Here is a 57,671-nt window from a genome sequence, read left to right on the forward strand (position 1 = left end):
GCGCAAACACTATGTTCAGGTGCTGCAATGAGTGCAATGAGCATTCCTGCTCATTTACTGGCTCCTGTGATCAGTGTGGTTGTCACACCATTAACAGTCATTATTGGCCTTTTATTTTATAACGTCACTTTTGCATTTATTTTTATGCTCTCTGCGTTCTTGCTTGTTGTTGTGATGCGGATCAGTGCCAAAGGATTGCATAAACAAGAGGCTACACTTCAAACTGCGGAAAACGTTGCAGCGAAAACATTGGCTGATTTTGCACAACATCAGGCGTTATTGCGTAAAAGTGGACGCAATACACAATTTTCACAGCAATTACAGCAAGATCTGTTAGCGCAACATCATCAGCAGGTACAGTTATTGCAGCGGAGTTTACCCTACCATTTAATTTTTTCTCTTTGCATTCAGGTTATTTTTATCGCGGTTCTCGTGTTTGGTGTGATAAATGTTGATGCTAACAAACTCACCTTAGCGCAGTGGTTAGCTGTTGTCGTATTAATTGCTCGCTTTATTGAACCGTTATTTCAGCTTTCTCATATTGATCAAGCATTAAGACAAAGCAAGCAGTCACTAACATTAATTAAAAACGCGTTGAATGCTCCTACATTACAAAGCCCAAAACAAAGTGATACGCCTAAAAGCAATGACATTCGTTGCGAACAACTGGATGTGAATAATAGTTTAGGTACGACGATCCTTTCTAACATAACAGCGCTATGCCCCGATAAAAAAATGACGGCAATTGTCGGCAGTTCTGGTGCAGGTAAAACAACATTACTACGTGTTTTAGCGCGTCTTATTGATGCGGATAAAGGGCAAGTTTTTTATGGAGATAAAAAAATTAATGATTTATCTGAGAGTGTATTAGCGCAAACAAGACAAATCGTATTTCAGCATAACCAGTTAATTAGAGGCACTTTACGCTGGTCATTATTACAAGATGAGCAATCAACAATCAGTGATAAGGATATTTTGCAGTTACTCAATGCATTGAATTTACCGTTGATTCAAACTGATTTGGATGAAGATGTGGGAGAACAAGGTGACCGTTATTCTGGAGGACAAAAGCAACGATTATGCTTAGCGCGTTCATTATTAGCCGATCCTAAGATCTTATTTTTAGATGAACCTACGGCAAGCCTTGATACAGTCAGTCGTGAAAAAGTGGCTCTTTATCTTGAAAACCTAACATCCACTCGAGTCGTGATCACCCATGATCCGGATATTGCCAAACGGGCGGATCATGTCATTGTGCTTGATGATGGAAAAGTCATTGAAGAAGGTTCTCCTGATGTATTGTTGTTATCTTCAACATGGTTCTCACGTTTTTGTGGATCATATTGAGTTTTTCGATCTTCATTAGTTGTTGCGTAATATCGATTGGCAATCGAAAGAGATAATTTGGCAATCTAAAATACCCTAATCCCAAAATTGATAGAGTGATAACCATTATCATTTGAATATTTTGGGATAGGTATGGTTTACATTTCTTCTTTAGCTGACTTAGATAAAACACAGAAATTATCACCAGTATTAAATCAACGTACACAAAATAAATTGGCATTAACACAATGCGCTATTTTGTGTTCTACCGCTTTATTTTCACTTTCTGCTATCGCAAATACAGCAACAGAAAATAATAAAGAAGCCGATATTTTAGTGGTGACGGAAAGCGTAGCACAACACCGCGATAACCTTGCTCCCGGCGTTAGTACATTAAGTAAAATGGCGCTTAAGCCCAGAGAGATCCCTCAAACAGTCTCTGTGATAGACAGAGAGCAAATAGAAACTCAAAACTTAAATACCCTTGATGAAGTAATGACTCGCGCTAATGGGGTTACTAGCGCACCTTTTGTTTTATTAACAACAGCTTATTACGCTCGTGGCTTTCAAATCAATTCTTTTGAGCTTGATGGTGTTCCTGCTTTAATGGGAAATATGGCAAGTTCGCCGCAAGATATGGCTGTTTATGAACGTGTTGAGATCTTAAAAGGCTCTAACGGATTAATGCATGGAATGGGGAATCCTGCGGCAACCGTCAATATGGTACGTAAACATGCGCCTTTAGACGATCAATTAAAAGCAACATTTACGGCTGGAAGTTGGAACCGTTATCGCGGTGAAGTCGATGTGGGTGGGCGTTTAAATCAAGACGGTAGTGTCCGTGGTCGAGTTGTAATGGCATGGGAAGATAAAGATTTCTTCTACGATATTTCAGATCAAAAAACACGCTTAATTTATGCAACTGTTGATGCTGATTTAACACCTAACACGCTATTACGCACAGGTATTCAATATCAAACAATCGATTCCATCACCAATATGGCAGGTGTGCCAATGGGGAAAGATGGGAGCGATTTACATCTTTCTCGTAAAACCTATTTAGATGCTGATTGGGATAAATTCAAATGGGATACCACACGTCTATTTACTGGAATTGAACATCAAATTAATGATGATTGGCTGTTTAAAATAAATGCTGATTATCAATATGCTAAAGCGCGTTTGCTGTATGCAGGAGCATGGGGAAATATTGATCCTGAAACGGGTGATGGAGCCATGCTGATGGGCGGCGCTTACAAGTTCCATAACTATCAAACAAGTCTCGATACCAATGTCACAGGAAAACTCAGTGGCTGGGGATTGCAGCATGATGTGATAGTAGGGATGAGTTACTCGAAAGCTAGCGAGGAACAGCATACAGGGCAATTTAAAGATCCTCTCAATGTTCCTGTGAATATTTATCGTTGGGACCCTCATAGTGTGCCAAAACCACAAGTAACGGGCTATTCCTCTCAAGGTGCGACAAAAACGGAACAAACTGGCGTTTATGGAATGAGCCGGATCAAGCTTATTGAGCCTGTTACGTTGGTTGCAGGCGCAAGGGCAAGTTGGTGGGAAGTGACAAAACCGCAAGCTAAGTTTACTGAAAATGGAAAAATCACGCCTTATGGTGGTTTGATTTGGGACTTTGCACCTCAATGGTCATGGTACAGCAGTTATTCTACGGTTTATCAACCACAAACAGGGAAAACTTGGAGTGGTGAAATGTTAAAACCAGTAGAAGGACAAACTGTTGAAACGGGATTCAAAGGCGCGTTGATGAACGGTGGACTTAACGTCTCCGCCGCGGTTTTCCGTATTGATATGAAAAATAATCCACAAGAAGATCCTGCACATCCTGGTGGTGGTTTTAATACCTATCTTATTAGTGGTGGCAAAGTTGTTAGCCAAGGCTTTGATATTGAAGGAATGGGGTATTTATCGCCATTTTGGGATCTTTCTGTCGGTTATACCTACACTGACACGGAATATAAAGAAGACACCCTTAACAAAGGCAATAGTTTTAACTCATTAGTGCCTCGTCATATGGTCAGAGCGTGGACAAATTATCAATTGCCTTGGGATGCACGTAAATGGAGCGTGGGCGGCGGTATTCAAGCACAAAGTGAATATAGCAAAACTAACGGAGAAATTACGTTACGCCAAGGCGGCTATACGATCTTTAATACACGTTTAGGTTACCAAATTAATGAAAACTGGTCTGCGGCATTAAATATTAATAATGTTTTTGATAAACGTTACTACTCAAGCCTATTCTCCCCTCAATGGAATAACCGTTATGGTGAACCTCGTAACGTTATGTTGAATATCAAGGCTGATTTTTAATGCAAAAGGCACTGCTGATCAGTTGTGCTGTTTTAGGCAGCGTAATAGGGAGTATTACGCTGTCATTACTGATAACAACCTTTTATCCCAGCACTGATCCTCTTAATCGTCTGTATGCAGCCGTCTTTTTACCTGTTGTTTGTTTATGTGGATTGCTCTGTTTTAGTTTGCTTTCAGTGAATGGGAAACAGGTATTTTGGCGAGCATGGAGCTGGTGGCCTTTACCTTTAATATTGTTGGAGTTTACTTTATGAAAGCGATATTAAAGCGCCAGTTCTCACAGCTTCATCGCCAAACAGGCACCTTATTTGGCATTCTATTATTTATTATTTTATTTACAGGCACATGGTCATTAGCACATGAAAATTTAAATCTATGGGTTCAATTTAAGCCATTAAATAAAGAATTATTGCCGTTAGATCAGTTATTAGTAAAAGGCGAATACCTCTTAGGTGAAAACGGTTTTAATAGTGTGAAATTAGCATCGATTGATCATCCTATTATTACTTTCTGCCAAAGAATAGGGGATTGTTCACTGCAATTAAATGCACAAACGGGTGAAGAAATTACAGTAAGAGAAGTTATCTCTCCTATTGTTAATTTACATAAAAATCTATTTATGGGGTTTTCTGGACGATTATTTATTAGCTTATTTGGTTTTGTTTTTGCGCTATTACTAATAACTGGCATTGTTATTCATCACCGTAAAATCTATCAATTATTTCGACTCCGTTTTAATCAAGGGCGTAGGCTGTTTTTCTTTGATTTGCATAATGTTATTGGATTATGGAGTTATCCGTGGCTCGTAATGTTTGCATTAACGGGGGCATTATCAGGATTAGGGGCATTCGGTACATTAATGCTCGCAAAATATGTGGAGCCAGAAGCACCAGTACAAGTCATGATGAAATTAATGGGACAATCAACACCCGTTTCATCTACGGTTACTGCATCTTCTCCTAGCTCATTATTAATTCAACTTTCACAAGAGAAACCAGACTTTATTCCTGAAGCTATTAATTGGAAAAATAAAGGTGATGCTGAGCAGCAAATTACGGTGAGTGGTATTCATTTATATTTACCCAGCACCGCTAATTTTGAGCAGTTCTTTTTTTCTGGCTTAGATAATCATTGGATTGCGGAAAAGAATTCTGTATCTCAGCAATTTTGGACGCGTGCTTTTATTGCTGTTCAACCTTTGCATTATGGGCAATATTTATGGACAGGTTCAGCAAACTTTAGTTTATCGGTACTTCATTGCCTAATGGGAATGATGGCCTGTGTATTGACCTTTAGTGGATTAGTGATTTGGGTATTAAAAAAGCCCATTAATATCAGTTCCCGTTTAGTGTTAGGAGGTTGTTCTGGCTTAATTTTTGCCAGTACATGTTTAATTCCTATCGCTATTTTCTCCGCGTTATCACCGATACTGCCTTTTTTTGGTGTTTGGTTGATAACGCTTCTTTTTTATTTTTCTTATCCGCAAGTGATCAAACTTACTTTTCTTATTTTAACCATAAGTAGCGTGGTTTTATTTATCAGTGTCTTTAGTCACTTATTTATAACTCATGCTGCTTTGTGGTGGGTAAGTTGTGCCTTGTTGATCAGTGCTGTTTTCTATTTTTTGATGGGTCTTTTTCTACTGAAAAGAGCGTAATTGGAGTTCGTTATGCAAGAATTATTAAAACATCGTCAATTGGTCATTACGTTAGGATTACTTTATTTAGCACAAGGTATTCCGATGGGAATTGCAATGGACGCATTGCCTACATTATTACGCCAAGAAGGCTCAGCTTTAAGTGCAATTGCATTTATTCCACTTGTCGGATTACCGTGGGTATTAAAATTTTTATGGGCACCTGTGGTTGATAATTATTGGTTTAAATCTTTAGGTCGTCGCCGCAGCTGGATTATTCCCATGCAGATCATTGTGACGTTTTGTTTATTGCTTTTAGCATTGATAGGTATTTCAGTTGAGATGGCTAAATGGGGCGTGGCTTTATTAGCTATCGCTTCATTAGCGAGTGCAACACAAGATATCGCGACGGATGGAATGGCGGCTGAACATGCGAGTGGCACACTATTATCTAAAATTAATGCGATTCAAATTGCAGGCGTGATGGGCGGTTTTTTCTTAGGGGGAGCAGGAATGATGATGCTAAGCGATACATTAGGGCAGCAAAATACATTGTTATTCTTTGCGTCGATCCCCGGTATTAGTTTGATATCAATTATGTTCTTTCAACAAAAAGCCAAATATGAGGCAGGGGAAAATAGTGTTAACCCTAATGCAAGCTTATTAAAAACAGTGCGAAGAAAAGGTGCGGTAAGATTATTAACACTCACATTGCTTTCAGCAGTCACCGCAGTTTCGGGTTTTGGTTTGGCTAAATTATTTTTAACTGACAGTGGCTGGGCTTTAGCAGAGATCGGGAAAATGGGCATGATGGGCGGTATGGTAACGCTGTTCTTTGGCTGTGGTGGTGGTGCTTGGTTAATTAACAAAATTGGTGTTTGGCGTGCTTTTTCCGCAGGATTATTGTGTGCTTTAGGTTCCTCATTATTATGGCTCTCACAATCAACGGGAGTGATTAGCCTTCCGATAGTTGCTGTATGTATTGTTTTAGGCTCTTTATCATCAGGGATCACTTCTGTGGCGATTATGACCGCCGGTATGCGATTTGCCTCAACAGATAATCAAGCGGGTACAGATATGACTGCGGTACAAAGTATGCGTGATATTGGTGAGATGGCGTGTGCAATGATGTTAGTCAGTTTAACTGCTGTTATTGGATATAACGGAGGCTTTGGACTGGCAGCATCGATTGCACTCTTTGCCTTATTGGTTACGTTGGTAAACGTAAGATATCAAGAAAAATGTAAGCTAATTTAATCAAGTGCTAGGAAGATAAATCCAGTGAATGGTTAATTTTTTAAATTTGAAATAAAAAGGCTGAGTATAAAAATATTACACTCAGCCTTAAAATTATTACTTTAATTTGTTAATAAATATAAATAACTATGGTCGACCACCATTCCAACGAACTGAGTGATTGATATAGCTTTTAGTTCCCAGAAGATTAAGTTCAATTTTTAAATTTGATGTACCAACATCAGCTAAATGACATTCTTTATCAACGGCATAATTTGATGATGTTTCTTTAAATTGAATGATTGAATCTGAATTCTTATCAAATGTATGTGAGCCTGGATAACTAAAGTCTTGATTTAATGTTCCTGCCCAATTTCCTGTTGAGATAAATTGAATATTATCCATTGATGCTTTGACTTCAATTGGATAGATCAACTCTTTTACTCTCCCATTAAAGGTAATGTGAGGAACAATGATTAAGTGGGTTGTGTCTGTGCTCATATTTTGGCAACCCGTAGTTGCAGCCCCTGTACTAGTATAAAAATAAGCAGGAATATCAGAAACTTGAATATGAGAGCTTATTTCTTGTGCACTAATAGGTTTAATATTGACCTTATATTCTGTCTCATAAGGGGTGTTAGAATCATCAAAAACAACAACTTTGAAGATGATCCCCTCTGAAATGAGTGATTGGCTTAATGAAGGAATTGTCATTGCAAATGGTTGAATACTATCACCTTTATATCGCAACACAGAATGTTTGGCTAATTGAGTCCCTGTTTTTGTTAGGAAAATAAAGTCGACAGCAAAAGGTTGTTCTTTGGCCGTCCAGTCAATATTAACTTGATTATCGCTAGTATAGAAAGGAGCCCAAACTAAATGATTGAGATCACTTTGTGACTGTAGTTTATCCGCTGACTTAAATGTTATGTTGGTAATCTTAATTGTCGGTATATTGTTAACCGTAACATTATAGCTCTGGCTGTAATCATGAAAATAAATATTATTTTTCACTTGTAACGTTAAGGTGGCTGAACCTTTGGTCATACCATTTTCTACACCTAAAGAGGTTATCATGCCTTCAGGTGTGATATTGGCGATCCTAGGATCACTACTGCTCCAAAAAGCATTAGCTTCAGAAGGAATTGAAGGTGTTGCTTCTTGTGCTTTTATATCACCTTTATCAACAGCATTAATTAAAAGAGTGATATCTTTTTGTTTAAATTGATAATTTAACGTTCCTTTATCTAGATGATACTGAATAGATGTACTTGATGACTTAAATTGCTCCGTTGCTTGAGATAATACGGTAATGGTTGTATCACCTGGCTTTATAGGTGTAACTTTACCTTGATCATCTATTGTCATTATAGCTTGGTTGTAATTGACGAATTGGTTAGGAGGCGGATTGTTTGAGGCATCTTTATTGCTATATAAAAGCGCCACTTGTTGTGAAATATTATCATTCCAAACGGAATTTAATTGAGGATCTTTTGCTGTTAGCCCAATATCCGCTTTTTCAATCACTAGAGGATAACTACTTTGAGCAGGTTGATATTGATCATTACCTGATGTTTGTAGTGTGATAATAGTTGTACCCGCTTTTTTCATCGAAATACTACCGCTAATTGTATCAATAGAGGCAATAGTAGGATCAGAACTGGACCACATCACGTTAATATTATTAGGCAACCCTGTATAACCTAGTGCGTTGATAGGTGCTGAAGCATAGGTTTCTTGCTGGATTTGTTTGTCAAAAATAATATCAGGTTTCGGGATAGTCACTTTAATGGTTAATGGTTTCGCAATAGTTATTCCTTCTGCCTCAGCCGTTACAATAATATCTATTTTAACATTTGAAGTAAGGTCGGTTTGATATTTACCATTTCCTAATGAGCTCAGTGGGTTATCACTAAAATTAGGTGTGCCACTGGTGGTTTTAATTGAAACAGTTTTACCATCAATAGTATTACTGTATTTATCCATTAAATTCACGGTGAGTAGGGCACTATCTTTATCATCACCACCGATTGATTGGCGATTACTACTAAAAGTTGATTTGTTTGCATCAATATCAGTAGGATTTACAGTGACATCTTGAATCGGCTTATGATTATTTAAATCAATATAAGCACTCATTTTCAATATGCCGGCAACTGTACTGGTGACCTTGGTTCTTGCGATACCATTAATATCTGTATAAGTACTAAAGTCATAGTCATCCGCTAAACCTTGTAACTTCCATGATACGATAACGTTAGGCAATATGTTGTCATTAGCATCAACAATAGTTGCTTGATAATTAACGCCTTTATCACCAGCAATCATGCTTGTTCTATCGACACCAACAGATTTTATTTGCCATGTTGTTTCATCTGCACGCAGTTGTAAGGTTTTTTGTTTTTTGAAATCAACGCCATTAACTTTAACACTTAATTGTGCCGTACCTGATTTAGTACCTGTTACTTCAATTTCATAATAGCCCTGAGTGACCTGTTGAGCAGGACTAAACTGAATGCTTGGGTTATTAGAGATCCCTTCAACTTGCTGATCTGGCAGAATGTTACCGCCTTTATCTTTAATCGTTAAAGTGAGTAATGCTTTATCTGTGCCATTGGCGATGATTGTTGTAGGTATTAAGTTGATTTCTGAACTATTTTCATCAACATTATCAGCCACAAATTTGACATCGGGAGCAGGATAACTACCTGAAATTAATACTGCATTAACTTTAGCAAGACCCGCAGGATTACGTGTTAGTTCAACTTCAGCAATACCTTTGCTGTCTGTGAATGTGAGTGGTTTAGCAAGTAAGCTATCTTTGTCTGTCGTCCATGTCACACTAACACCACTGTTAACAGGATTATCATTCTTATCGCTAATATAAGCGTGATAAGTGATGGTGTCGCCTGCATGAGGTTGTGTATCACTGATCACAAACTTATCGACTTTGGCTGTCTGGTTATTAGGTAGAACCGTTAATAGTGCAGTTTGTGTAAGTGTCACTGAATCTATTTTGGTACTGATTGTTGTTTGACCTGCTTTCAACGCACTAACTTGTGCTTGATAAACCCCAGTTGAGATTTCATTAAATGCTGTTGTGGTTGTGGTTAAATCAGCACTATAGTTAACGCTGATTTTATCCTTTAACCCTGTTAATAAATTATCGTATTTATCTTTTAGCGTTAAAGTAATTTGAGAGCGACCTGTTTCAGAAATAATAGTGTTAGGGATAAGTGATAACTGAGACTTATCGGCAGAAACCACATCAGTGTTAAAGTTAATCAAATGGTCAGCATCAAGAGATTGTTGTCTACCAAGCATCGCTGTAACTTTTGCTGCACCCGCTTGTGTACTACTTAAGGTAATTTCTGCAATCCCATTTTTATCTGTTTTGCTGATAGGTAACGAAAGTTTACCTAGTGAGGTTAACCAACCCACTGCAATACCTTCCATGCTTGGATTGCCTTGTAGATCAATGATTTTTGCACGAATGATGACTTGATCTGTGCCATTTGCTATGACATCAAAAGGAGGGATAACATTAACCGCATTGATAATGGCATTTTGCTTATCAGCAATAAAACCAAGAGGTTGAGTTAAGTTAAAGGTATTACCTGCATTAGTATATTGAGCACGAATAAAACTAATACCTTCTTGTTTACCATTGATGGTTGTTTGATAAATCCCTGTATCGATTTCTTTAAGTACACTAAATTTAATGGTGCTGTTATCACCAGAGAGAGCAATAAATTTATCTTGCTTCGGAACTAGGTTACCGAATTTATCTTTTAGCGTGATTGTCCCTGTTGCGGAGGAACTACCATTTGCCACGATAGATTGGGGATCAATCGAAAATGTACTTTGTGATGCATTAACTTGACCCGGAATAAAATGAAGGTCTTGTGTGGTACTTTTGTTGTTTTCCAGTGTTGCCGTAACTGTTGTTGTTTGTGCTTCTGTCCCTTTTATCACAACTTGCACATCACCATTATCATCGGTTTTCACCATATTCTCACTCAACACATTATGGGTTGAAGTCCAGAATACAGATTGTTTTATTAATGGATTATTTTCAGCATCTGTAACATGCGCCATTAAAGTGATCGTATCGTTATTGTCTGCAACCGCTTCTGTTTTGTTATTTACAGTGGTTAAGACAATATTGGCGTTATTCGGATCAGCAATAGCGGTTAGTGTAACTTGTGCTTTTTCTTTATTTGAAAGAGTGGCAGTAACCTCTGTCACGCCTGCTTTTTTTGTTCGAATTTGATTGGTTGTCTGTCCTTGACTATCAGTCACACTCTTTTGTTTATCGAGAGTGGTTGAGGCATTAGATTGCCATTCAACGGTGATGTTGGGTAATTTATTACCAAATTTATCTTTCACCACTGCCGTGAGGATTGCTTGTTCTTTATTATCTGCAATTAATTCGGTTTTATTGGTAGTTAAAGTAATTAAACCTTGCTGGTTATTGGCAATAAAAGTAATAGGTAGTGCATCTAATGATTCATTACTGAGTCTAGCCGTGACAATAACATCAAAGGCTTGAGTACTAGTCACTGTCGTTTGAGCAATACCTTGGTTATCTGTTGTTGAAAATTCATTAATAGAAACAATATTTTGATCACGATTAGTAGACCAAATGATTTTTGCATTAGGTAAAATGTTGTTATTTTTATCTTCAACGACAGCAGTAAATGTTACGGTTGTTTTGCCATCAGCAATATAAGGTGGCGCCGATGGTGTCACTGAAATAATTTTACCGTTGGATAGGTCGGCAATAAACTGCGTTGTTTTCTGTGTCGCTATATTATTGACCTGCGCGATTACAGTAACTGTGCCTGATATTTTGCTGGTCATGGTGGTTGATGCATTACCTTGACTGTCCGTCAGTAACTCAGTTTTTTTAAGCTGAGCTTGATTATCTGCAGATAATTGAATTTTGGCATTTGGGACAGGGTTGTCGTTTTTATCAGTGACATTTAGAGCAATTAATTTTTCGTCTGTACCATCAGCAAACGAGATGTTTGGATTAATGGTGAAAGTATTTATTTTGGCTGAGTTAATATCGGCAATAAAATCCACATTAGTTGAATAGGTAATATTTTTGACACTAACATTAATGATGCTTTTACCAATATGTGTATTGGTGATTGGAACAATAATTTTACCTTCAGCATTTGTATTCGCTTGAGCAATAATTGTTGCACCATTATCGGCAGTAAAAGAAACAGGATAGTTAGGAATTCTATTAGCATTAATGTCTGTTACGATAACTTGAATTTTATTTTGGCTTTTACCGTCAGCGGGTGCGTGGTTTTTAATTACAGTTAATCCACCTTTAGCAATAATGGCGGAATGTGTATCAGCAACAAAAGTCACTTTAGCCTGATTAAAGGTATTGTCCCTGAACTTGGGCGTTAATGTCACAATTTCAGGAGTACTTCCTGCGGTGATTGTGACTTGATATTTTCCTGCATCAATTCGACTGAAACTTGAAACTCGGCTATTGCCAGTTGGATCATCAGATTGAATATCTAATGAAAGTTCTTTTATATCGATATCAACAGGACGCTTTTCATTATCGAGAATTGATAAGGTCAGACTTTGTGTAGAATGATTGTCAGCAGGCAGTTGTGTTGCTTTCGGCGTAAATTGGCTATTTTGTATATTAATTGCAGACTGATCAACGGTGATTTTACTCTGTACTGGATCAGAACGATTACCTTGTTCATCAATAGCAACAGCGCTTACTGTGTAGCTATTTTTTTCTGATGAACCTGAAGTATGACGAGGAAGAATGATTGAGTAGCTAAGATTATTATTATGTTGGATCTTACCTCCATTAGCGATTAAGCGACTCGCAGACCATTCAATCTGTTTAACAGGATATTTAGAACGAACTTGCACACCTAAATCTTTTTCTTCTTTTGCGTAACCATTAATTGTTGGTGTAATTGAGAGAAATACTAAGGTTTTCTTTTTATACTCTAAAACGATATCGTTATTTCTGTTCACAAAATCATAGCGACTTCCGGACATTAAACGCATTGCTCGAATATTATCTGGATTAAGTTGTGAAGAGAGTGATTCTCCAAGTCGATATTGGATATTTACATCAAATTTATTATCACTATTATCATTTAAACCAAAGCGACGTTCAGCACTGAGGGTAACTAAAGGCACTGGTGTATAGGTAAGTCCCGCCGTATAAGCATGAGGATTTTCTTGGCGATTATCTTTGCCGAATAAGCCGACTTCTTTCCCATAATATTGTTCAAAAATAAGTTTTGCGCCTAATTGTGGATAAGCTGGCAGGTAGCCTTCTGTGCGAATATCCCAACCATTAGCGGGGCGCTCATTATAATCCATAACATCATCAGAGGTACGCCAGTTAGATAGACGATGGTAGTGATTGGCACTTAACTTAAAATAGTCTCGCCATACTTCAGCACCTACACCCAAACGGCTGTGATATCGGCTTAAATCGTAGTCATAAAAAGCATTAAGGCCAACCATAAACTTGTCAGTAAAATGCCGGTAACCAATACCTTGGTTTAATTGACTGCGAGAATCTTTACGGTGATAACTGGTTTGAGAAAAAACTAAATTCTTTTTGTTATCATAGAGCGGAATAAGAAGATCAGCAGAACTTTCTTCTAAGGTGAATTTTTTATCTGTTGAAAGAGAGACTCGAGCATGACCAAACTGATTTAACCATTGCTCTATTTGTTGATTGGCTTTACTTGATATTTGGCTTATTGCATATTGTGTTGCATCAGTATCTTTATTTAACAAAGATGAGTTAGCAACAATAATTTGTGCAAGCTCTTGCTCGTTTGTGGTTGGAATAGATGTATCTTGATTGTTATTCAGCCATTTTTTTGTCAACAAAGGTTCATTAGGTATATTAAGCGTAATACCTTCCTTTATTTTTAATTTACCGACTAAAGAAACATAATCAGGATTAGCTTCAATAAGCTTAAATAATTTTAAATTAAATTTTTTCGCAATGGATTCCGGCGTGTCATCTTTTTGAACTTGATATGTACTCCTTTTGTCTATTAAATTAATAGTTTGTTTTTCTTGGCTATTTTCTTTTGCGAAAACGTTGGCAGGGAGCGTTGCCGAGATGGGAAATGCTAATTGAATAAAGATATTAAACCAAGCAACTTTCTTTGTAATAGAAGAAAGTTGCGGCGTTAGTCCACTTTTAAATTTTGTCATTTTTAAACTCACCGTAACAAATAATGATGAGAATCTCGTATTTATAGGTGTACTAGATATCAAAAAGTGAGCATGAATTAATTAATTTATAAATATATAAAAATTAAAGATCAAAAAAATAAAAATGAGAGTAAAAAAGAGAAGGAGATATTTTGACATAGAAAGACCAATAGAAAATCTATTCTATTGGTCTTTTAATAGAGGTTCAAAAATTAGATATCGACAAAAATATCAGGATCAGGGCCTAAACGTTTTTTCTGCTCAAGAACGGTAATTTCAGTGACTTCTTCTTTTTCTAATTTAAAATCAAAAATATGGAAGTTTTCTTCAATACGAGAAGGTGTAACTGATTTTGGAATAACCACAAGACCACTGTCTAAATGCCAGCGTAAAACAATTTGTGCTGGAGTTTTATGGTATTTTTCAGCCAGTTTTTGAATAATAGGGTGCTCAAAAACACCTTCACCACCTTGTGCTAATGGGCTCCAAGATTCGGTGACAATATTATGAGTTGTGTTCCATGCTCTTAACGGAGCTTGCTGCATTAAAGGATGAATTTCAATCTGATTAATAACAGGGGTTACACCTGTTTCAGTAATGATTCGTTCCAGATGTTCTTCTTTAAAATTACAGACACCTATGCTTTTTACTAATCCTTCTTTTTGCAAAATAATCATTTGCTTCCAAGCTTCAACATAAAGCTCTCGTGAAGGTACTGGCCAATGCATTAAGTAGAGATCAATATAATCAAGTTGCAAACGCTGGAGACTTTCTAAGACGGCACCACGAGCATGAGTTTGATCGTTATTCCATAATTTTGTTGTGATAAAAAGTTCATCACGAGGAACAGTGATCTGTTTTAACGCCTTGCCTACACCTTCTTCATTATGATAAATCGCTGCCGTATCAAAAAGGCGATAGCCTGTATCAAGTGCGTGATGAATAGCTTTAACAACTTGATGATTATCTGCTTTCCAAACACCAAGACCAAGTTGTGGGATGGCATTTCCATCAGATAATTTGATCAGTTTAGGTTTATCCATTTCTATCTCCAGAGTCGCAAAAAGTACTTAGAGTGCCGCTGTATAAATACGTTGACTGACTTCTAATGTGATATCTTGATGCTCACCCAGTGCAATTTGTCCATGCTCTTCCAACTTTCGCACTAATGCAGGAATATCTTCTTCACCGATTTTGAAATCAGCCAGTCGAGTTCTAAGTCCCATTAATTCAAAGAATTTTCGAGTTTCATTAATCGCAGTTTCAATTTTAAAAGCGTCAGAACCTTGGTTTATACCCCAAACTTTTTGTGCATATTGGATTAACTTGCCGTATTTAGCCTGACGTTTTTCATTTAATAATGCAGGTAAAACGATGGCGAGAGTTTGCGCATGATCAAGCCCGTGTAAAGCCGTGAGTTCGTGACCTAATGCATGCGTAGCCCAATCTTGAGGAACACCAACACCAAGAATACCATTTAGCGCTTGTGATGCTGTCCACATTATATTAGCACGGATATCATAGTCTGTTGGTGACGTCAGCGCTTTTGGCCCTTGATCAATCAAAATACGTAAAAGGCCTTCTGCATATTCATCTTGTACACGAGCATTCACTGGATAAGTGAGATATTGCTCTAATATATGAATAAAAGCATCAACAACACCGTTGGCAGTTTGTCTTGGTGGTAAAGAATAAGTGGTTGTTGGATCTAAAATAGCACAATGAGGATAAACATGAGGGCTGGCAAAGCTTTGTTTATCCATTGTCTGTTTTCTGCTGATGACAGAGAAACTATTGGTTTCTGTTCCTGTTGCAGGAAGTGTTAATACACAGCTTAAAGGTATCGCTTTTTCGACCACTTTACCGCGGCTTGTTACAATTTCCCAAGGCTCTCCGTGGTAAGGTATCGCTGCGGCAATAAATTTTGTGCCATCAATAACAGAACCTCCACCCACGGCTAATAAATGCGTGATACCGTGATATCTGGCATAAGAAACCGCTTTCATTAGCGTTTCATAAGATGGGTTTGGTTCAATGCCACTAAACTCATGAATTTGATAACCTGGAAGTGCGGTATAAATCTGGTCTAATACGCCATTGCGCTTAATACTACCGCCACCATAAGTCAGTAGAATTCTTTCATTTTTTCCAATTTCAGAACGTAGTTTATCTATTTGTCCTTGACCAAAATGAAGGCGAGTTGGCGAATAATAAGTAAAGTTTTGCATTTTGTTTCCACCTTAATTCGATGTTCTGAAGTATGACAGTTAATCAGGAAAAAGTTTTCCATTGTGCCTAGACTAGATAGTCTGACATAACTATAACTAGAAGGTTGTAGAAATAAGATATGAATTATTTCTCTTAATGCCTACAACAGTTCAATTGTAGTTAATTTATAAGGAGTAATATGGAAAGTCATTATTTAACATTAAACCAAGAGCATTGGGATAAACAAGCTGCAATGGAAAATCAGTGGTCTAAGCCTGTGAGCGATGAAGAAGTTATCGCTGCAAAGCAAGGTGACTGGAAAGTACATTTGACACCAAGCCCTGTAAAGAGGGAATGGTTAGCGGATATTCAAGGCAAAAAAATACTCTGTTTAGCTTCTGCTGGTGGGCAACAAGCGCCTATCTTGGCGGCTGCGGGCGGTATTGTGACTGTGTTTGATTTATCAGAAGGTCAATTAGACAAAGATCGCCAATTGGCACAAAAGCATCAGCTAGATTTGGTAACAGCACAGGGGGATATGGCTGATTTAACCGCATTTGCCGATGAAAGTTTTGATATTATTTTTCACCCTATTTCAAACTTATATGTACCAGATGTAAATCCTGTTTGGCAAGAATGCTACCGTGTTTTGAAAAAAAGCGGTGTACTAATGGCGAGCTTTTATAATCCTGTTGTATTTGTTGATGACAGAGATCCGCAATTACGTTCACAGGGATTAATGAAACCAACTTACCGCTTACCTTATAGCGATCAAGGCTCACTACCTTCGGATATTCTGCAAGAAAAAGTCGCAAGAGGTGATGGACTGGTCTTTGGACACTCTTTGACTGATCTTATTGGCGGGCAATTAGCAGCAGGTTTTTTATTACAGGATTTTGTTGAAGATTTTGCTCCTCATGCTCGTTTCTTAGTTGATAGTTATATTCCAACGTTTCTTGCTTCAAAAGCCATTAAGCTTTAAAAAAATAGAGCAGGAAGAATATGATTGTGATTAATATAAATGGGATTTTAGTCAGATATTAATTGATGTGGAGATAAGACAATGAACAACTGAACTTTTATTGCAGTATCAGATAATACATAAAACACGCCATTATTCTTGCTCTAAATAATGGCGTGTTTTTTTAATTACTTACTGCTGGCGCTATTTTTACGATGGCGAATATACATCACAATCGAGCCAATTAAACCTGCACTTAAAAGCAATACGGGTAATGTCATCAAGATATTCATGACAAGTGTTTCATGCTTTTGTACAAATGGAATAAGGTTTAGTACATAGCCTAAAGAAACAATAATCCCTACCCATAAGAAGCCACTTAACCAGTTAAATATTTGAAAGCGACGTTGCTTTAATTCAGATAAACCAGCCAAGGTAGGCAATAATGTACGCACGAACCCAATAAAACGACCCAGTAATAGTGCATATAAACCTTGGCGATGGAAGAGATCATTTGCCTTATGGTGATATTGCTCTGGTAATTGAGCCATCCAACGTTTAACTACTTTTGTATCACTTAGCCAACGGCCTTGTAAAAAGCCGAGCCAACTCCCAATACTAGCGGCAGTGCCTAATATGATGATAGTCGGGAAAAAGTGTAAAACACCTTTTGCAATTAAGGCACCGCAAAGAATAAGCAGTGTATCTCCTGGTAAAAATGCGGCGGGCAATACCCCGTTTTCCAGCATAATAATAACAAAAAGAACAATATAGATAACCCACAGCACATTAGGATTAGCTAACACCATATAGTCGTGTTGCATAAGTGCGTGAATTATCTCTTTTAATGTACCCATTAGCGAACTCGCATTAAAAAAGGACTTTATGTTCGCTATTCTAACGCAAAATAAAGAGAACAGTTTGATTTAATCCCTGTGGAACCACAGGGATAGATTTTTTTTAATAAAAAATTCATTCTTTATTAAGAAATACGTAAAAAGGCCTGCTCTAGATCTTCAATAAGGTCATCTACATTTTCTAATCCAATATGAATGCGAAATAGTGTTCCAGCAAATGTTGGCTGAGTTTCATATTGGCGCATCGCTTTAATATCATTGGGTTGATAACCTAAAATTAAAGATTCAAATCCTCCCCATGAAAATGCCATCTTAAATAATGAGAAGTTATCTAAGAAATACGCAAATTCTTCAGGTGTTAAGATTTTCTTTAGACTAAAAGAGAATAAGCCGTTGCTACCCGAGAAATCACGTTGAAAATATTCATGTCCCAGACAAGAAGCTAATGCAGGATGATAAACATTATCAACTAAAGGGTGTTGTTTTAACCAGCGAGCGACTTCTAATGCACTTTGTTCGTGTTGTTTCATCCTAACAGGCAGTGTTCTTAATCCTCTTGCTGTCATATAAGCAGTATCAGGATCAACACATTGACCTAATAAATAGGTATTCTCTCGTAATTGCTTCCAACAACGTTTATTCGCCACAGCAAAACCTAACATGCCATCAGAGTGACCATTAATATATTTTGTGGCGGATTGGATTGAAATATCGATACCCAATGTTAGTGGTTTAAGCAGTAATCCTGCCGCCCAAGTGTTATCGATCATAATAATGATTTCAGGGTTATATTGGCGAACTGAATTGACTATTCCTTGTAGATCTTGAATTTCCATTGTGATTGAACCTGGAGATTCAAGAAAAACAATTTTTGTTTCAGGACGTAGCAATTGACTGATCTCTTTGCCGATTAAAGGATCAAAGTAGGTCGTTGTGACTGAGAATTTACGTAAGATCTGATCACAAAAATTTTGAGTCGGATCGTAGGCAGAGCCTGTCACGAGAATATGAGAGCCTTGCTCAACAAATGCGAGTATAGATTGCGTAATCGCCGCTGCACCTGAAGGAAATAGTGCGCAGCCTGCACCTTGCTCTAATTCAGTTAACGCTTCTTGTAAGGCAAAATGAGTGGTTGTGCCTCGACGTCCATAAAAAAGTGTACCTTCTGCCCGTTTTTTCGTTGCTTCACGTTTTTGTGCAACTGAATCAAAAATAACGGATGATGTTCGTTGTATAATTGGATTTACTGCGCCTTGGGAATATTTTTTAGCTCGACCAGAAAGGAGGAGTGAGGTTTCTTGTTTTTTTAGCGTCATCCTTAATACCTTCTTTTAATTGATGGTGTGTTTACCTCAAGTTAATTCATTTTTTGGATAAGTACAAAAGGCTTGCAGGGTAGTTGATAAAATTTCACGTTACGTGAAATAACGATAATTTGTCTTAAAAATCGACAAATGAAAAAAAAATAGCCAAATAGTAATGATAATTACTATCAAAATGCTTCATGTTTGATATCATTTGAGCGTTTTCTCTTTCCTGATGGCAAACAGGATGATTGTAAGCGAACGATTTTGGGTAAGTAGTGGCGTAACGATGTCATTACTGAATAAATAAATAGATAAAAAAGAGAGTAAAAGGCCAACTGATGCGTAATTTGACAGCTTCTATTCTATTGGCAATCGGTCTGACAGGCTCTGCTTTTGCGGATACGACTCCTGCCTCACCAACTGAACAGCCAACTACTGCTGCCGTTTCTTCAACAGCTTCTACACAGGGAACTGCTACACCGACAACAGTCATACCAGCAATTGCTACTTCTACCACGGAAACGGGTAATGAAGTGAAAGCAGTCGGCACTGAAACTGCTAAGCCTGAAGGTGAAAATACACCTGCAACAACAGCTGAGAATTCAGAAAATGCGCCTTTAGCGACAGAAAATACATCATCAGAAGTACAACCTGAAATGGTTGCTGGTGGCGGGTTTGCTGAAGATTTATCTGTAATGGGTATGTACCGTAATGCAGATTTAGTCGTTAAGAGTGTGATGATTGGCTTACTGTTAGCCTCTATTGTCACTTGGGCACTATTTTTTGCGAAAGGAAGCTACTTAATTTCACTGCGTCGTCGCCTAAGAAATGAAACAGCTCAGTTAGTTGAAGCTAAATCACTCAACGATGCGTTAGCGATTAGCAAAAAATTTGGTAATAAAAGTGCAACCGCTGATTTCTTTAATGATGCAGAATTAGAGCGTACTTACTCTCAAGAAAGTAAAGTGGCTTCAGGTATTAAAGAGCGTGTTGAAATGCGAATGGAACGTCGCGTTGCAGCAATTATCCGTGAATTAGGTCGCGGTAATGGTTACTTAGCCACAATTGGCGCAATTTCTCCTTTTATCGGTCTTTTCGGTACGGTTTGGGGGATCATGAATAGTTTTATCGGTATTGCTCATTCTCAAACGACAAACCTTGCTGTTGTTGCACCAGGTATTGCCGAAGCGCTATTAGCAACCGCTATTGGCCTGATTGCGGCAATTCCAGCGGTTATTATCTATAACATTTTTGCTCGTATGATAGCGGGTTATCGTGGTGAAATTGGTGATATCGCAACAGGTGTGGTGACATTAGTCAGCCGTGATTTAGATATCGAAAACAGCAAAGCAAGGTAATGAATTATGGCAATGCGTCTTGGTGATGATTCAGGTGATGATAATGAATTGCATGATATCAATGTGACGCCTTTTATTGATGTCATGTTGGTTCTGCTCATTATCTTTATGGTGGCGGCACCTTTAGCTACTGTTGATATAAAAGTAAATTTACCCGCTTCAAGTGCAAAACCACAACCTCGCCCTGAGAAGCCTGTTTATTTAACGATTAAGTCGGATAAACAAATTTTCATTGGTGAAGAGATGGTCACACATGAAACGATGGCGAATGTGTTAGATACCATGACACAAGCAAACAAAGAGACAACCATCTTTTTCCAAGCTGATAAAACGGTTGATTATGAAACGTTAATGGCAGCAATGGATTCGTTAAGAAAAGCGGGTTATCTCAAAGTTGGGCTCGTGGGAATGGAAACTGTCTCTACAGGCGGTTAAAACTTAGCAAATAAGCTATTTATCTAAGTATTATTACGCTATTTTAAAAGCACTTTATTTGTCGTTGTGAAATGATGAATAAAGTGCTTTTTTATTGTATAGAAGAAACAAAGTTTATATTTTTACCATTTTTAGTGTTTATCAAGATTATTAATAAAATTGAGTTAGAATAAAATTTAACTTTAGTATTAAATAATATTAATAATAGATAGATTAAGTTACAGAATAAATAATTAACTAAGTTTATTGAGTAATAGTTGGCTGAATCAATTAATGCTAAGTAGATATCATTATTTGAACTCTCTTAACATTAATATTCATTAACTCTTCATTTTTTTTCATTTTTATATTTGTTTAAATCGACTTTCTAAAGTTAAATTTTTCTATAACCCTGTGATTTATAATGTCTTTATGTAAATTTGATTTAAGTGTAAAAAAACTTGCGCAAAAAATCTTATTGGATATAATGCACCCACGTTACAAATTGAAATATTCTGTAACGTGTTAAAACGCCTAATTTATTTATTATCTAAGTTATCCGCATTTGGATACTTATTTTTTTATTGCACCAGGTAGACCGTTGTTTTCAGTCATTCCAATTTCAGGTAAGTAGATTTTATTTACTTATTCAAACCACTTCTTATCCTTGATAAGCAGTGAGTAAAATAAAGCGTGAAAGGCAGAGAACTACACATAGCATTTTATTATTTTAATAAATTTAGAAGCCATAACATTTCGGTGTTATGGCTTTTTTATTTTGCTTGTTATATCTGTCGTTCCTGTCGTTCCTGTCGTTCCTATAGTTTCTACCGTTCTTATTGCTGCTAAGTCGAGATCTTCAGAGTGGGTATTGGGTGTTTTGTTGTGTACCATTTTTATGCTTATTCCCACTTTATTGCTCGCTATCAGCGAGAATTTGCCTGATTAAAAAATACAAACAGTTAACAAAGCATTTTTCAATTTTTTAGATTTCTGACCACTTCTTTTATCTATTCTCACAAAAAAAGGAAATAGACTCTATTTAGGGATTATTTATCGATAAATTGTATTTTTTTTATCCACAAAAACAACAGGGATTTAACATTAAATTTTATTTACGTTAATTTCGTTATAAATTGGATATGTTATAAAATAACCTAATGAAATTATTGCCATTATGTACTGATTAGTAATTATTAATGATCTTAGCTTTTGATTGTTGTTACATATCGATATGTATTTAATTTTATAGCGAATTTACACTAAAGGAACTTCTTATTCCAAAAACGAATATACTTATAACTATATGAAAAATGATAAGAAAAACAGGTTGGTTTTTGGCTATAAAATAAACACTATGATGATGATTAAAAATTAATAACAAAAGAAGAGTTGCTAAATTGGTAATGAAAATAAGCTGAAATTAAATATATTAATGTAATCATTTCTTGTTTATGAAATGCAATTTTTAACATTATTTGTGATGTAATATAAAGGTTGATAATATGAAAAAAAGAGTCATCATTATAATTAAAAAATATATTAGAATCTATTTTTAATAATTTTTATTAGAAATTAGAAATAATAAATTATTAATTTTGTATTATTTTAAATATATTGTCTTATAATTTGGTTATTTTTTGCCTCATATGTAATTGATTGATTAATAAGGTTTTAAGTTTTCGCTTTTGTTGTGTTATTGAGATAATGATAATTATTTCTATTTCCTTTATCATTATTAAATAGAGTTTTAATAAATTTAAAATGACGAAATATATAAAAAATAGACATTAAACCTTATATTGCTGAAACGTTTTTACTCACATAAAAGAATAATTTATTTTTTAATGAATTATCGCTTGATAATGATCAAGTCATTATTGTGTCGGAGTGTTAAAAAGGCGGTGTTTTAAAATTATTCCAATTAAAAATCATCATATCAGGAGAGATATATGGCCTTGGGGAATAATGTTTTTTCCCATCATGGTATTAACCGACGCGATTTTATGAAATTGTGTGCTGCGCTGTCAGCTACCATGGGATTAAGCGGCAAAGCTGCCGCAGAAATGTCTGAAGCAATGGCATCACCTGAACGTCCACCCGTTATCTGGATTGGTGCTCAGGAGTGTACTGGGTGTACGGAGTCTTTATTACGAGCAACTCACCCGACTCTGGAAAACCTCGTTCTTGATGTTATCGCACTCGAATATCACGAAGTGCTTTCTGCAGCTTTTGGTGATCAAGCTGAAGAAAATAAACACAATGCGATGGAGAAATATAAAGGTAAGTACGTCCTCGTTGTTGACGGTTCAATCCCAGACAAAGACGGCGGTGTTTACTGTATGGTTGCAGGAAAACCAATTCTTGAGCATATCAAAGAAGCCGCTGAAGGGGCTGCTGCGATTATTGCAATTGGTTCATGTTCTGCATGGGGTGGTGTACCTGCGACTGGGGGCAACCCAACTGGCGCTAAATCGCTGGAAGCTATTTTACCGGGTAAAACCGTTATCAATATTCCAGGATGTCCACCAAACCCACATAACTTCTTAGCAACTGTTGCACATATTATTACTTTCAACAAATTGCCTAAGTTAGATAGCAAAAACAGACCGCTTTTTGCTTATGAGCGTTTAATTCACGAAAACTGTGAACGTCGTCCTCATTTCGATGCGGGTCGTTTTGCTAAAGAATTTGGTGATGAAGGTCATCGTCAAGGCTGGTGTTTATACCATTTAGGTTGTAAAGGCCCTGAAACTTATGGTAACTGCCCAACATTAGAATTCTGCGATGTCGGTGGTGGGATCTGGCCTGTCGGTATCGGTCACCCTTGCTATGGTTGTAACGAAGAAGGTATCGGCTTTACTAAAGGTATTTTCCAATTAGCGAACGTTTATCAGCCAACACCAAAAGCACAAGTACCTGATGTTAATGCAAAAGAAGGTGGTGGTGTTTCTTATGGTGCTGCTGGCTTACTGGGTGCTGTCGTGGGTGCAGTTGCGGGTGTCAGTGTGATGGCTGTGCGTCAATTAGGCCGTGACAAGAATGCCACAGGAGCCTCACAGGAGGATAAACGGTGAATAGGCGTCATTTCTTTAAGCTGGCATCAGGTGGGGTTCTCCTTGCGGGAATGGCACCCACTGCGAGTCATGCTGCGGCGCAGAACCGTCCCCCAATTCCTGGGTCTCTCGGTATGCTCTACGACTCTACACTGTGTGTAGGCTGTCAAGCATGTGTCACAAAATGTCAGGAAATTAATCACCCGGAGCCAATGGAGCGTGGTGATACTTACGCTAATGGTGATCCGATTTGGTCAAACAATGACAAATTAAGTCCTTACACAAATAACATTATTCAAATTTGGCGTGATGGTACTGGTGAAAATAAAGACCAACTGGAAAACGGTTATGCCTTTATTAAGAAACAATGTATGCATTGTGTTGATGCAAACTGCGTTTCTGTTTGTCCTGTTTCTGCGTTAACCAAAGATCCAAAAACCGGTATTGTTCATTATCACGCGGATATCTGTACAGGTTGTCGTTACTGTATGGTGGGATGCCCTTATAACATTCCAAAATACGATTATGATGATCCATTTGGTAAGCTCTATAAATGTGAGCTTTGTAACCAAAAAGGTGTTGAGCGTTTAGATAAAGGCTTATTACCAGGCTGTGTTGAAGTTTGTCCTACTGGTGCGGTTATTTTCGGTACACGCGAAGAGTTGCTGGAAGAAGCAAAACGTCGTTTAGCGAAAAAAGCGGGTGAAGAATATCATTACCCTCGTCAAACCATTAGTGGTGGCGATACTTATCTACATAAAATTCCTGAATATCAAGATCATATCTATGGTGAGTTTGAAGGTGGCGGTACGCAAGTCATGGTACTTTCTGCGGTTCCTTTCGACAATTTAGGAATGCCAGAAGTGGCACCATTATCAACAGGTGCGCGCTCTGAACATATTCAACATACGCTTTATAAAGGCATGGTATTACCAATAGCAGCCCTTGCAGGGATCACCTATTTGGTTAACCGTAATAGTAAAAAACAAGAGCAGGAACACCACAAGGAGGATAACGATGTCGAGTCATGATCCTCGTCCACTTGGCGGTAAGTTATTTACTCTAGCAGTAAGAGTATTTTTACCGCTTGCTGTGCTCGGTTTTATTCTTATTGGTAAGCGTTTGGTATTAGGTCTGGGCGATGTCTCTGACCTGAATGGGGGATATCCTTGGGGTATTTGGATTGCCTTTGACTTATTGATAGGAACAGGCTTTGCATGTGGTGGTTGGGCACTTGCATGGGCTGTTTATGTCTTTAATAAAGGGGAGTTTCACCCATTAGTGCGTCCTGCATTATTAGCGAGCTTGTTCGGCTATTCATTAGGTGGTTTATCCATCGCTATTGATATTGGTCGTTATTGGAACATGCCTCACTTCTTTATGCCGCAATACTTTAACGTTAACTCAGTGTTGTTTGAAACAGCGACCTGTATGACCATCTATATTATGGTGATGGCATTAGAATTCTTACCTGCGTTATTAGAACGTTTAGGTTGGAAAGTGTCGTTGAAACGTCTTAACAAAGCGATGTTCTTTATTATTGGTCTTGGTGCTTTACTGCCAACCATGCACCAATCCTCAATGGGATCATTAATGATTTCAGCGGGTTGGAAAGTACATCCACTGTGGCAATCTTATGAGATGTTACCGCTGTTTTCTCTGTTAACTGCTTTCCTCCTTGGTTTCACTATCGTTATTTTTGAAGGCTCTTTGCTAAAAGCAAGCCGTACCATGAATGATGATGAAACACCGTTATTTACCAAGTTAACACGTGTGATTGAAGTGTTACTGATTGCTTTCTTGGTATGTCGCTGGGGCGAAGTTATTTGGAACGGTAAACTGAGTTATATCGGAAATGGGGATATGTTCTCGTGGTTATTCATTGCTGAAAGTGCATTGTTATTACTTCCTCTGATTTTGATGCATTTAAATAATAACCGCCGTAGTCCAAAAATGCTGTTTGTTTGTGCTGTATTTATCTTAATTGGCGCAGCAATGTGGCGTATGAACTACTCTTTAGTTGCTTACAATCCAGGCAATGGTTACCACTATTTCCCAACAGCAAGCGAATTGCTGATTTCTATTGGTTTCGTTGCATTTGAAGTAACTGCTTACATTCTTATTATCCGTTTATTGCCGGTTTTACCTGCACAAACAGATTCAAATATACAATTAAAAAAGGCTGAGGTTAAATCATGAGCCAACGCATTACTATTGATCCTATTACCCGTATTGAAGGGCATTTACGCGTCGATTGTGAAATTGATAACGGAAAAGTTGTTAAGGCTTGGTCTTCCGGTACCATGTGGCGCGGAATGGAGGAGATCCTAAAAGGAAGCGATCCTCGTGATGCATGGATTATCGTGCAACGTATCTGTGGTGTTTGTACGACGGTTCACGCGATTGCCTCAGTACGTGCTGTTGAAGACGCATTAGGTATGGATATTCCTGTCAATGCGCAGTATATCCGTAACCTAATTTTAGGTTCACATATCATCCATGACCATATCGTTCACTTCTATCAGCTGTCTGCGATGGACTGGGTTGATATTACTTCTGCATTACAAGCCGACCCAGAAAAAGCATCAGCGATGCTAAAAGGGGTTTCTGAATGGCATCTGAACTCTGCTGAAGAATTCAGAAAAGTACAGAAAAAAATCCAAGGTTTAGTGGATAGCGGTCAGTTAGGTATTTTTGCTAATGGCTACTGGGGTCACTCAGCCATGAAATTACCACCAGAAGTTAACCTGATTGCGGTTGCTCACTATTTGCAAGCACTTGAGTGCCAGCGTGATGCAAACCGTATCGTGGCTATTCTGGGCGGTAAAACACCTCATATCCAAAACTTGGCTGTGGGCGGTGTGGCTAACCCAATTAACCTTGATGCACCAAGTGTTCTTAACTTAGAACGTTTAATGTACGTGAAAAGCTTTATCGACAAACTGGGTGATTTCGTTAACCAAGTTTATAAAGTGGATACTGCTATTTTCGCTGCATATTACCCTGAATGGCTAAAAATCGGTAAAGGCGCTAACTACTATCTGTCTGTACCTGAATTACCAATTAATGGTAATAACACTGAGTTCTTACTTTCTGGTGGTTATATGGAAGGGATTGATTTCTCTACTTATCGCCCAATTAAAGACTGGAAAGATCAGAACCTGAAAGACGGTATTGAAGAAAGTGGTAAACACGCATGGTATGAAGATGATGAACCATTAAAACCATGGGAAGGTTTAACTCGTCCTAAATACACAGGTTGGGATGAGAACAACAAATACTCATGGGTTAAGTCACCAACATTCTATGGCAAGCCTGTAGAAGTCGGTACTTTAGCATGGTTAGTGTGTGGTTTAGCAGGTAAGCACGAAGGAACTGTTAGAAACTACAACGACATCAACAAGATCTATACTCAATTAACCAATGAAACACTGGTAACAGAGCAGTTAGAATCTACTTGGGGTCGCATTATTGGACGTACCGTTCACGCGTGTGTATTACAAGAGTCTCTGGCAACGCTATGGCAATCACTGGTTGATAATATTGGTCGTGGTGATACTGCTGCCTTTATTAAACCAGAGTTTGAACCAGGCAAAGAGTATCGTGGTGTTGGTTTTGAAGAAGCCTCTCGCGGTATGTTATCTCACTGGATCGTGTTTAAAGACGGTAAAATCACTAACTATCAGGCAGTCGTTCCATCAACATGGAATGCGGGTCCTCGTAACTTTAATGATGAGCCGGGTCCTTATGAGTTATCTCTTGTTGGTACACCTGTTGCTGATCCGAAAAAACCATTAGAAGTGGTAAGAACTATCCACTCCTTTGACCCATGTATGGCGTGTGCTGTGCATATGGTTGATTTAACAGGTAAAGAACTAAGTAAGGTGAAGGTATTATAATGCGAACTCTCGTCTTAGGTATTGGTAATTTATTACTAAGCGATGAAGGCATTGGTGTTCGTATAGTAGAAGCGCTCGAAGAGCGCTTCTCTTTACCAGAGAACGTCGATGTTATTGATGGTGGCACATCAGGTATGGAAATTTTGCAAGATATCGCTGCAAGAGACCTCCTGATTGTTGCCGATGCGGTAAGAAGTAATCATGAACCGGGTAGTATTTTTGTGTTGCATGATGATGATGTTCCCGCACTTTTTACACAGAAGATCTCGCCTCATCAGCTAGGTTTATCTGATGTATTAATGGCACTGCGTATGACAGATGAATTTCCACGTAAACTTATTTTAGTGGGAATTGAACCTGCATCATTAGAGCCAAGCATGTCGCTGTCTGACATTGGTGAGAAATCAATGGAAATCGCACTAGAACATGTGGTGAATATTTTGCGTGAATACGGCATTTCTGTCACACCTAAAGAGGTAACAGCATGAGTGAATTAAGCTGGGATATCATAGGATATGATGAACCGCCTGTTGAGCAACTTGAAACACGTTTTAGTGAAATCGCTGAAAAAGAGATGAGAGGGCTTCCTTTTTATCGCGAAGGCATTCCTGTAAAAGCAGGGGGCTTTACCTTATTTGAAAATCAGTGGATTGGTTCTGTTCTTACTCCTTGGATGCTAGAACTGGTTGTCTTCCCAGGGCCTTCACAAGAATGGCCACATCGAAAAGTCGGTGATCGCATTGGATTAGAATTACCTTGTGGTCAGATTAAATTCGTTGTGGGTGAGCTTACTGATGGTATGCAGTATCTTGCTTGTTCATTAATGTCGCCACTTGATAGACATTTAGCAGCGGAACATGCTGTTGAGTTGGTTGAAAATAGTGTAAAAATGGCTCTTTCTCTTCCTGTTCAGACACAATCCGTAGCAGAAGTTGATTTAAGTCGTCGTTCTCTCTTCCGTGGTCAGTTAAGATCATAGTGTAGAAATTTTACGCGACACTGAGTCACATTCTTCTTATTGAATAGTACAGGAGTCAGAATATGTGTAGCACTTGCGGTTGTGGCGAAGGCAATGTCAGAATTGAAGGCGTAGAGCCTCATTCACATGAGCACCACCATCATCACTCTCATGACCATGATCATCACGACCACGGTCATCATCATGATCACGGCCATCATGGGCATGATCACCATCATGAACACAATGCTACTCCAGCGAATACTGTTCATAAATATATTGATAAGTCTGAACAAAAGCATAAGCATAACTACGAAACACATGGTCAGCCTATCATCGTTCATCACCACTATTACCATAACAGTGGTGATGTTCATCTTCATTTTCATAACGATGCACAGCTAAACGAAACCCCTGTTTTCCATGAACATCATCATGGACATGACGATCATCATGAACACGATCATTCACACAGTCATGACCATTCTCACAGTCATGATCACGACCATGCTCATGATCATAGCCATGAACATTCTCATCACCATTCTCACAGCCACGATCACGATCATGCACATGACCACGATCATGAACACGAGCACGAAGAGCAATTTAGCCCAGTGATTGAAAATCAGAATATGCATTATGGCCAAGGTGAAGCAGGAACACATGCTCCCGGTATTAGCCAAAAGCGTATGCTGAAAATTGAAATGGATGTGCTGGATAAAAATAACCGCATTGCCGTTCATAACCGTGAACATTTTGAACAACAAAATGTGTTGGCATTGAATTTAGTTTCAAGTCCCGGCTCCGGTAAAACGACACTGTTAACACAAACATTAAAACAGTTAGCGCAACGTGTGCCTTGTGCTGTGATCGAAGGCGATCAGCAAACTACAAATGATGCAGATCGTATCCGTGAAACCGGTGTGCCAGCGATCCAAGTGAATACAGGCAAAGGTTGTCACCTTGATGCACAAATGGTGCATGATGCGACACACCAATTAGGCTTACAAGATAACAGCGTTCTCTTTATTGAAAACGTGGGTAACTTAGTTTGTCCTGCCAGTTTTGATCTGGGTGAAAAGCATAAAGTCGCTATTCTCTCTGTCACTGAAGGCGAAGATAAGCCTCTGAAATATCCGCATATGTTTGCTGCGGCTGATTTAATGATTATCAACAAAATTGATTTAGTGCCACATCTGAATATCGACGTTCAAGCTTGCATTGAATCAGCTCGCCGTGTTAATCCAAATATCGAAATCATTGCGTTATCAGCAACAACAGGCGAAGGCATGGAAGAGTGGTTAGCTTGGTTGGAGAGTCGTTTATGTGCTTAGGTGTTCCAGCTAAGATTGTTGAGGTGGGCGAAGACGTCCACCAACTCGCTTATGCCGAAGTCAGTGGCGTCAAACGTGCTGTTAATATTTCAATGGTATGTGAAGGCGAACCTAGTGAATTATTAGGCAAATGGGTACTTATTCATGTGGGATTTGCCATGAGCATCCTTGATGAGCAAGAAGCACAAGATACTCTTGATGCATTACAGCATGTCTATGGTGTGACCCTCGAAGAGGCTGATGATGCAGTACGTTGATGAATTTCGTGATCCCGAACTTGCGAAAGCCTTACTAGCCCAAATTCGTGAAACTATTTCACAATGGCCTCACCCTATTAAACGTCCATTACAAATAATGGAAGTGTGCGGTGGGCATACACATGCCATTTTTAAATTTGGTTTAGACCGCTTATTACCCGAAGAAATTGAATTTGTTCACGGACCGGGTTGTCCTGTTTGTGTATTACCGATGGGACGAATTGATGCGTGTTTAGAAATCGCAGCTCGTCCTGACGTAATTTTCTGTACTTTTGGTGATGCAATGCGAGTACCGGGTCGTAATGGCTCAATGCTTGATGCACGTCGTCGTGGTAGCGATATTCGTATTGTCTATTCACCACTCGATTCACTCAAAATTGCACAAGATAATCCAGACAAACAAGTTGTCTTTTTTGGTTTAGGTTTTGAAACGACAATGCCAAGTACGGCAATGACGCTACAACAAGCGAAATTGCGCGGACTTAAAAACTTTTCTCTGTTCTGTCAGCATATTACTATCGTACCTACTTTACGTTGCCTACTTGAGCAAGATGATGTCCGCATTGACGGGTTTATTGCACCAGGGCACGTTAGTATGGTGATTGGCTGTACGCCATATCAACCGCTATGTGACGAATTTGAAAAGCCTTTTGTGGTGACAGGATTTGAACCATTAGACTTATTACAAGCTATACTGATGGTCATTAAACAACTTAAAGCAAAAGCAGAAAATACAGATTATGTTTTAAGTATTGAAAACCAATATAGCCGCATTGTACCGAATGAGGGTAATAAGTTGGCTCAAAAAGCACTTAGCGAAGTGTTTATGTTAAAAGAAACCAGTGAATGGCGCGGATTGGGTGAAATCCCAATGTCAGGTATTCAATTAACACCAGCTTATTCTGAGTTTGATGCTGAATTACGTTTTACACCTGCACCGCAGAAAGTGGCTGATAATCCACAATCTCGCTGTGGCGATGTATTAACAGGACGATGCAAACCTTCCGATTGCCCACTCTTTGGTAAAAGTTGTACACCAGAAACGGCATTGGGTGCCTTAATGGTATCATCAGAAGGTGCATGTGCGGCTTATTATCAGTATCGTCGTGAAGGTAATATATGAAACAACCTGATGAAATCACCTTAGCCCAAGGAAATGGTGGGCAAGGTATGCAACAACTTATCGAAGGACTGTTTTTAAAAGCGTTCGATAATCCGTTATTAAATGAAAAAGAAGACCAAGCGCGGATCGCGTTAAATGAGTTAACGACTCTTGGCGATCGTCTTGCATTTAGTACAGACAGCTATGTTATCGATCCCATTATTTTCCCCGGCGGAAATATTGGTAAATTATCTGTTTGCGGTACAGCTAACGATCTTTCTGTTGGTGGTGCGGTTCCTCGTTACCTTTCTTGTGGTTTTATTCTTGAAGAAGGGCTTCCATTTGAAACCCTAGAAACCCTTGTGATGGCGATGGCGAAAGCAGCTGCGCAAGCAGGAATACAGATTGTCACAGGGGACACGAAAGTAGTTCCTCGTGGCGCTGCGGATAAGATCTTTATCAATACTGCGGGTATTGGGGTTATTCCAACGGCAATTAATTGGGCAGCAAGCAATATCAAAGCGGGCGATAAGATCTTAGTGAGCGGTACTATTGGCGATCACGGCGCAACAATCCTAAATCTGCGTGAAAATTTAGGATTAGAAGCAGACCTACAAAGCGACTGCGCTGTTCTTGAGCCAATGATTGCACCTTTACGTCAAATTAAAGGTATTCGCGCCTTACGTGATGCAACACGAGGCGGAGTGACCGCAATTTTACATGAATTTGCTCAAGCCAGTGGCTGTGGCATGAATGTGCATGAAAGCAAATTACCAATGAAACAATCTGTTCGTGGCGTTTGTGAATTATTAGGGCTTGAAGCACTAAATTTTGCTAACGAAGGAAAAATTGTTTTAGTGGTATCACCAGAAGCTGAAGCTCAAGTACTTGAAGCGTTACATCAACATACTTTAGGTAAAGACGCTTGTACGATTGGTGAAGTGACCGAGGATCATTATATTCGGTTAACAGGAATTTTCGGGACTAGCCGTATTCTTGACTTACCTTATAACGAGCCATTACCTCGTATTTGCTAATCACTTATTACCCACTTATAGATTGAATGATCACAAGATTTATAAGTGGGATAAGTTTCCTACCTGTTACAAAAAATTTGTTATAACGCAAATTTCTCTCATTTATCTGAATACTGACTCTTTGATAAAAAAATTATCGGAGTAACATGTTCGGCCAATCCTACTGCGTGGAGAGGGTCTCTCGTAGAGGTAAGCTCTAGGAAAAAACATGTCTTGGTCAGAATTTAAATCCCAGTACCTGATCCGTTTTTGGAAGCCTCTTCCAGCAGTTATCGCGGCAGGTATCTTATCAACTTACTACTTTGGTTTAACCGGCACTTTCTGGGCTGTCACTGGTGAATTTACTCGCTGGGGTGGTCACGTTATGCAATGGTTTGGCGCTCACCCTGAAGAATGGGGTTATTTTAAAATCATCGGTCTTGAAGGTACGCCATTAACGCGTATTGATGGCGTTATGATTATCGGGATGTTTGGAGGTTGTATTATGGCCGCTCTTTGGGCTAACAACGTCAAACTTCGTCATCCTCAACATAAAATTCGTATTCTTCAAGCTGTTCTAGGTGGGATCATCGCCGGTTTTGGTGCTCGTCTAGCTATGGGTTGTAATCTTGCGGCATTCTTTACTGGTATTCCTCAGTTCTCTTTACATGCTTGGTTTTTTGCTGTTGCAACGGCAATCGGCTCTTACTTTGGTGCCAAATTATCATTGATGCCTTTGTTTCGTATTCCGGTAAAACTGCAAAAAGTCAGTCAAGCTTCACCTATCACTCAAGATAAACAACGTGCGAAACGTCGCTTTAGATTGGGAATGGTTATCTTTTTTGCCATGATTGCGTGGTCTTTAATTATTCTCTTTGATTCACCAAAATTGGGTTTCGCTATGTTAGGCGGTATTGGTTTTGGTATTTTAATTGAACGTGCGCAAATCTGTTTTACTTCTGCTTTCCGTGACTTATGGATAACAGGCAGAACCCATATGGCAAAAGCGATTATCATCGGTATGGCGGTGAGTGCGATCGGGATCTTCAGTTATGTTCAGTTAGGTGCTGCACCTAAAATTATGTGGGCAGGTCCGAACGCCGTCATTGGTGGCTTACTTTTCGGTTTCGGTATTGTTCTAGCTGGTGGGTGTGAAACAGGTTGGATGTATCGTGCCGTTGAAGGTCAAATTCACTTTTGGTGGGTTGGGCTTGGTAACGTAATAGGTTCAACATTACTGGCTTATTATTGGGATGATTTTGCTTCTGTGATCGCAACTGATTATGACAAGATTAATTTACTTGATACCTTTGGCCCTGTGGGTGGTTTGGGTGTGACGTATCTGATGCTTGGTCTGTCATTTGCATTATTACTTTGGTGGGAAAAACACTTTTTCCGTAAAAAAGCACAACAAGAAAACGCTATTTCAACACAGCTCAATAAGGAAATCGTATGAGCCAGAAAGACACCATTATTCCTGATTATCGTCTAGATATGGTCGGTGAACCTTGTCCTTATCCTGCGGTGGCAACGCTTGAAGCTATGCCATCACTGAAAAAAGGCGAAATATTAGAAGTGGTGAGTGATTGTCCTCAATCAATCAACAATATTCCACTTGATGCGAAAAATTACGGTTATACCGTGTTAGATATTCAACAAGATGGCCCGACTATCCGTTATTTAATTCAAAAATAATGATCAGATATCTTGGTTGAAATAATCGCAATAAAGACAGTGAGTACAGCAATAAATGCTGACTCGCTGTTTTTATTTTTAAGGTTTTAATATCGGGATAATAAGCTGTATAGCTTGTTGAATTCGAGGGCTAAAATCAGATTTTGGTGTTGGAGGGATTATCCCTAATGCAATTTGACGCAAAGGTTCAGCGATCACCATCGCTAATAAAAGATCACTTAATACTGCATAATCATAATGCCTGATTATTGCGTTTTTTTCTTGTTGTTGTAACCACTGCGTAAGTAGACTACGACCTCTTAATATTCCGCTTCGTTGATATTTTTCCATAAGCATTTCACGGCTAGGAAAGTTTTCTTGCAATAACTTATACAAGCCTACCGCTTTATCATTAAGCACTGTTTGAGTCATGCTGTTTAAATGTTGTGATAACAACAGGGTAAACTCGTCAAAATCAGTTGCCTTATCATGAAAAATAGCGACGAAATTGTCAGTCCATGACAACACAATTTGTTCCACTAAGTCTTCTTTATCTTTGATAAAACGATAAATCGTTTTTTTGGCAATGCTTGCCTGTTTTGCAATGGCATCAATGGTTGTTGCGCTGTAACCCTGCTCTAAAAGTAAACTCATGGTCGCTTCATATATTTCTTGGCGGATCTCTTCTTCAGGGCGGGCAGGGCGTCCTCGTTTTTGATTAATCTTGCTATCTGTCATTTTTTAGCCTCTTTTTTAGTTGATTTTATCACTCTTTAGAGATAAAACAATTAGGAAACGAAGTGCGTTTCTTAATTGTTTGGAGTTGAGAAAATGAAAAAACAAACATTGCATTTACCTTGGGCTTTAAATGACATTAATGAACTTTTATCACCCGCACCATTACGCTTAGAAATGGGAATTGAAAGGGATGAAGCAGGGCATTTGACGGTCGCAGTACGTACCGATTTGCATGGTTGTAAAGGCAAGATGCTAGAGTGGTGGTTTACCTTTTTTGAAACATCACAACATATTCGCTGGTGGCATCCCCATGATCATGTTGCTCACAATGGTTGGGATGATAAATGGATCAAAGGAAAAAATTATATCGGGGCATCAATTAAGGCGGTTGAATCTTTAGGGGATATTCCACCCGTTGGAGCACAACTTAAATTCCATGACGCGAAAGATTTTTTTGATAACACATTATTAGAAGAAGCCTATAAAACAGGTGCACTTTCTGGTGCGGTATGTGCCACTATTGGTTTTGGCACTGATGTGAAAACAGATGAAAATGGCGATCCTACCGACGGTAAAATGGTGCATTTAACGCGAGATACGGATTGGGGATGTGTATTAAGAAGCCGTTTTTATTTAGGTCACTCATTAGAAAATCCAGCAGTAGAATTACCAGACGAGATAGCTTTTGGGTTATTGCAGCACTGTTATAATGAGTTTACTTATCTTTCACGCTTCTTGCCGTCATTGTATTACGGTGAGCATGCTAATGGAGAGAAGGGGGCGTTGCCTTGGTTGTAACAATACTCGTCATACTTCAAGTTGTAGCGTTGTTGACGGCATTCACTTGCACTAGTCACATACTATTGTATGCTCCTAGCGACTCGTTCATTTGTCGCCTAGCTACATCTTGAATTATTTAGAGTATTCAATAGGATATAAAGAGTAAGAGAGTAAGAGAGTCAATGAATGAGTAGAAGAGTATTGCGGGCAGATCAGCGGGATGGCTGATCTGCTTGTTGTATTTTATGTGCAGATTACTCTGCTTCGCCGCCGAGGACTTCGGTGACGCGTTCAATTAAGGCGCTTAATTCACCCGTCATTAAAACAAAGTCGGCATCAAAACGTTGGGCAAAATCGGCTTTATCGATATCGTCATTTTGCTCACGTAAAGTTTCACTGAATTTAATGCGTTTGATAGAACCATCATCACAAAGCATAAATTGCAGGCGATCTTCCCAATCTACAGAAAGTTTAGTGACAAATTTACCCGCTTCGATATGTGTCGCAATTTCGTCAGAAACTAATTCTTGTTTCTTACAACGAATAACGCCACCTTCATCTAACACCGCTTTTAGCTCTGCTTCATCCATTAAGGTAAAGCCAGCAGGGAGCTCTCCAGAGCGTACCCACTCTGTCATTTTTAACTCAACGGATTCATTAAAGTTTAGTGGAACAACCGGTAATGAACCTAAGGTTTTACGTAGCAACGCTAAGTTATCTTCGGCGCGTTTTGCACTGCCTGAATCAACAATAACTAGCTGTTTTTCTAAATCTAGCCAGATAAAAGTTTGTGAGAATTTACTAAATGCGCGAGGAAGCAGAGTATGTACCACTTCATCTTTTAAGGTGGCTTTCTCTGTTTTTTTCAGTTTACGACCTTGTTCACCTTCAAGTTTTTCAACTTTGTCTTGTAGTGCTTGCTTAATAACTGTCGCAGGTAAGATTTTGTCTTCTTTTCGTGCGCACATCATGACTTGTTTACCAGTTACATGGATAAGCGCTTCACCACGATCGCCCATTGGAGAAACCCAACCTGTTCGAGTCATATCTTGGCTACTACAAGGTGTGAATGCCAATGAAGCAAGCTGTTGTTCTAACTCATCCATTGACAGTGCTATCTCTTTATTTAAGCGATAGACCAAAATATTTTTAAACCACAGCATCTGACATTCCCCTTAATCATTATTTACCGCAATATGATACTGAATGTTTAGGGTATCTAAAAGGTAATATCCCCTAAAAGAAAACCAATACAGAGTTATTTAATAAAAAGATAAAAAAGCTGAAACGAATAATTAGTAAATCTACTCTATGATAATGAGTTTTATTCTTATTTATGTCGAGTTAATTAAGAATATTGATAATGAAATAACATGATTTTTAGTACAAACCATTATGTGATAATAATCACATAATTTTATTTTTATACCCTTTTTTGTTTACAAACTGAAATCACTTTCAGATTTATCCCTGCATTAATTTACAAAACAAAAATATTCCTGACACTCTCATGTGATAATTATCACAAAATTAAGAAAATGTGAGAGGGTGTTTTTCACAATTATCAGAGTGATTATGATCACAAATTTTGATATTTTTTTTTCAAATATCGATAAAAGAGCACGATTGGCCTTTTTATATTAACCATGGTAATAGTTTAGGTTTTGTAATGTTTAATTCGATTATGTTGTTACTTGTACGTATTGATTAGATATTGTGATTGAATAGTATTCTTGTGCTTCTCTTTTTGATATTTGTAGATAATTATTCTTTTTATGATGGTCTGCTACTCGTTACCACTAGTTAAATTGTATTTAAATTCGACTTTGCCTTTATTTAAATAAGAAATAAATATAAAGATAAAAAATTATTAATTAGGAATAACAATATACAAATCTTTAGTGTTATTTATTTAGTGGTTAAAATTAATACTTCCTTTTAAATATATTAAATAGGGAGATAAATTTTTTATTAGCAAAAAAAAGAGTCCTATAAAGAAATGAAATATAAAAGAAAAATCCAAAAGTGCTATTTTTAAAAAGTTGATTAAGTTCAAAAAACACGTATCTTTACCTTTAATTGTGATACCTATCACTTGGGTATGTAACCATGAAAATGCACATTGGTGTAATTGTGGGCTACATCACGAAAGCAGGGCTTTTTTTTGAGTAACATGCCATCGAAAACTCAACGACCTATTTCTTTTCCTGACAGAAATAAAAGCAATGCCCTTATTTAAAATATAATGAGGATATTATTTTTGTGTCTTATTGGTGATTACGTCTGTGTCAAGGAAATTAAAACCTTTAAGAAAATTTTGTAGAGTCATAATTAGTAGCTATAAAAATTATCAATTGTGAGAGCGATTTTCTTTTTCGAAATTCGTGGCAGAGATCTTTTGTCTGAATCTCAGGTCAACTATATACGGCGGTATTATTTTTGACCTTAAAGAAAATCATAAAACTATAGAAAATAGATGGGTATTTTAATCATGAAAAGCTTGAAGCCTCTAGCAGCACTGGTTGGTTTGTTGGTTCTTTCTGGATCTGCAAACGCAGTAAACGTGTATAACGATAAAGGTACACGTTTTGATGTAAACGGTCAGTTCCGTTTAAAAACGCAAGTGACTAGCAAAGATCACGAAATGCGTATGCGTGATGACGGTAGCCGTATCGGTTTCTTTGGTTCACACGAACTGACTAACGATATCAAAGTATTTGGTAAATTAGAGTGGGGTTCAGATACCCAAAAAACTAATAGTGATAACAAATATACCAACTTTGATATGTTCAACCGTGTGGGTTATGTCGGTTTCTCTCACCGTGATTATGGTCAAATCCAATTTGGTCGTACCTATATTCCGATCGACTGGGTTAAAAAATCAAGCTATGGCTACGGTAACACAGGTGTATTCTACTTTAGTGATGTATTAAGTCGTTCTGTTGGTAGTCAAAGTAATGGTGTTGGTAAAAACAACTTTATGACCCGTTTACCACAGACTATCTTTATTGAAACTAACCGTTATGAAGGCTTTAAATTAGCTGCAACTGTAACAGGTAAAGATGGTAAAGATGAGAAAGACGGTAAACCAGGTGATCGTAAACAAGGCGATATTCGTAATGCTTACTCTATTGTTGGTTTCTATAAATCAACTTTCGGTTTAGAGTTTGATGGTGGGTACTCATCAGCGACGGGTGAACAAAACTTCTATGATGGCCCTAACAAAGGTAAGCAACCAGAGAACAGTATTTTAGCTTTCGGTGCTGAATACTTCTTCCCAGGTCGTGAATTTTCTATCGGTTTAGACTATGGTCAATCTCGTGCTAAAAACTCAAGCAACGTAGTTGCTCAAGGTGCAGCACCAACTAGTTCATATTCAGTCAAAGGTGATTGGAAAGCTGATCTGTATGGTGTTGGTGTGAAATGGCATTGGGATCGTATCGAAAGTGGTATGTATGCGGGTTACTACCTGCGTGATGGTGATGCTAACACATACAACTATAAGAAAGAGACTTATACTGTAGGTGTAGATAAACGTTTTGCGGTATCTAAATACAACAACTTACGTTTATTCGCTGAAATGGCATACGATGATGCTCGTAGTGATAGCGAAGCGTATAAAGATACTAAACAATATATCTTCGAAACAGGTATGCGTCTGTACTTCTAGTCCTTTCAAAGAGACTGTTTAACAGAAGTAACGAAAGGAGAGCCATTTTGCTCTCCTGTTAACCAATATATAAGGGGTGTGTAATGGTTAAGAATGTGTTGAAAATTTCAACATTAGCAATGTTTGTCGCATTCAACGTGAATGCTGCGACAGTCGATCTTCGTATTATGGAGACGTCTGATGTTCACAGTAACTTAATCGACTTTGACTACTTCAAAGACAAACCAACAGAACAGTTTGGTTATGTCCGTACTGCTAATTTAATTAAAGCAGCAAAAGCTGAAGCAACCAATGCGATTTTAGTTGATAACGGCGACTTGATCCAAGGTAGCCCGCTGGCTGACTATCAAGCAGCTAAAGGCTTAGAAAAAGGCGAATCTCATCCAGCTCACCAGCTGATGAACACCATGGGCTACACAGTAGGTAACTTTGGTAACCATGAATTTAACTATGGTTTAGATTACCTGAAAAAAGCCATTGCCGGTGCTAAATTCCCTTACATCAACGCCAACGTGATGGATGCGAAAACAGGCAAAAACTATTTCACACCTTATATCATTGTTGATACACCAGTAAAAGATCGTGATGGTAAAGAACACACTATCAAGATTGGTTATATCGGCTTTGTACCACCACAGATCTTAATCTGGGATAAAGCCAATCTGGATGGTAAGGTCGTTGTAAACGATATTACAGAAACAGCGAAAAAATTCGTCCCTCAAATGAAAAAAGAGGGTGCTGACCTGATTGTGGCTATTCCTCACTCTGGTTTTGCGTCAGAGCCGTACAAAGCAATGGCTGAAAACTCTGTTTATTATTTAAGCGAAGTTGAAGGTATCAATGCAATCATGTTCGGTCACGCTCACGGCGTATTCCCGAGCAAAGAATTTGAAGGCATTAAAGGCGTAGATACAGCGAAAGGTACCGTAAACGGTGTTCCTGCTGTTATGCCTGGTCAATGGGGTGATCACTTAGGTGTCGTTGATATGGTTATCAATAACGACAGCGGTAAATGGGTGATGACTGAAGCAACAGGTGAAGCGCGTCCTATCTTTGATAAAGCAAACAAAAAAGCATTAGTTGAACGTGATGCTGAATTAGCTCAAATCATCGAAAAAGCACACCAAGGTACCCGTGATTTCGTGGGTAAACACATTGGTAAAGCTTCTGCCAACATGTACAGCTTCTTAGCATTAGTACAAAGCGATCCAACTGTACAAATCGTTAATGATGCACAAGTTGATTACACCAAACACTTTATTCAAGGTGATCCGAACTTAGACGGTTTACCAGTATTAGGTGCAGCTGCGCCATTTAAAGCGGGTGGTCGTAAAAACGCACCAGCAGACTTCGTAGAAGTTGAAAAAGGTGACTTAACATTCCGTAACGCGGCAGACTTATATCTGTATCCAAACACATTAGTGGTTGTTAAAGCGACCGGTGCTGATGTTGTTGAGTGGTTAGAATGTTCAGCAGGTATGTGGAACCAAGTTGATCCTAATTCAACTAAACCACAAGAACTGATCAACTGGGATGGTTTCCGTACTTATAACTTCGACACCATTAGTGGTGTGAACTATAAAGTTGACTTAACTCAACCAGCTAAATATGACGTTGATTGCCAAGTGGTTAACAAAGGTGCGAATCGTATCAAAGAAGTCACTTACGAAGGCAAACCAATCGATCCTAAAGCAACATTCCTGATCGCAACAAATAACTACCGTGGATACGGCGGTAAATTTGCAGGTACTGGTGAAGCGAATATTGCGTTTGCATCTCCAGATGAAAACCGTGCGATTTTAGCTTCTTACATTGCTAAGCAAACTAAAGAAAAAGGTGAAGTTGCGACTAAAGCTGCTAACAACTGGTCATTCTTACCTATTAAGACTGATAAAGCGTTAGATGTACGTTTTGAAACTTCTCCAAGTGAAAAAGCGGCTGCATTTATTAAAGATTTTGCTCAGTATCCAATGACCTTCGTGGAAAATGATGAAATCGGTTTTGCAATTTACAAAATCGATTTAACTGAGAAGAAATAAGCTATTAAACCTGCCCATTCAGGGCAGGTTTTTCTTACCTTTTTTGAACCAAGAGAGTAGATTTAATTGCTCTTTAAGGGGATTTTATGCGCTTTATGAAGCTATTACCTGCTGCTTTTGCTTTAGTGCTAGCAGGATGTGCAACGCAAGCACCTGAAATTACAGAACCATTAAAACCTCAAGCTAAATTAGTTGAAGGCGTATCTTGTATTTTACCTGATGCTCCAACAGCACCTTACGACTACATTGCTTCAAATGATCGCTATGGCCAAAACAGCACAGCATCAACAGATTACTTTAAGTTAGCGATTAACTACTCACCGGCTTTTTGTGATTACAAAAGCAATAATATTAAACGTTTAAATAACGATAATGAAAAAGATCGTGCAAAACGTGAGTACGATAAATTTGAAATCCAGTGCTTCTCTGATAACAAATTTGGCTGGATTGTTCATGGGCTGTGGGCTGAAACCTGTGATGGCAAATCATGGGAAGAGTGCCGCGATTGGAAAGACATACGCAAGCATCCTCGTTTATGTAAAGGCGATTTACCACCTTTAGAATACTCTGCTATCAAACCTTATCTGTGTGATTCTCCAGGTATCGACTTGTTACAAGGTGAATGGGAAAAACACGGTGTGTGTGCGTTTGATACACCAGATGCATTCTTTGGTAAACAAAAAGAGTTGTATGAAGCGTTAGTATTACCAGAAGGCCGTCCTTCAAACAGTGCATTGATTAAGTTCTTAAAAGAACACAATCCATCACTGAAGGACAAAGAAATTCAAATTAATCGAGATGAATTCTATATCTGTTATAGCAAAGATTTCGAAGTAATTGATTGTCCGAAACGTGAATTTTGATCTTAGGGATAAATTTTAAATGAATCATAAATACAAACTTGTTGCACTTGCAGTAAGCTCAGTCTTATTAGCAGGTTGTGCAAAAAACTACGACGAAGCTAATGTTGTTGATGTGCGTGTTATCGCAATGAACGACTTCCACGGCGCGCTGAAAGCACCAGAAGGTAAATCTGGTGGTATCGAGCACATGGCTACGTTAATTAAAGAAATGAAGAAAGATAACCCGAACAACATCGTTGTTGCGGCGGGTGATATGGTTGGTGCAAGCCCACTATTATCTTCAATGTTCCATGATGAACCTTCAATCGAAGCATTATCAGTAGCAGGCTTAGAAGCAACTTCAGTGGGTAACCATGAATTTGATAAAGGCATGGGCGAGTTACTGCGTAAACAAAACGGTGGTTGCCACCCAGTAACAGGTTGCCAAGGCCCAACTGAGTTTAAAGGTGCTGATTTCCAATACTTAGCGGCTAACGTTATTGTTAACGAAACGGGTAAAACTTTATTCCCAGAATACGTTATTAAAGAATTCAACGGTATTCCTGTTGCATTCATCGGTTTAACTTTAGAAGGTACAGCGGCTATCGTAACTCCTAAAGGAACTGAAGGTTTAAGCTTCCACAATGAAGCAAAAACGATCAACGCATTAGTGCCACAATTAAAAGCGAAAGGCGTTCAAGCAATTGGTGTTCTGATCCACGAAGGTGCTGCACAGCGTCGTGATGGCGGTCCAGTTAATATCAACGCATGTAATGGTATTACAGGTAAAGTACTGGGCGTTGTTGAGCAATTAGATCCAGCAATTGACTTCGTTGTTACTGGTCATACTCACCAAGCTTACAACTGTACTATCAACGGTAAATCAGTGACATCTGCGCAATCTAACGGTGCAATGTTAACGCGTATCGACCTGAAATTAGATAAAACAACGAAAGACGTTGTAGATATCAATGCAAAAAATATTTGGGTTGATAACCGTAAATATGAAAAAGATCCAGCAGTTACCAAACTGTTAGAAGCTTACGAAAAAATTGCTACCCCATTAGCTAACCGTATTATCGGTAAGTTAGAAGGTAATTTAACTAAGCAAACTAACGATGCAGGTGAGTCTGGATTAGGTCAAGTGATCGCAGATGCACATCTGTATACTGCAAAACCTAAAGAAATGGGTGGCGCACAAATCGGTTTAATGAACGGCGGTGGTATCCGTGCTGATATGAAAGGCGGCGACGTCTCTTATAACGCAATCTACACTGTACAGCCATTCTCTAACGTACTGTTAACTCAAACGTTAACGGGTGAACAAATTAAACGCCTGTTAGAACAACAATGGGATCGTTCACGTCCACAAGTGTTAGCGGTTTCAGGTAACTTCCAGTACACATGGGATAGCAAAGCTTCTAATGGTAACCGTGTTATCGTTGAATCAATGAAAATTGATGGCAAACCAGTAGACATGAAAGCGAATTACCGTGTTGTTGCTAATGAATACTTAGCAACAGGTGGTAGTAACTTCTCTGTACTGAAAGAAGGTAAAGATCCAGTTTACAGCGTGCCAGATGTTGATGCAGTCGTGAAATACTTTGCTGAGCAGTCTCCAATTGCTCAACCAAAAGCAAATAACATCACACGTAAATAACGTATTTTCATACGCCTTGTGAAAATCGCACCTTTTACTTCGGTAAAGGGTGCGTAAATAAATAAAGAGAGCAAAGTGTTGAACACAAAGGGTCCATCCCTACCTTTGTATTCATTGCGCACTTTGCTCTTTTTTTTATGGAATTTTTAGAATGGTGGCATAAGGCCACCATTCTTGTTTTGTAGATATGTAATAAAAAAAAAGCCCACAGTGGCTGTGGGCAAGGAATGAAAGTAAAAAAAGAGGGTATTATTGCTAGGGTCTTTTGTCAGATGTCTGTTCTAACACTTATTTGAAGATTTTAAAGCGTGAATCATCTTCCATATAATTCTTCTCGCCAGCCTCTTGTTCAATCGAACCAAAGACCATTTGAGCTCTTAATTTCCATGTTTTTGGCAGATCCCAAGTTGCATGAACTTCATCATCAATAATTGGGTTGTAGTGTTGTAATGAAGCACCTACGTTCTCTGCTGCTAATGCAGTCCAAACAGAAAGTTGCGCCATACCACTTGCTTGTTCTGACCATACAGGGAAGTTATCTGCATACAGAGGGAATTGCTCTTGAAGACCTTTTACGATATCTGTGTCTTCAAAATACAGAATTGAACCCGCACCTGCGGCGAAGCTATCAATTTTTGCTTCAGTTGCACTAAATGCTTCTGCGGGTACTAATTTTTTCAGTGTATTTTTAACGATATTCCACAGTTTTTGATGTTGTTCACCAAACAAAACAACAACACGAGATGTCTGTGAGTTAAATGCTGTTGGGCTCTCTTTAACCGCTTCTTTGATAATCGCAGTGACTCTGTCTTCGCTAATTGGAAGTTGATTACCTAAATGATAAATTGTTCTACGTTTTTTCATTAAATCAGTAAATGCGTTAGACATGATTGTCTCCTTGATAAATTTAAGCGCTTAAAGCGTGTCTTAGCTTGAGCTAATCTATGGACATACTATAGGGCTTAGCAGTGATTTATTGATATATAAAAAATTTAATCAGCTACGTCAAAATATTCGACCTAGTTTTTAACTGTTTGATTTAGATTCTGTTTATCTACATATCTAAACTCGGGAGCGAGTTGGCTAATACCTAAGCCTCCAGCTTTCTTCACTTTAATTTGCACAGGAATGCGCTCTTTCATGGCTTCTACGTGACTAATCACACCAATAATTTTGCCGGATGCATTAAGGCTATCGAGCGCATCTAATGCAATATCTAAGGTATCAGGATCTAATGTCCCAAAGCCTTCATCTAGAAATAGTGATTCGATTTGAGTCTTGTTACTGACTAAATCCGAAAGCGCTAAAGCGAGTGATAAACTGACTAAGAAGCTTTCGCCACCAGAAAGCGTGCGAGTATCTCGCAGTGCATCTGCTTGCCATGTATCTGCAATCTGTAATTCAAGACTTGCCGGTGTTTTACGCTGTAAAAAATAACGCCCATGAAGCTTTTCTAAACGGCGGTTAGCTAAATAAATCAGATGATCAAGCGTTAATCCTTGGGCGAAACGGCTGAACTTATCTCCTGATGCAGATCCCACTAATTCGTTTAAATAACTCCAATCATCAAACTGAGATTGTTGTTTGGCAATATGAGTCAGTAGATCCTGTTGCTCTTTACGCTTTTCCTCATCAGTACGCAGTTGCTCTTGAATGCGAAATTTCGTTTCTTGTAATTGAGTAAATTGTGTTTCTAACACCAATAACTGATTGGTAATTTGTTCGAGATCTTGTTGTGTTGCCAATATTGGCTGTTGTGATAAGTGTTGTTGATATGCGTTTTCTTGTGTATCCAAACGCGTTTTTTCCTGTAATAGCTTATCAAGTCGTTGTTTTTGTTGTTCTTGTAAACGATTTCTTTCTTCAACTGATAGCAATGAAGCTAAAAAGGCATTTTCATCAGCAAATGGGCTGTTTTTTAATCTATTTTGATATTGTTCAAGGATATCTTGTGAGTGAACATGAAGCCGTTGTAGTGATTTTTCATTTTCCTGATATTGACCAATAAGCTGATTTAAACGGATTTCGAGTCGGTTTTTTTCTTCGCTATATTGCTCAATTTGTTTTTGTAACAACTGACTTTGTTTATCCAACTCATTGCGTGCATCTTCGGTGGTTTGTGTGCCGAATAAAGTTTGGCGTTGTGTTTTTAGCTGCTCTTGTTGCTGATGCAGCTGTTGTAAATGGGCTAAAACAACATCAAGTTCTTTTTGAGTTCCAGATAAATAGCGTTTTTTCTCTTCTTGAGTTAATGACAATTCACGAATTTTTTGTTGCAATTCGTGATGTATTTTTAATGTTGATTGATATTGTTGGCTCTCTTCTTTACGGGCATTAAGCCATTGAATTTTATCTTCAAATATCTGTAATTCATAACCTTGCTGTTTAACAAGTGATTGAATATCTTGTGCCAACTGGGTTTGTTGTTGAAGATATTGCGCTGTTTGTTGTTGTTTATTGGAAACTTCTTTTTGTTGCTGAGTTAATTCATTTTGTTGATGAAGAATAGCTTGCTGTTGCTGATAAAATTGTTCTTTGTTATCAGATAACAGTTTGTATTCTTGTTGAGTTTTGGCATCTAATGCTTGGTAACTTACTCGTTTTTGTGTCAGTAAATTATCTTCTTTTTCAAGTGCTGCATCTAATTGAGTTAAAACAGTTTCTTCGCAGTCAACATCTGGTAATGCGTGAGAGTGAGCTAAAACTTTCCATTGCTGTTTTAATGACGCAATATCTTGTGTTAGTTGCTCAAGGTCGCTACTTAATTTTTCATTTTGAGCTTGATAATTAGCACGCTGTGTTTTTTGTTCCACTAACTCTATGGTTAATGCATTAACTTGTTGCGTTAAAATATCTAATCGTGTTTTTGTTTCATCTGGTTTAATTTCTTTATATTTTTCAACATAAGGATGTTCAGTAGAGCCACAAACAGGACAGGGATTATCTTTAACCAAACGTTGTCTTTCTTCTTCGTATTCGGCTAATTTTCTTATTAAAAGATAATTGTCATTTAAGTCTTTAAGATGTTGCTTTTTCTCTTTTAAAACGATGTCGTTTTTGCTGATATTTTCAGTCAGCGAGGCTATTTTTTGCAGGTTTTCTGAATGGCTTTTTTGGTACTGATGTTCAGTTTTTAGAGCATGCTGTAATTGAGCCTGTAATCCCATCAATTTCGCGAGCGCATTTCTTTGTTGAGAAATTTGTTGCAAGCGATGAGGAATATCTGCAATTGAATCTACTTTATTTTGTTGCTCAAGTTGCGTTTGTAATTCGCTTAATCGTTGTTGCTGTAAATTAAGGTTGTGTTGTTGAGCCTCTAGTGTGTGCGTTGTTTTTTCGAGGGCAAGTTTAAGTAACTGCTCTTTTTCTTGTTCTGCCTTTTCACTTTTCTGGCTAATTAGATATTTTTCTGTAATTTCATCATATTGTTCAAAATAGCGTTGCCATAAAGGTAAATTCTCAGCAAGTTGAGCATAAGCTGTATGCTGATTTAAATATTCACTTAATTCATTAAATTGCTTTTGTGAGTCAGTTAATTGGGCTGCTGTTAATCGTATTTTTTCCAGATATTCTAACTGTGTTTTTTCCAGCGTATTCTTTTGTTGTGTTTTTGCTGAAATATCTTGTTGTAACAAGACTAACTGGTTATCTAATGGTGTCACTTCTTTACGAATAAGTTGTAATATTTGCTGTTTTTTCTCATCGTGTTGTTTAAATGCGTCACGAGCCACCATTAAATGCTGATTAATTGGTTGGCTTTGTTGTTCAATAAGCTGTTTTTCTGTTTTCAGTGTTGAGAGTTGTGACTCAATATAGGTTTGTTCTTTTAATAGACGATTTTTTTCATCATAAATCGGACGAATTTTTTCTGCGGGTTCGCTATTTTCAAGACGTCGAATATCGGGCTTGGCAGCAACTAAAGCTTCTTGTGCTAAGTTAACTCCGTTTTGTGCTAATAGCTTGTTTTTATTGATTTCAATATCTTTTTCTTGCCACTGCTTTGCTGCTTGATATTCCTGTTGTTCTTTTTGTAATAGGCTCTCTTTGCCAAAAAGATCAGTTTGCTCAGTTAATAAAGCTTGGCGAGCATTCTCATCTAATAACGCCATCATTTCGGCTTGCTGCTTTAGTGTTTTTAAGGCTTGTTCTTCTTCACGCCAATGTTTAAAGATAGATTGGGAAATATGGCGATAAATATCTGTGCCAGTCAGTTCTTCGAGTAATTCAGCGCGAGATTTATCATCTGCATTTAAAAAGGCGGCAAATTGCCCCTGAGAAAGCAACATAGACTTAGTAAAACGATCAAAATCAAGCCCCGTAATATTAATGATCATCTCTTTTACTTGGCTTATTTTGCTGGCTAATATTTTGTCTTCACCTCCCGTTGTATTTATTTTAACGAGTTCAGCCTGTGGTGCTTGAAGATTACCATCTTCTTTATAATTAGCTCGACGTTGTTCCCAAAATGCTCGATAAGCTACACCTTTGACTTCAAATTCAACTTCGGTCAAGCACTCTGCGGTATGACGCGTCATTAATTCATTTTGTGATTGTGTGACTTTATCTAATCGTGGAGTTCGATGATAAAGCGCCAAACTAATTGCGTCTAATAGTGTGGTTTTTCCTGCACCCGTAGGGCCCGTGATAGCAAATAATCCGTTGCTAATAAAAGGTTCTTGGTTGAAGTTAATTTTCCACTCACCTTTTAAAGAGTTAATGTTTTTAAATCGCAGACTTAAGATTTTCATTATGCTTCGTTATCCTCTTGTTCTGCCATTTCAACTGCTTGTTTAAATAATGTTGTTAACCGTGTTTTAGTTTCTTCTGAATCAAACTCATGCTGTTCTAAGCGTCTTTCAAAAACATCATAAACAGTTAATTCGGTCAGTGTTTCTTTCTCATTTTGTGTGAATGCTTGGCGCTGTTTTCTGGCTCTTCTTAATAAGATCACCTCAAAAAGTGGTTCATTAGTTAGCTCTTGAACACGGGTTTGTATATCACTGAGATAATCTTGTGTTGAAACTTCGATATCCAACCAAATAGTCGTATCTGTTTCACCGTATTGTTTTTTTAAATCATCAAGTTGTATAGCTATCTCTTTTAATGAGCCACTAATAGTGCGTAATAATTGAAATTCAGGAATAGGTAATAGTGTGAGGTTAGTTAATTTGTCTTGCTCAAAATCGATAAGGCAGACGCTTTTTTGTTGTCCACTTTCATCAAAACTTAAAGGAATAGGAGAGCCACTATAACGAATATGACCTGATTTATTCACTACTTGAGGGCGGTGAATATGACCAAGAGCAATATAGTCAAATTCAGGAAATAGCGTTGCAGAGAAAGCCTCTAAAGTACCGATATAAATTTCACGTACAGAGTCCGTTACACTTGCGCCAATGGTTGTAAGGTGACCTGTCGCGATAATAGGAATATTGACGTTCAGCTGCTTACGTAAATCAAGAGCCTCTTGATATTGAGCTTGATAATAATCAGCAATCGCTTCTTTTAGGATATTTTGTTTTTCAGCACCTGATTGCCCACTTTTACTACTTATCATATCTCTAGGGCGTAGATAAGGGATCGCACAAAGTAATGCGCCCGGAGCTTTATCTTTTTGAGGAAGAATGAGCGGAGTTTGTGGTGTTTCAGCATGAACATTGGCAATAACCGTTGTATTTAAACACGCCAATAATGATTTAGATTCATTTAGTGTCGCTACTGAATCGTGATTACCACCTAGAATGACGAGCTGGCATTGTGTATCGCGGATAGCAACAACAAAGCGGTTATACAGCTCTCGGGCATAACTGGGTGGGGAGCCAGTATCAAAAATATCTCCTGCAACAATCAATGCATCAACTTGATAATGTCTAATTTGTGCTAATAACCAATCAAGAAATTGTTGATGCTCTAGTGCGCGGGTTTTAGTAAAAAAATATTGCCCTAAATGCCAGTCTGATGTGTGAATAATCCGCATTGCTATTCCTCTTTTTTATCTGATGAAGAGTATAGCGCACCTTACTTTTTTAGTGAAAACCCAACAACAAGCCTTCTTTTTGAGTGATATTTCACCAAAAAATGATTTATTTACCTTAACAACAGGGATCTATTTCAGTAATGTTAAGGTTAGTCATAAATCTGTCATAAAACTGCATCATAATCATTTTGACCCTCTATATACATTACACAGGATAGAGTATGGCAAGGCGTATTCTTGTTGTTGAAGATGAAACCGCAATTCGAGAGATGATCTGTTTTGTTTTGGAACAAAATGGTTTTCAACCTATTGAAGCAGAAGACTATGATTCTGCATTGAGCTTTCTTATTGATCCTTATCCTGATCTGGTTTTATTAGATTGGATGATCCCCGGTGGATCAGGCTTGCAGGTAATAAAACAGATGAAGCGGGAAAGTAATACCCGTGATATTCCAATTATTATGCTAACGGCAAAAGGGGAAGAAGAAGATAAAGTCCAAGGGCTAGAAACGGGTGCTGATGATTACGTCATTAAGCCTTTCTCACCTAAAGAGCTTGTGGCTCGTGTGAAAGCAATTTTACGACGATTATCACCAATGTCTGCGGAAGATATTATTGAATTCAATGGATTAGGGCTTGATCCTGTTTCTCATCGAGTAACGAGTCAAGATAAACCGATTGATATGGGACCCACCGAATTTAAACTCCTGCACTTTTTTATGACACATCCTGAACGCGTGTATAGCAGAGAACAATTGCTAAACTACGTTTGGGGAACGAATGTTTATGTCGAAGACCGTACTGTTGATGTGCATATTCGTCGTTTACGTAAAGCCATCGAAGAAGATGGTCATGACAGAATGATACAGACAGTACGTGGAACGGGATATCGTTTCTCTGCCCGTTTCTAAGTCAATATGGGAGTAATCGTCAGGTGTTAGAACGACTATCGTGGAAAGCCCTCGTTTGGGGGCTATGTCTATTTTGCTTACCTGCTTTTATATTATCGCTTTTTATCGGGCATCTTCCTTGGTTGCTGGTGGTATCTCTACTCAGCGCACTTGTGTGGCATGCCTATAACTTGCTGAAATTATCTAAATGGTTATGGCTAGATCGCTCAGTACTACCTCCGGAAGGAAGAGGGGGATGGGAGCCTATTTTTTATGGTATTCGACAGACCCAACAACGTAATCGTAAACGACGCAGAGAATTAGGCGACTTAATTAAACGTTTTAGAAGTGGCGCTGAAAGCTTACCCGATGCTGTTGTGATGATGACAAATGAAGGGAATATTTTTTGGTGTAATAGCCTTGCTCAACATTTATTAGGTTTTCGCTGGCCCGAAGATAACGGGCAGAATATTTTTAACTTATTACGTTATCCTGATTTCTTACACTATTTTACTGCGGGCGATTTTAGTCGCCCTTTAACTATTTCACTTAATAATGGCTCTATTGTTGAGTTTCGAGTGATGCCATACAGCGAAGATCAACGCTTAATGGTAGCTCGTGATGTGACAGAAAAAAATAAACTAGAAAACTCACGACGTGACTTTTTTGCTAACGTTAGCCATGAATTAAGAACACCTCTCACTGTTATTCAAGGTTATCTTGAAATGATGGAAGAAAATAGTGTTACTAAACCCGCAGAGCATAAAGCGATAGTGACGATGCAAGAGCAAGCTAAGCGCATGGATACGCTTGTTCAACAACTCTTACAACTTTCTCGTATCGAATCTGCTCCTCATATTGATTTAAACAAGATTGTTGATATTCCTGCCATTCTGGCTTTATTACAACAAGAAGCGGACTCATTGAGCCAAGGTCAACACCATATTATTTTTGATGTTGATGAACAGTGGGCTGTCCGTGGTAATGAAGAGCAATTGCGTAGTGCGGTTTCTAACTTAGTGTATAACGCTATTAATCACACTGAAGAAGGCACAACAATTAAAGTCAGTTGGAAGAAAATCCCTCAAGGCATGTTATTTAGTGTCTCAGATAATGGTTCGGGGATCAGCGCTGAACACTTAACTCGTTTAACAGAGCGCTTTTATCGTGTTGATAAAGCTCGCTCTCGTCATTCTGGCGGTACTGGGTTAGGTTTGGCTATTGTGAAAAAATCGCTGCTTCATCATCACTCTCAATTGAATATTGAAAGTAAAGTAGGTGTTGGGAGTACGTTCTCTTTTATCCTTCCTCAAACATTGCTTACCGCTAAAAAAACACACTAGAGTATGTCTTTTTTAAAGCCTTTATCACTTATCTTTAATCTGTGATAAAGGTTTTTTTGTCCCTTTCTTGATCTTTTTAATATCAATAAAAACTAATATCGTAGCGTTAAATTTTAATATTATTAATTAATGGTAACTTTAAATGATGCCAATGCTCAATATTATTGGTGATAAAATGCACAAATCATATCATGTATATTCGATGATATATGACAGTTATAACTAGAGCTGAAAAATAGTTTAGATGATTATTCTGGTTTTAGGATTGGCTATTGCCTTTTTTCATTATAAAAGTTTTACTTGTGAGCAGTTATCGGCAATTTTTTCTATTTAGTACCTAATTGCTCTGCATGAAATGATTATATATGGATATTATCCTGAATAATGACGGCATGAGCTTAAATAGATATTGTTGATTTTATGTTGCGCTACCTTGGCGTGATTTAACCATTATTGTAACTACATATTAACAAAACTTATGGCACATAGATTAACTTCCAGAGATATCCTGGCATTAGGGTTTATGACATTCGCCCTATTTGTTGGCGCTGGCAACATTATTTTTCCTCCTATGGTGGGGTTACAATCAGGCGAATTTGTTTGGACTGCCGCGATTGGCTTTTTGATCACCGGCGTGGGTTTACCTGTTTTAACGGTTGTTGCACTGGCAAAAGTCGGTGGTGGTATTGAGGCATTAAGTACACCTATTGGTAAATCAATGGGATTGTTATTAGCCATTGTTGCCTATCTTGCTGTTGGACCTCTTTTTGCAACCCCTCGTACTGCAACGGTTTCTTTTAAAGTGGGTATTGCTCCTTTAGTGGGTGATACAGAGATGTCATTGCTGATTTACAGCATTGTCTATTTCTTAATTGTTATTGGTATTTCGCTTTATCCGGGGAAATTGCTAGACAGTGTTGGTCATATTCTTGCGCCGATTAAAATTCTGGCATTAGCGATATTAGGTGTAGCTGCGGTCTTTTGGCCAGCTGGTGGCGCTATTCCTGCGACTGAAGCTTATCGTGATATGGCGTTAACTCAGGGATTTATTAACGGTTACCTCACCATGGATACATTGGGCGCTATGGTTTTTGGTATTGTTATTGTTAATGCAGCTCGCTCTCGAGGTATTGATAATTCGTCACTGTTAACACGTTATACCATGTGGGCGGGAATTATTGCGGGTGTATTGTTAACTGCAATTTATTTGAGTTTATTTAAATTAGGCTCTAGCAGCGGCAGTATCATTCCGGGTGCTCAAGACGGTGCTGATATTTTACATGCCTATGTTCAGTACACTTTTGGTAATTTTGGTAGCTTCTTTTTAGCCGTACTGATTTTCTTAGCCTGTATGGTGACTGCTGTTGGTTTAACCTGTGCATGCGCAGAGTTTTTTAGCCGTTATTTACCTATCTCTTATCGTGTATTAGTGTTGATTTTAGCGATATTTTCAGCCATTGTTTCAAACTTAGGATTGAGCAAACTGATCGCGTTTTCTATACCTGTACTGATAATGATTTATCCACCTTGTATTGTGATTATTTTAATGAGTTTCACATTACGCCTGTGGAATAATCCAAGCCGTATTATCGCGCCAGCAATGGCTGTTAGCTTATTTTTTGGTATTTTTGATGCAATAAAAGCGTCTGATTATTTGAAACATTTATTACCAGAATGGGCGACAAAACTGCCATTAAGTGAGCAAGGTTTGGCGTGGTTGATCCCAGTAATCGTGACGATTGTTGTGTGTGGTATTTACGATAGAGTCGCAGGCGCACAGAGTAAAAAAGTGATCCATACTGAAGCCATCAATAAGCAATAAAATACATTGATTGCAAAAGTAAAAAGGGAAACGAAAGTTTCCCTTTTTTAATGATATCTATTTGAGGTATTAATTAACAGAAGTCGAGTTCTGTTTTCTGTGCAACAGGATGCTGATTTTCATCTAAATAGTAATGAACTCCGGCGACGATACCCTCTTCACCTTCATAGAAGATCTTAAAACGGGTACGATTGCCATCATGATAAGCAATCACAGCACTACCGCTTTTTCCTAAGCAGAACTGATGGATATTACCTGTTGAGATACAAATACTGTTATCACCAGATACCGTGACTTTACAGTTATCGCCTGTATTAATTGCTACGGAGTTATTTCCAGTAACATTGATTTGCGCTAAATCACCCGTGTTGGTGACTTTTGCGCGATCTTGAGAGGCAGTAATAAAATTACGTATACCGCTATTGGCGATATGGACACCATTACCTGACGCATAAATTTTTACATCATTGCCACTATTACAAATGCGAGAGCGTCCACCTAAGCTACCGATACGACACTGATTTCCTGTATTACACACTTTTCCTGCGAAACCCGTATTCATTAATTGGTTGCTATAACCCGTGTTGGAAATGCTGTTTTCATCACCAGAAAAAGCCACGATGTTATTATTGCCACATAAAGCGAGATCAGTGCTTAATTGCTGACTTTTTAAGATCAATTGATGCCATTCGGTAGAAAATTGAATATTTTCAGAAGTTGGCAAAGTGTTGTGATAGGGCAGACGTTGTAATGTCACGCCTTGCTGTTGCTCATTGCCGAGCAGGAACAAGATGTTTTCCATGACTTCTTGTTCCTGTTTGGCAAAGGATGCTTCACTAAAATGACGTAAATAAATATATTGAATAAAGCTTTCTATCCACTGTGTACGGCGCTGTTTTATTAACTCACTATGAATAGCACTGTAAGTGCCTCCATCAGGAAAATAACGTAAAAACCAACGATAAAGCGAAGTTGAAACATGCAGCTGTCGTAAGTCTTCTTTTGTTAATCTAATATCTTCCTTTGAAGGGACTGACATATAAGCTCCTTAATCCATGTATTAATTAGTGTCTATGGTAACCATCAACCATACTGCGAAATGTTTGGAATGGTGTTTTTCCTGTTGTACACAGATAAAGGTGACCAATGATAAAAAAGACACTACATACAGCTAATATTTGGTGCGCGATTAATAACCAAGCTTTAAACATTACGGCATCAGCAGGAATAAATGCTGGATTTTGAAGTAAAACACCCGTTATCAAAAGCAGTGGAACTAACGCATACATCACACCTAAATAAGCCATTTGTTGCAGTGGATTAAACTTAACATTAGGTGTCGCTGGGAAGGGATGACCTTCTCCTTTGATAATACCGTAGAGATAAAAACGGGTTTGCATAAAGGCGCGTTGAAACCAGTTTTTACCATCAATACGGTAAAACTTGCCATTACCACCAACAAGGTTAATAAGAACAAAGGACAACCAGCAAACCAAGAGCAGATAACCACAGATTTCATGCACACTGACTAATAACGCGGTATCGTGGGCTGAAAGTAGGGCGAAATGGTTAATGCCACCACTTAGAAGTAACAGAATAAATAAAGAGGCATTACTCCAGTGCCACAAACGAACAGCTTTAGAGTAAAGATAGAGTTTCTCTTCTTTATGCGATTCACCATGAGGTGTGGCAAAGCGATAACGTAAAAAACCATGCAGTGCGAGAACAAGTAGCATGCCAATAAATAATACGCCCGCAACAATTAGCCAAAGAGGTAAATAGTCAGGTGTATAGATTAAAACATACTCTTTTAGTGCGACTTGGAACTGAGCACTGTCTGGCATTGTATTGACGATACTCATACTTTACCCTCCTCTTGAACATGAGGCCCTACACGGCGATAGAGATGCGGTTTTCCTACACCATCAAGTTGATAAATATAGTAATCGTGTGTTTTGAGCCATTCTTGAATTTGAGGACTGTCTTCTCTACCAAATAACAAGGCATTTTGTGGACAAGCACTCACACAAATCGGTGGGAAACCTTTTTGTAATCGAGACTCAAGACAAAAGTCACATTTATCAGCAACATGTGTCACAGGGTTAAGATAGCGGACTTGGTATGGGCACGCTGATATACAATAGCTACAACCAATACATTTATCTTTATTAACACGAACAATGCCATTGGTTTCATCACGCCAAGAAGCACCCGTAGGGCAAACCGGAATACAAGGGGCATCTTCACATTGCTGGCAAGAGTGTCTAAAGAAATGGTATTTATCGTTGTCTTCTTTGAGGCTTAATGGAATATGAGCGATATCCATTCGTGCCATACCATTGGGTACTTTATTTAATCGACGACATGCAGTGGCGCAGATATTACAGCCATTACAGAGCGTCTCATCGTGGATCATGGCATAGCGGATAGGTTTTTTTTCTGCAGTTGCTGCAAGCGCACTTCCTAGTGGTGCACTGAAAAAAATGACCGATCCCATACCTGCTACAAATTTACGGCGAGAAACACGCATTATTTTTGCTCCTCAGTCTGATGATGTTGTAATACCCACATCGAATTTCGTTGATAAGGCTGAACATTAAGGGTTTTCATGTTGTTCAACCTCAATCCATTCAGTTAAGCCTCGTGCTTTGCCGTAACTCATTAACGTATTGCTAAAGAGATAAGGGGCATCGTTTGATGCTAAAACTTGCTGAATATCCTGAAAATCAGGGTGAGTTTTCATCAGTGTCAGTGCATCTTCGATCTCTGAAGCCGTGTACTTAAAGGGTTCAGACATCAACATGCTTTGTTTCAATGGTCGAGGATAGGTTTCGCATTCAAAACGAACTACACCCGCAATTGCTGTACAAATATCTGCATGGCGGTTTAATAATTGCAGTTGTGCGAAGTTATCTGACATAAATTCATCAGAGTAATAATAATCCTCGCCATTGAGACTTAAATGGGCGATATCAATAAACTCGTCGCTCTTTAACGCGGTTTCTAACTGCGCAATGTCCTCTTCAGTCAGAGAATAGGGCGCATCATACAGCGTTGAAATTGCTAATAGTTCACCTTCTTTTGAACATTGACGTATCGCATTCGCTAGATGTTGTTCGGCAGATAATTCTGCTACTTCTTCCGCAACGGGTTCTTCTGCGATATCTGTTGAGGTGTTAGCACTACGTCCAACACCTGTTTCTGATAGTGGCAGTAACCAACGGCGACGAGAGATATCAGGTTGCTCTAAAGCAATATCTGTATCATCAGCGATATCTTGTGGTATAGAAGCCGATGCATTTTGTTCTATCATCATGATCTCCTTCTTTTACCTATTAACTTGGTAATAAACCACGAGATGCTAAATCGTCTGCAACATCTTGTAATCCAAGGCGAACTAAAGTTTCTTTTGTTGGGCAACCTAACTGTGCATCCCAGCCCATTTCTTCATAGAACATGGTAAGAGAAAGCTGCATATCGACTCTGTCCATTTTGTCTGTGCCTTCAGTAAAGACTGGAATATCAGGATCTTTATCGAATACCCATGAACAGATTTGGTCATGCTCATTACGCATATCCATGGTGTTCATTAATTTAACGGTATAAGCGCGGTGTAAAGTGAAGATACGCTCTGAGGCTAAATCCAGATCTTTAGAAGTGGTTGGTTCACCTGTGATAGCGGTAAAGAATTTGGCTTCCATTTCTAAGTCACCACGATAATTACGGCTCTTA

The 57,671-nt window shown here is 38.3% G+C and carries 44 protein-coding genes (2 of these 44 running past the window's edge); 28 read left to right on the plus strand and 16 right to left on the minus strand.

Annotated elements, in window-relative coordinates; all coding sequences use genetic code 11:
• From AB4J89_RS14815 to AB4J89_RS14835, 5 genes are all read left to right on the plus strand, one after another.
• Positions 1 to 1,347: the 3' portion of an ATP-binding cassette domain-containing protein gene (locus AB4J89_RS14815; RefSeq protein ID WP_368469742.1), read on the plus strand. It extends 294 nt beyond the left edge of the window; only the last 1,347 of its 1,641 coding nucleotides appear in the window; the start codon falls outside the window, past its left edge; its stop codon occupies positions 1,345 to 1,347.
• A gap of 132 nt (positions 1,348 to 1,479) precedes the next feature.
• The gene (locus AB4J89_RS14820) at positions 1,480 to 3,672 is read left to right on the plus strand and encodes a TonB-dependent siderophore receptor (RefSeq protein ID WP_368469744.1); all 2,193 of its coding nucleotides are present in this window, start codon (positions 1,480 to 1,482) and stop codon (positions 3,670 to 3,672) included.
• Positions 3,672 to 3,926: a hypothetical protein gene (locus tag AB4J89_RS14825; RefSeq protein WP_088493743.1), complete on the plus strand. Its 255-nt coding sequence runs from the start codon at positions 3,672 to 3,674 to the stop codon at positions 3,924 to 3,926. The genes AB4J89_RS14820 and AB4J89_RS14825 overlap by 1 nt, the downstream gene beginning before the upstream one ends.
• Positions 3,923 to 5,329 (plus strand): PepSY-associated TM helix domain-containing protein, encoded by a 1,407-nt coding sequence (locus AB4J89_RS14830; protein ID WP_368469746.1) that lies wholly within the window; start codon positions 3,923 to 3,925, stop codon positions 5,327 to 5,329. Before AB4J89_RS14825 ends, AB4J89_RS14830 begins: the two co-directional genes overlap by 4 nt.
• Positions 5,330 to 5,341: 12 nt before the next feature.
• On the plus strand, positions 5,342 to 6,565 hold the full coding sequence (locus tag AB4J89_RS14835; protein ID WP_368469748.1) for a RhtX/FptX family siderophore transporter: 1,224 nt from the start codon (positions 5,342 to 5,344) through the stop codon (positions 6,563 to 6,565).
• A gap of 126 nt (positions 6,566 to 6,691) precedes the next feature.
• Here AB4J89_RS14835 and AB4J89_RS14840 read toward each other — a convergent pair whose 3' ends face one another.
• From AB4J89_RS14840 to AB4J89_RS14850, 3 genes are all read right to left on the minus strand, one after another.
• A complete protein-coding gene (locus AB4J89_RS14840) occupies positions 6,692 to 13,774 on the minus strand; it encodes an Ig-like domain-containing protein (protein WP_368469750.1) in 7,083 nt (2,360 codons plus the stop codon).
• A gap of 212 nt (positions 13,775 to 13,986) precedes the next feature.
• Positions 13,987 to 14,817, minus strand: coding sequence for a 2,5-didehydrogluconate reductase DkgA (gene dkgA / locus AB4J89_RS14845; protein ID WP_088493739.1), 831 nt, complete (start codon positions 14,815 to 14,817; stop codon positions 13,987 to 13,989).
• 27 nt (positions 14,818 to 14,844) lie between these two features.
• On the minus strand, positions 14,845 to 16,002 hold the full coding sequence (locus AB4J89_RS14850; RefSeq protein WP_194951830.1) for an iron-containing alcohol dehydrogenase: 1,158 nt from the start codon (positions 16,000 to 16,002) through the stop codon (positions 14,845 to 14,847).
• A 179-nt stretch (positions 16,003 to 16,181) separates the two neighbouring features.
• Here AB4J89_RS14850 and AB4J89_RS14855 point away from each other — a divergent pair, with 179 nt between their 5' ends.
• Positions 16,182 to 16,964 carry a class I SAM-dependent methyltransferase gene (locus tag AB4J89_RS14855; protein ID WP_102949411.1) on the plus strand — a complete coding sequence of 261 codons (783 nt, stop codon included), beginning with the start codon at positions 16,182 to 16,184 and terminating at the stop codon, positions 16,962 to 16,964.
• Positions 16,965 to 17,131: 167 nt separating this feature from the next.
• On the opposite strand, the gene AB4J89_RS14860 is transcribed toward AB4J89_RS14855, so the two are convergent.
• A complete protein-coding gene (locus tag AB4J89_RS14860; RefSeq protein WP_088493737.1) occupies positions 17,132 to 17,800 on the minus strand; it encodes a DedA family protein in 669 nt (222 codons plus the stop codon).
• A gap of 125 nt (positions 17,801 to 17,925) precedes the next feature.
• Positions 17,926 to 19,116, minus strand: a complete 1,191-nt coding sequence (gene metC, locus AB4J89_RS14865) for a cystathionine beta-lyase (RefSeq protein WP_368469753.1) — start codon at positions 19,114 to 19,116, stop codon at positions 17,926 to 17,928.
• A 329-nt stretch (positions 19,117 to 19,445) separates the two neighbouring features.
• On the opposite strand from metC, the gene exbB reads away from it, so the two are divergent.
• Both exbB and exbD read left to right on the plus strand, forming a co-directional pair.
• Positions 19,446 to 20,465 (plus strand): tonB-system energizer ExbB, encoded by a 1,020-nt coding sequence (gene exbB / locus AB4J89_RS14870; protein WP_368469755.1) that lies wholly within the window; start codon positions 19,446 to 19,448, stop codon positions 20,463 to 20,465.
• 6 nt (positions 20,466 to 20,471) lie between these two features.
• Positions 20,472 to 20,900 (plus strand): TonB system transport protein ExbD, encoded by a 429-nt coding sequence (gene exbD / locus AB4J89_RS14875; RefSeq protein ID WP_006535192.1) that lies wholly within the window; start codon positions 20,472 to 20,474, stop codon positions 20,898 to 20,900.
• 741 nt (positions 20,901 to 21,641) lie between these two features.
• On the opposite strand, the gene AB4J89_RS14880 is transcribed toward exbD, so the two are convergent.
• Positions 21,642 to 21,773, minus strand: coding sequence for a hypothetical protein (locus tag AB4J89_RS14880; protein ID WP_368469757.1), 132 nt, complete (start codon positions 21,771 to 21,773; stop codon positions 21,642 to 21,644).
• 1,058 nt (positions 21,774 to 22,831) lie between these two features.
• Between AB4J89_RS14880 and hybO the strand changes: the two genes are divergently transcribed.
• The 12 genes from hybO (at position 22,832) to yedF (ending at position 34,199) form a co-directional block, all read left to right on the plus strand.
• On the plus strand, positions 22,832 to 23,956 hold the full coding sequence (hybO, locus tag AB4J89_RS14885; RefSeq protein ID WP_075674248.1) for a hydrogenase 2 small subunit: 1,125 nt from the start codon (positions 22,832 to 22,834) through the stop codon (positions 23,954 to 23,956).
• Positions 23,953 to 24,966, plus strand: coding sequence for a hydrogenase 2 operon protein HybA (hybA, locus tag AB4J89_RS14890; RefSeq protein WP_036911746.1), 1,014 nt, complete (start codon positions 23,953 to 23,955; stop codon positions 24,964 to 24,966). The genes hybO and hybA overlap by 4 nt, the downstream gene beginning before the upstream one ends.
• Entirely contained in the window at positions 24,953 to 26,134 is a 1,182-nt protein-coding gene (hybB, locus tag AB4J89_RS14895; RefSeq protein ID WP_088493734.1) for a Ni/Fe-hydrogenase cytochrome b subunit, read from the plus strand. Before hybA ends, hybB begins: the two co-directional genes overlap by 14 nt.
• A complete protein-coding gene (gene hybC, locus AB4J89_RS14900; protein ID WP_194951836.1) occupies positions 26,131 to 27,834 on the plus strand; it encodes a hydrogenase 2 large subunit in 1,704 nt (567 codons plus the stop codon). Before hybB ends, hybC begins: the two co-directional genes overlap by 4 nt.
• Positions 27,834 to 28,322: a HyaD/HybD family hydrogenase maturation endopeptidase gene (locus tag AB4J89_RS14905; protein WP_006535184.1), complete on the plus strand. Its 489-nt coding sequence runs from the start codon at positions 27,834 to 27,836 to the stop codon at positions 28,320 to 28,322. Before hybC ends, AB4J89_RS14905 begins: the two co-directional genes overlap by 1 nt.
• Complete coding sequence (gene hybE / locus AB4J89_RS14910; RefSeq protein ID WP_088493732.1) at positions 28,319 to 28,813, plus strand: hydrogenase-2 assembly chaperone; 495 nt, start codon at positions 28,319 to 28,321, stop codon at positions 28,811 to 28,813. Before AB4J89_RS14905 ends, hybE begins: the two co-directional genes overlap by 4 nt.
• 62 nt (positions 28,814 to 28,875) lie before the next feature.
• Positions 28,876 to 30,129: a hydrogenase nickel incorporation protein HypB gene (gene hypB / locus AB4J89_RS14915; RefSeq protein WP_088493731.1), complete on the plus strand. Its 1,254-nt coding sequence runs from the start codon at positions 28,876 to 28,878 to the stop codon at positions 30,127 to 30,129.
• The gene (hybG, locus tag AB4J89_RS14920; protein ID WP_006535180.1) at positions 30,120 to 30,386 is read left to right on the plus strand and encodes a hydrogenase maturation factor HybG; all 267 of its coding nucleotides are present in this window, start codon (positions 30,120 to 30,122) and stop codon (positions 30,384 to 30,386) included. Before hypB ends, hybG begins: the two co-directional genes overlap by 10 nt.
• Positions 30,373 to 31,509 (plus strand): hydrogenase formation protein HypD, encoded by a 1,137-nt coding sequence (hypD, locus tag AB4J89_RS14925; protein WP_075674243.1) that lies wholly within the window; start codon positions 30,373 to 30,375, stop codon positions 31,507 to 31,509. The genes hybG and hypD overlap by 14 nt, the downstream gene beginning before the upstream one ends.
• Positions 31,506 to 32,525, plus strand: a complete 1,020-nt coding sequence (gene hypE / locus AB4J89_RS14930) for a hydrogenase expression/formation protein HypE (RefSeq protein WP_088493730.1) — start codon at positions 31,506 to 31,508, stop codon at positions 32,523 to 32,525. Before hypD ends, hypE begins: the two co-directional genes overlap by 4 nt.
• Before the next feature lie 208 nt (positions 32,526 to 32,733).
• Entirely contained in the window at positions 32,734 to 33,960 is a 1,227-nt protein-coding gene (yedE, locus tag AB4J89_RS14935; RefSeq protein WP_088493729.1) for a selenium metabolism membrane protein YedE/FdhT, read from the plus strand.
• Positions 33,957 to 34,199: a sulfurtransferase-like selenium metabolism protein YedF gene (yedF, locus tag AB4J89_RS14940; protein ID WP_006535172.1), complete on the plus strand. Its 243-nt coding sequence runs from the start codon at positions 33,957 to 33,959 to the stop codon at positions 34,197 to 34,199. The genes yedE and yedF overlap by 4 nt, the downstream gene beginning before the upstream one ends.
• 78 nt (positions 34,200 to 34,277) lie before the next feature.
• Here the strand turns inward: yedF and AB4J89_RS14945 are convergent, their stop codons facing one another.
• Positions 34,278 to 34,916: a TetR/AcrR family transcriptional regulator gene (locus AB4J89_RS14945; protein ID WP_088493728.1), complete on the minus strand. Its 639-nt coding sequence runs from the start codon at positions 34,914 to 34,916 to the stop codon at positions 34,278 to 34,280.
• 93 nt (positions 34,917 to 35,009) lie between these two features.
• Here AB4J89_RS14945 and AB4J89_RS14950 point away from each other — a divergent pair, with 93 nt between their 5' ends.
• Complete coding sequence (locus AB4J89_RS14950) at positions 35,010 to 35,714, plus strand: hydrolase (RefSeq protein WP_368469763.1); 705 nt, start codon at positions 35,010 to 35,012, stop codon at positions 35,712 to 35,714.
• 236 nt (positions 35,715 to 35,950) lie between these two features.
• Here AB4J89_RS14950 and rdgC read toward each other — a convergent pair whose 3' ends face one another.
• Positions 35,951 to 36,859 (minus strand): recombination-associated protein RdgC, encoded by a 909-nt coding sequence (gene rdgC / locus AB4J89_RS14955; RefSeq protein ID WP_088493726.1) that lies wholly within the window; start codon positions 36,857 to 36,859, stop codon positions 35,951 to 35,953.
• A gap of 1,328 nt (positions 36,860 to 38,187) precedes the next feature.
• Here rdgC and AB4J89_RS14960 point away from each other — a divergent pair.
• The 4 genes from AB4J89_RS14960 to AB4J89_RS14975 all read left to right on the plus strand — a co-directional run bounded on the left by AB4J89_RS14960 (position 38,188) and on the right by AB4J89_RS14975 (position 43,907).
• A complete protein-coding gene (locus AB4J89_RS14960; protein ID WP_227718949.1) occupies positions 38,188 to 39,366 on the plus strand; it encodes a porin in 1,179 nt (392 codons plus the stop codon).
• Between the two features lie 83 nt (positions 39,367 to 39,449).
• Entirely contained in the window at positions 39,450 to 41,405 is a 1,956-nt protein-coding gene (locus tag AB4J89_RS14965) for a bifunctional 2',3'-cyclic-nucleotide 2'-phosphodiesterase/3'-nucleotidase (protein ID WP_088493724.1), read from the plus strand.
• An 86-nt stretch (positions 41,406 to 41,491) separates the two neighbouring features.
• A complete protein-coding gene (locus tag AB4J89_RS14970; RefSeq protein WP_069368615.1) occupies positions 41,492 to 42,268 on the plus strand; it encodes a ribonuclease in 777 nt (258 codons plus the stop codon).
• 19 nt (positions 42,269 to 42,287) lie between these two features.
• Positions 42,288 to 43,907 carry a bifunctional UDP-sugar hydrolase/5'-nucleotidase gene (locus AB4J89_RS14975; RefSeq protein ID WP_088493723.1) on the plus strand — a complete coding sequence of 540 codons (1,620 nt, stop codon included), beginning with the start codon at positions 42,288 to 42,290 and terminating at the stop codon, positions 43,905 to 43,907.
• A gap of 288 nt (positions 43,908 to 44,195) precedes the next feature.
• Here the strand turns inward: AB4J89_RS14975 and AB4J89_RS14980 are convergent, their stop codons facing one another.
• From AB4J89_RS14980 to sbcD, 3 genes are all read right to left on the minus strand, one after another.
• Entirely contained in the window at positions 44,196 to 44,795 is a 600-nt protein-coding gene (locus AB4J89_RS14980) for a nitroreductase family protein (protein ID WP_088493722.1), read from the minus strand.
• A gap of 131 nt (positions 44,796 to 44,926) precedes the next feature.
• Positions 44,927 to 48,655, minus strand: a complete 3,729-nt coding sequence (locus AB4J89_RS14985; protein ID WP_368469767.1) for an AAA family ATPase — start codon at positions 48,653 to 48,655, stop codon at positions 44,927 to 44,929.
• Positions 48,655 to 49,884 carry an exonuclease subunit SbcD gene (sbcD, locus tag AB4J89_RS14990; RefSeq protein ID WP_368469769.1) on the minus strand — a complete coding sequence of 410 codons (1,230 nt, stop codon included), beginning with the start codon at positions 49,882 to 49,884 and terminating at the stop codon, positions 48,655 to 48,657. Before sbcD ends, AB4J89_RS14985 begins: the two co-directional genes overlap by 1 nt.
• Positions 49,885 to 50,105: 221 nt before the next feature.
• On the opposite strand from sbcD, the gene phoB reads away from it, so the two are divergent.
• From phoB to brnQ, 3 genes are all read left to right on the plus strand, one after another.
• Complete coding sequence (gene phoB, locus AB4J89_RS14995; protein ID WP_023580900.1) at positions 50,106 to 50,795, plus strand: phosphate regulon transcriptional regulator PhoB; 690 nt, start codon at positions 50,106 to 50,108, stop codon at positions 50,793 to 50,795.
• Positions 50,796 to 50,818: 23 nt separating this feature from the next.
• The gene (gene phoR / locus AB4J89_RS15000; RefSeq protein ID WP_368469772.1) at positions 50,819 to 52,117 is read left to right on the plus strand and encodes a phosphate regulon sensor histidine kinase PhoR; all 1,299 of its coding nucleotides are present in this window, start codon (positions 50,819 to 50,821) and stop codon (positions 52,115 to 52,117) included.
• A gap of 478 nt (positions 52,118 to 52,595) precedes the next feature.
• Positions 52,596 to 53,939 (plus strand): branched-chain amino acid transport system II carrier protein, encoded by a 1,344-nt coding sequence (brnQ, locus tag AB4J89_RS15005; protein ID WP_088493718.1) that lies wholly within the window; start codon positions 52,596 to 52,598, stop codon positions 53,937 to 53,939.
• Between the two features lie 73 nt (positions 53,940 to 54,012).
• On the opposite strand, the gene ydhT is transcribed toward brnQ, so the two are convergent.
• From ydhT to AB4J89_RS15030, 5 genes are all read right to left on the minus strand, one after another.
• Positions 54,013 to 54,978, minus strand: a complete 966-nt coding sequence (gene ydhT, locus AB4J89_RS15010) for a protein YdhT (protein ID WP_368469775.1) — start codon at positions 54,976 to 54,978, stop codon at positions 54,013 to 54,015.
• 25 nt (positions 54,979 to 55,003) lie between these two features.
• Positions 55,004 to 55,801, minus strand: a complete 798-nt coding sequence (phsC, locus tag AB4J89_RS15015) for a thiosulfate reductase cytochrome B subunit (RefSeq protein ID WP_270754297.1) — start codon at positions 55,799 to 55,801, stop codon at positions 55,004 to 55,006.
• A complete protein-coding gene (locus AB4J89_RS15020) occupies positions 55,798 to 56,469 on the minus strand; it encodes a 4Fe-4S dicluster domain-containing protein (RefSeq protein ID WP_088493715.1) in 672 nt (223 codons plus the stop codon). The genes phsC and AB4J89_RS15020 overlap by 4 nt, the downstream gene beginning before the upstream one ends.
• Positions 56,470 to 56,535: 66 nt before the next feature.
• Positions 56,536 to 57,255 carry a YdhW family putative oxidoreductase system protein gene (locus AB4J89_RS15025; RefSeq protein ID WP_194951848.1) on the minus strand — a complete coding sequence of 240 codons (720 nt, stop codon included), beginning with the start codon at positions 57,253 to 57,255 and terminating at the stop codon, positions 56,536 to 56,538.
• A gap of 19 nt (positions 57,256 to 57,274) precedes the next feature.
• Positions 57,275 to 57,671, minus strand: partial view of an aldehyde ferredoxin oxidoreductase gene (locus AB4J89_RS15030; RefSeq protein ID WP_088493713.1) — the final stretch only. It continues 1,706 nt past the right edge of the window; the window shows 397 of its 2,103 coding nt (coding positions 1,707-2,103); the start codon falls outside the window, past its right edge; it ends in the stop codon at positions 57,275 to 57,277.

The organism is Proteus sp. STS61-E (genome assembly GCF_040932335.1).
GTDB classification, from domain to species: domain Bacteria; phylum Pseudomonadota; class Gammaproteobacteria; order Enterobacterales; family Enterobacteriaceae; genus Proteus; species Proteus mirabilis_B.

Excerpts from the sequence above, each read along its gene's own strand:
- AB4J89_RS14835 (WP_368469748.1), top strand. The coding sequence starts at position 5,342 with ATGCAAGAATTATTAAAACATCGTCAATTGGTCATTACGTTAGGATTA.
- AB4J89_RS14855 (WP_102949411.1), top strand. The coding sequence starts at position 16,182 with ATGGAAAGTCATTATTTAACATTAAACCAAGAGCATTGGGATAAACAA.
- AB4J89_RS14985 (WP_368469767.1), bottom strand. The coding sequence starts at position 48,655 with ATGAAAATCTTAAGTCTGCGATTTAAAAACATTAACTCTTTAAAAGGT.
- exbD (WP_006535192.1), top strand. The coding sequence starts at position 20,472 with ATGGCAATGCGTCTTGGTGATGATTCAGGTGATGATAATGAATTGCAT.
- phsC (WP_270754297.1), bottom strand. The coding sequence starts at position 55,801 with ATGAGTATCGTCAATACAATGCCAGACAGTGCTCAGTTCCAAGTCGCA.
- yedF (WP_006535172.1), top strand. The coding sequence starts at position 33,957 with ATGAGCCAGAAAGACACCATTATTCCTGATTATCGTCTAGATATGGTC.
- AB4J89_RS14960 (WP_227718949.1), top strand. The coding sequence starts at position 38,188 with ATGAAAAGCTTGAAGCCTCTAGCAGCACTGGTTGGTTTGTTGGTTCTT.
- AB4J89_RS14905 (WP_006535184.1), top strand. The coding sequence starts at position 27,834 with ATGCGAACTCTCGTCTTAGGTATTGGTAATTTATTACTAAGCGATGAA.
- hybB (WP_088493734.1), top strand. The coding sequence starts at position 24,953 with ATGTCGAGTCATGATCCTCGTCCACTTGGCGGTAAGTTATTTACTCTA.
- AB4J89_RS14860 (WP_088493737.1), bottom strand. The coding sequence starts at position 17,800 with ATGGGTACATTAAAAGAGATAATTCACGCACTTATGCAACACGACTAT.
- AB4J89_RS14965 (WP_088493724.1), top strand. The coding sequence starts at position 39,450 with ATGGTTAAGAATGTGTTGAAAATTTCAACATTAGCAATGTTTGTCGCA.
- brnQ (WP_088493718.1), top strand. The coding sequence starts at position 52,596 with ATGGCACATAGATTAACTTCCAGAGATATCCTGGCATTAGGGTTTATG.
- AB4J89_RS14850 (WP_194951830.1), bottom strand. The coding sequence starts at position 16,002 with ATGCAAAACTTTACTTATTATTCGCCAACTCGCCTTCATTTTGGTCAA.
- AB4J89_RS14830 (WP_368469746.1), top strand. The coding sequence starts at position 3,923 with ATGAAAGCGATATTAAAGCGCCAGTTCTCACAGCTTCATCGCCAAACA.
- hybE (WP_088493732.1), top strand. The coding sequence starts at position 28,319 with ATGAGTGAATTAAGCTGGGATATCATAGGATATGATGAACCGCCTGTT.
- AB4J89_RS14880 (WP_368469757.1), bottom strand. The coding sequence starts at position 21,773 with ATGGTACACAACAAAACACCCAATACCCACTCTGAAGATCTCGACTTA.
- sbcD (WP_368469769.1), bottom strand. The coding sequence starts at position 49,884 with ATGCGGATTATTCACACATCAGACTGGCATTTAGGGCAATATTTTTTT.
- rdgC (WP_088493726.1), bottom strand. The coding sequence starts at position 36,859 with ATGCTGTGGTTTAAAAATATTTTGGTCTATCGCTTAAATAAAGAGATA.
- metC (WP_368469753.1), bottom strand. The coding sequence starts at position 19,116 with ATGACGCTAAAAAAACAAGAAACCTCACTCCTCCTTTCTGGTCGAGCT.
- AB4J89_RS14825 (WP_088493743.1), top strand. The coding sequence starts at position 3,672 with ATGCAAAAGGCACTGCTGATCAGTTGTGCTGTTTTAGGCAGCGTAATA.
- AB4J89_RS14840 (WP_368469750.1), bottom strand. The coding sequence starts at position 13,774 with ATGACAAAATTTAAAAGTGGACTAACGCCGCAACTTTCTTCTATTACA.
- hypB (WP_088493731.1), top strand. The coding sequence starts at position 28,876 with ATGTGTAGCACTTGCGGTTGTGGCGAAGGCAATGTCAGAATTGAAGGC.
- phoB (WP_023580900.1), top strand. The coding sequence starts at position 50,106 with ATGGCAAGGCGTATTCTTGTTGTTGAAGATGAAACCGCAATTCGAGAG.
- AB4J89_RS14950 (WP_368469763.1), top strand. The coding sequence starts at position 35,010 with ATGAAAAAACAAACATTGCATTTACCTTGGGCTTTAAATGACATTAAT.
- hybO (WP_075674248.1), top strand. The coding sequence starts at position 22,832 with ATGGCCTTGGGGAATAATGTTTTTTCCCATCATGGTATTAACCGACGC.
- hybG (WP_006535180.1), top strand. The coding sequence starts at position 30,120 with ATGTGCTTAGGTGTTCCAGCTAAGATTGTTGAGGTGGGCGAAGACGTC.
- AB4J89_RS14970 (WP_069368615.1), top strand. The coding sequence starts at position 41,492 with ATGCGCTTTATGAAGCTATTACCTGCTGCTTTTGCTTTAGTGCTAGCA.
- yedE (WP_088493729.1), top strand. The coding sequence starts at position 32,734 with ATGTCTTGGTCAGAATTTAAATCCCAGTACCTGATCCGTTTTTGGAAG.
- AB4J89_RS14820 (WP_368469744.1), top strand. The coding sequence starts at position 1,480 with ATGGTTTACATTTCTTCTTTAGCTGACTTAGATAAAACACAGAAATTA.
- AB4J89_RS15025 (WP_194951848.1), bottom strand. The coding sequence starts at position 57,255 with ATGATGATAGAACAAAATGCATCGGCTTCTATACCACAAGATATCGCT.
- ydhT (WP_368469775.1), bottom strand. The coding sequence starts at position 54,978 with ATGTCAGTCCCTTCAAAGGAAGATATTAGATTAACAAAAGAAGACTTA.
- hypD (WP_075674243.1), top strand. The coding sequence starts at position 30,373 with ATGCAGTACGTTGATGAATTTCGTGATCCCGAACTTGCGAAAGCCTTA.
- exbB (WP_368469755.1), top strand. The coding sequence starts at position 19,446 with ATGCGTAATTTGACAGCTTCTATTCTATTGGCAATCGGTCTGACAGGC.
- hypE (WP_088493730.1), top strand. The coding sequence starts at position 31,506 with ATGAAACAACCTGATGAAATCACCTTAGCCCAAGGAAATGGTGGGCAA.
- dkgA (WP_088493739.1), bottom strand. The coding sequence starts at position 14,817 with ATGGATAAACCTAAACTGATCAAATTATCTGATGGAAATGCCATCCCA.
- AB4J89_RS14975 (WP_088493723.1), top strand. The coding sequence starts at position 42,288 with ATGAATCATAAATACAAACTTGTTGCACTTGCAGTAAGCTCAGTCTTA.
- AB4J89_RS15020 (WP_088493715.1), bottom strand. The coding sequence starts at position 56,469 with ATGCGTGTTTCTCGCCGTAAATTTGTAGCAGGTATGGGATCGGTCATT.
- hybC (WP_194951836.1), top strand. The coding sequence starts at position 26,131 with ATGAGCCAACGCATTACTATTGATCCTATTACCCGTATTGAAGGGCAT.
- AB4J89_RS14980 (WP_088493722.1), bottom strand. The coding sequence starts at position 44,795 with ATGTCTAACGCATTTACTGATTTAATGAAAAAACGTAGAACAATTTAT.
- AB4J89_RS14945 (WP_088493728.1), bottom strand. The coding sequence starts at position 34,916 with ATGACAGATAGCAAGATTAATCAAAAACGAGGACGCCCTGCCCGCCCT.